At 68.2% G+C, this 55,711-nt stretch carries 52 protein-coding genes (2 of these 52 cut by a window edge); 27 read left to right on the top strand and 25 right to left on the bottom strand.

Annotated features, from left to right (window positions below; translation table 11 throughout):
• The 3 genes from L1081_RS18475 to L1081_RS18465 form a co-directional block, all read left to right on the top strand.
• Positions 1-749: the 3' portion of an aminopeptidase gene (locus L1081_RS18475; protein WP_489413476.1), read on the top strand. It extends 382 nt beyond the left edge of the window; the window shows 749 of its 1,131 coding nt (coding positions 383-1,131); its start codon lies beyond the left edge, outside the window; it ends in the stop codon at positions 747-749.
• The gene (locus tag L1081_RS18470; RefSeq protein WP_489413475.1) at positions 742-1,056 is read left to right on the top strand and encodes a polyhydroxyalkanoic acid system family protein; all 315 of its coding nucleotides are present in this window, start codon (positions 742-744) and stop codon (positions 1,054-1,056) included. Before L1081_RS18475 ends, L1081_RS18470 begins: the two co-directional genes overlap by 8 nt.
• Before the next feature lie 89 nt (positions 1,057-1,145).
• Positions 1,146-2,393: a CoA transferase gene (locus tag L1081_RS18465; protein ID WP_489413474.1), complete on the top strand. Its 1,248-nt coding sequence runs from the start codon at positions 1,146-1,148 to the stop codon at positions 2,391-2,393.
• Between the two features lie 94 nt (positions 2,394-2,487).
• Here the strand turns inward: L1081_RS18465 and L1081_RS18460 are convergent, their stop codons facing one another.
• The 6 genes from L1081_RS18460 to L1081_RS18435 form a co-directional block, all read right to left on the bottom strand.
• Positions 2,488-2,745, bottom strand: coding sequence for an acyl-CoA-binding protein (locus L1081_RS18460; protein ID WP_489413473.1), 258 nt, complete (start codon positions 2,743-2,745; stop codon positions 2,488-2,490).
• A gap of 70 nt (positions 2,746-2,815) precedes the next feature.
• Positions 2,816-3,655 carry a hypothetical protein gene (locus tag L1081_RS18455; protein ID WP_489413472.1) on the bottom strand — a complete coding sequence of 280 codons (840 nt, stop codon included), beginning with the start codon at positions 3,653-3,655 and terminating at the stop codon, positions 2,816-2,818.
• Positions 3,656-3,659: 4 nt separating this feature from the next.
• Complete coding sequence (locus tag L1081_RS18450; protein WP_489413471.1) at positions 3,660-4,373, bottom strand: TetR/AcrR family transcriptional regulator; 714 nt, start codon at positions 4,371-4,373, stop codon at positions 3,660-3,662.
• 128 nt (positions 4,374-4,501) lie between these two features.
• A complete protein-coding gene (locus tag L1081_RS18445) occupies positions 4,502-5,005 on the bottom strand; it encodes a phasin family protein (protein ID WP_489413470.1) in 504 nt (167 codons plus the stop codon).
• 83 nt (positions 5,006-5,088) lie between these two features.
• Positions 5,089-5,538, bottom strand: a complete 450-nt coding sequence (locus tag L1081_RS18440) for an acyl-CoA thioesterase (RefSeq protein WP_018903932.1) — start codon at positions 5,536-5,538, stop codon at positions 5,089-5,091.
• Between the two features lie 94 nt (positions 5,539-5,632).
• Positions 5,633-6,529 carry a LysR substrate-binding domain-containing protein gene (locus L1081_RS18435; protein WP_489413469.1) on the bottom strand — a complete coding sequence of 299 codons (897 nt, stop codon included), beginning with the start codon at positions 6,527-6,529 and terminating at the stop codon, positions 5,633-5,635.
• Positions 6,530-6,687: 158 nt separating this feature from the next.
• Here L1081_RS18435 and gtdA point away from each other — a divergent pair, with 158 nt between their 5' ends.
• The 10 genes from gtdA to L1081_RS18385 all read left to right on the top strand — a co-directional run bounded on the left by gtdA (position 6,688) and on the right by L1081_RS18385 (position 17,633).
• Positions 6,688-7,776, top strand: a complete 1,089-nt coding sequence (gene gtdA / locus L1081_RS18430) for a gentisate 1,2-dioxygenase (protein ID WP_489413468.1) — start codon at positions 6,688-6,690, stop codon at positions 7,774-7,776.
• Positions 7,777-7,845: 69 nt separating this feature from the next.
• Complete coding sequence (locus L1081_RS18425) at positions 7,846-8,550, top strand: fumarylacetoacetate hydrolase family protein (RefSeq protein ID WP_489413467.1); 705 nt, start codon at positions 7,846-7,848, stop codon at positions 8,548-8,550.
• 28 nt (positions 8,551-8,578) lie between these two features.
• The gene (locus tag L1081_RS18420) at positions 8,579-9,862 is read left to right on the top strand and encodes a 3-hydroxybenzoate 6-monooxygenase (protein WP_489413466.1); all 1,284 of its coding nucleotides are present in this window, start codon (positions 8,579-8,581) and stop codon (positions 9,860-9,862) included.
• 59 nt (positions 9,863-9,921) lie between these two features.
• On the top strand, positions 9,922-10,911 hold the full coding sequence (locus L1081_RS18415; RefSeq protein ID WP_489413465.1) for a tripartite tricarboxylate transporter substrate-binding protein: 990 nt from the start codon (positions 9,922-9,924) through the stop codon (positions 10,909-10,911).
• A 47-nt stretch (positions 10,912-10,958) separates the two neighbouring features.
• The gene (locus L1081_RS18410; RefSeq protein ID WP_489413464.1) at positions 10,959-11,933 is read left to right on the top strand and encodes a tripartite tricarboxylate transporter substrate-binding protein; all 975 of its coding nucleotides are present in this window, start codon (positions 10,959-10,961) and stop codon (positions 11,931-11,933) included.
• Positions 11,933-13,300 carry an FAD-dependent oxidoreductase gene (locus tag L1081_RS18405; protein ID WP_489413463.1) on the top strand — a complete coding sequence of 456 codons (1,368 nt, stop codon included), beginning with the start codon at positions 11,933-11,935 and terminating at the stop codon, positions 13,298-13,300. The genes L1081_RS18410 and L1081_RS18405 overlap by 1 nt, the downstream gene beginning before the upstream one ends.
• Before the next feature lie 91 nt (positions 13,301-13,391).
• Positions 13,392-14,270 carry an acyl-CoA thioesterase domain-containing protein gene (locus L1081_RS18400; protein ID WP_489413462.1) on the top strand — a complete coding sequence of 293 codons (879 nt, stop codon included), beginning with the start codon at positions 13,392-13,394 and terminating at the stop codon, positions 14,268-14,270.
• A 388-nt stretch (positions 14,271-14,658) separates the two neighbouring features.
• Entirely contained in the window at positions 14,659-15,372 is a 714-nt protein-coding gene (locus tag L1081_RS18395; protein ID WP_489413461.1) for an SDR family oxidoreductase, read from the top strand.
• A gap of 112 nt (positions 15,373-15,484) precedes the next feature.
• Complete coding sequence (locus L1081_RS18390) at positions 15,485-16,939, top strand: SulP family inorganic anion transporter (protein ID WP_489413460.1); 1,455 nt, start codon at positions 15,485-15,487, stop codon at positions 16,937-16,939.
• An 85-nt stretch (positions 16,940-17,024) separates the two neighbouring features.
• Entirely contained in the window at positions 17,025-17,633 is a 609-nt protein-coding gene (locus L1081_RS18385) for a methyltransferase (RefSeq protein WP_489413459.1), read from the top strand.
• A gap of 11 nt (positions 17,634-17,644) precedes the next feature.
• On the opposite strand, the gene L1081_RS18380 is transcribed toward L1081_RS18385, so the two are convergent.
• From L1081_RS18380 to L1081_RS18325, 12 genes are all read right to left on the bottom strand, one after another.
• Positions 17,645-18,376 carry an ATP-binding cassette domain-containing protein gene (locus tag L1081_RS18380; protein ID WP_489413458.1) on the bottom strand — a complete coding sequence of 244 codons (732 nt, stop codon included), beginning with the start codon at positions 18,374-18,376 and terminating at the stop codon, positions 17,645-17,647.
• The gene (locus tag L1081_RS18375) at positions 18,373-19,128 is read right to left on the bottom strand and encodes an ATP-binding cassette domain-containing protein (protein ID WP_489413457.1); all 756 of its coding nucleotides are present in this window, start codon (positions 19,126-19,128) and stop codon (positions 18,373-18,375) included. The genes L1081_RS18380 and L1081_RS18375 overlap by 4 nt, the downstream gene beginning before the upstream one ends.
• The gene (locus L1081_RS18370; protein ID WP_489413456.1) at positions 19,125-20,111 is read right to left on the bottom strand and encodes an ABC transporter permease subunit; all 987 of its coding nucleotides are present in this window, start codon (positions 20,109-20,111) and stop codon (positions 19,125-19,127) included. The genes L1081_RS18375 and L1081_RS18370 overlap by 4 nt, the downstream gene beginning before the upstream one ends.
• Positions 20,108-21,028: a branched-chain amino acid ABC transporter permease gene (locus L1081_RS18365; RefSeq protein ID WP_278880557.1), complete on the bottom strand. Its 921-nt coding sequence runs from the start codon at positions 21,026-21,028 to the stop codon at positions 20,108-20,110. Before L1081_RS18365 ends, L1081_RS18370 begins: the two co-directional genes overlap by 4 nt.
• A gap of 128 nt (positions 21,029-21,156) precedes the next feature.
• Positions 21,157-22,365, bottom strand: coding sequence for an ABC transporter substrate-binding protein (locus L1081_RS18360; protein WP_489413455.1), 1,209 nt, complete (start codon positions 22,363-22,365; stop codon positions 21,157-21,159).
• Between the two features lie 194 nt (positions 22,366-22,559).
• On the bottom strand, positions 22,560-22,799 hold the full coding sequence (atpE, locus tag L1081_RS18355) for a F0F1 ATP synthase subunit C (RefSeq protein ID WP_012745530.1): 240 nt from the start codon (positions 22,797-22,799) through the stop codon (positions 22,560-22,562).
• A 442-nt stretch (positions 22,800-23,241) separates the two neighbouring features.
• A complete protein-coding gene (locus L1081_RS18350; protein WP_489413454.1) occupies positions 23,242-27,951 on the bottom strand; it encodes a ricin-type beta-trefoil lectin domain protein in 4,710 nt (1,569 codons plus the stop codon).
• A 150-nt stretch (positions 27,952-28,101) separates the two neighbouring features.
• Positions 28,102-28,953: a class I fructose-bisphosphate aldolase gene (locus L1081_RS18345; RefSeq protein WP_489413453.1), complete on the bottom strand. Its 852-nt coding sequence runs from the start codon at positions 28,951-28,953 to the stop codon at positions 28,102-28,104.
• A gap of 42 nt (positions 28,954-28,995) precedes the next feature.
• Complete coding sequence (locus tag L1081_RS18340; RefSeq protein ID WP_489416814.1) at positions 28,996-29,976, bottom strand: aldo/keto reductase; 981 nt, start codon at positions 29,974-29,976, stop codon at positions 28,996-28,998.
• Positions 29,976-30,992, bottom strand: a complete 1,017-nt coding sequence (locus L1081_RS18335; RefSeq protein WP_489413452.1) for an ABC transporter permease subunit — start codon at positions 30,990-30,992, stop codon at positions 29,976-29,978. Before L1081_RS18335 ends, L1081_RS18340 begins: the two co-directional genes overlap by 1 nt.
• Complete coding sequence (locus L1081_RS18330; protein WP_489413451.1) at positions 30,989-32,515, bottom strand: ATP-binding cassette domain-containing protein; 1,527 nt, start codon at positions 32,513-32,515, stop codon at positions 30,989-30,991. The genes L1081_RS18335 and L1081_RS18330 overlap by 4 nt, the downstream gene beginning before the upstream one ends.
• Entirely contained in the window at positions 32,512-33,549 is a 1,038-nt protein-coding gene (locus L1081_RS18325; protein WP_489413450.1) for a substrate-binding domain-containing protein, read from the bottom strand. Before L1081_RS18325 ends, L1081_RS18330 begins: the two co-directional genes overlap by 4 nt.
• A gap of 180 nt (positions 33,550-33,729) precedes the next feature.
• Here L1081_RS18325 and L1081_RS18320 point away from each other — a divergent pair, with 180 nt between their 5' ends.
• The 3 genes from L1081_RS18320 to L1081_RS18310 are packed head-to-tail and all read left to right on the top strand — an operon-like array spanning position 33,730 to position 37,735.
• Positions 33,730-35,217, top strand: a complete 1,488-nt coding sequence (locus L1081_RS18320; protein ID WP_489413449.1) for an FGGY family carbohydrate kinase — start codon at positions 33,730-33,732, stop codon at positions 35,215-35,217.
• Complete coding sequence (locus tag L1081_RS18315) at positions 35,214-36,977, top strand: FAD-dependent oxidoreductase (protein ID WP_489413448.1); 1,764 nt, start codon at positions 35,214-35,216, stop codon at positions 36,975-36,977. The genes L1081_RS18320 and L1081_RS18315 overlap by 4 nt, the downstream gene beginning before the upstream one ends.
• Before the next feature lie 20 nt (positions 36,978-36,997).
• Entirely contained in the window at positions 36,998-37,735 is a 738-nt protein-coding gene (locus L1081_RS18310) for a UTRA domain-containing protein (protein ID WP_489416813.1), read from the top strand.
• 7 nt (positions 37,736-37,742) lie between these two features.
• On the opposite strand, the gene L1081_RS18305 is transcribed toward L1081_RS18310, so the two are convergent.
• Together L1081_RS18305 and uvrA are read right to left on the bottom strand one after the other, a co-directional pair.
• Entirely contained in the window at positions 37,743-38,633 is an 891-nt protein-coding gene (locus L1081_RS18305; protein WP_489413447.1) for an EamA family transporter, read from the bottom strand.
• 55 nt (positions 38,634-38,688) lie between these two features.
• Entirely contained in the window at positions 38,689-41,835 is a 3,147-nt protein-coding gene (uvrA, locus tag L1081_RS18300; protein ID WP_489413446.1) for an excinuclease ABC subunit UvrA, read from the bottom strand.
• 150 nt (positions 41,836-41,985) lie between these two features.
• Here uvrA and L1081_RS18295 point away from each other — a divergent pair, with 150 nt between their 5' ends.
• Positions 41,986-42,558, top strand: coding sequence for a single-stranded DNA-binding protein (locus L1081_RS18295; RefSeq protein WP_489413445.1), 573 nt, complete (start codon positions 41,986-41,988; stop codon positions 42,556-42,558).
• A 116-nt stretch (positions 42,559-42,674) separates the two neighbouring features.
• Entirely contained in the window at positions 42,675-44,651 is a 1,977-nt protein-coding gene (locus tag L1081_RS18290; protein WP_489413444.1) for an ATP-binding protein, read from the top strand.
• A 12-nt stretch (positions 44,652-44,663) separates the two neighbouring features.
• Here the strand turns inward: L1081_RS18290 and L1081_RS18285 are convergent, their stop codons facing one another.
• Both L1081_RS18285 and L1081_RS18280 read right to left on the bottom strand, forming a co-directional pair.
• Positions 44,664-45,092: a GFA family protein gene (locus L1081_RS18285; protein ID WP_526025436.1), complete on the bottom strand. Its 429-nt coding sequence runs from the start codon at positions 45,090-45,092 to the stop codon at positions 44,664-44,666.
• Positions 45,093-45,122: 30 nt separating this feature from the next.
• Positions 45,123-45,836, bottom strand: a complete 714-nt coding sequence (locus L1081_RS18280) for a YebC/PmpR family DNA-binding transcriptional regulator (RefSeq protein ID WP_369649685.1) — start codon at positions 45,834-45,836, stop codon at positions 45,123-45,125.
• Positions 45,837-46,193: 357 nt separating this feature from the next.
• On the opposite strand from L1081_RS18280, the gene L1081_RS18275 reads away from it, so the two are divergent.
• The 5 genes from L1081_RS18275 (at position 46,194) to mnmA (ending at position 49,759) form a co-directional block, all read left to right on the top strand.
• Complete coding sequence (locus L1081_RS18275; protein WP_489413442.1) at positions 46,194-46,574, top strand: helicase SNF2; 381 nt, start codon at positions 46,194-46,196, stop codon at positions 46,572-46,574.
• Between the two features lie 55 nt (positions 46,575-46,629).
• Entirely contained in the window at positions 46,630-46,929 is a 300-nt protein-coding gene (locus tag L1081_RS18270) for a hypothetical protein (RefSeq protein ID WP_489413441.1), read from the top strand.
• Between the two features lie 11 nt (positions 46,930-46,940).
• Entirely contained in the window at positions 46,941-47,540 is a 600-nt protein-coding gene (locus L1081_RS18265) for a DUF6891 domain-containing protein (protein WP_489413440.1), read from the top strand.
• 79 nt (positions 47,541-47,619) lie between these two features.
• Positions 47,620-48,606: an LLM class flavin-dependent oxidoreductase gene (locus tag L1081_RS18260; RefSeq protein ID WP_124958470.1), complete on the top strand. Its 987-nt coding sequence runs from the start codon at positions 47,620-47,622 to the stop codon at positions 48,604-48,606.
• A 49-nt stretch (positions 48,607-48,655) separates the two neighbouring features.
• The gene (mnmA, locus tag L1081_RS18255) at positions 48,656-49,759 is read left to right on the top strand and encodes a tRNA 2-thiouridine(34) synthase MnmA (protein ID WP_489413439.1); all 1,104 of its coding nucleotides are present in this window, start codon (positions 48,656-48,658) and stop codon (positions 49,757-49,759) included.
• A gap of 153 nt (positions 49,760-49,912) precedes the next feature.
• Here mnmA and L1081_RS18250 read toward each other — a convergent pair whose 3' ends face one another.
• From L1081_RS18250 to L1081_RS18240, 3 genes are all read right to left on the bottom strand, one after another.
• Positions 49,913-50,392 (bottom strand): NUDIX domain-containing protein, encoded by a 480-nt coding sequence (locus L1081_RS18250; RefSeq protein WP_489413438.1) that lies wholly within the window; start codon positions 50,390-50,392, stop codon positions 49,913-49,915.
• A gap of 17 nt (positions 50,393-50,409) precedes the next feature.
• Complete coding sequence (locus tag L1081_RS18245) at positions 50,410-50,844, bottom strand: DUF4019 domain-containing protein (RefSeq protein ID WP_489413437.1); 435 nt, start codon at positions 50,842-50,844, stop codon at positions 50,410-50,412.
• 79 nt (positions 50,845-50,923) lie between these two features.
• Entirely contained in the window at positions 50,924-51,637 is a 714-nt protein-coding gene (locus L1081_RS18240) for a winged helix-turn-helix domain-containing protein (RefSeq protein WP_489413436.1), read from the bottom strand.
• Between the two features lie 417 nt (positions 51,638-52,054).
• Between L1081_RS18240 and L1081_RS18235 the strand changes: the two genes are divergently transcribed.
• From L1081_RS18235 to L1081_RS18220, 4 genes are all read left to right on the top strand, one after another.
• Positions 52,055-53,185: a Re/Si-specific NAD(P)(+) transhydrogenase subunit alpha gene (locus L1081_RS18235; protein ID WP_489413435.1), complete on the top strand. Its 1,131-nt coding sequence runs from the start codon at positions 52,055-52,057 to the stop codon at positions 53,183-53,185.
• Between the two features lie 24 nt (positions 53,186-53,209).
• The gene (locus L1081_RS18230; RefSeq protein WP_489413434.1) at positions 53,210-53,539 is read left to right on the top strand and encodes a proton-translocating transhydrogenase family protein; all 330 of its coding nucleotides are present in this window, start codon (positions 53,210-53,212) and stop codon (positions 53,537-53,539) included.
• Positions 53,536-54,963 (top strand): NAD(P)(+) transhydrogenase (Re/Si-specific) subunit beta, encoded by a 1,428-nt coding sequence (locus L1081_RS18225; protein WP_489413433.1) that lies wholly within the window; start codon positions 53,536-53,538, stop codon positions 54,961-54,963. The genes L1081_RS18230 and L1081_RS18225 overlap by 4 nt, the downstream gene beginning before the upstream one ends.
• Before the next feature lie 102 nt (positions 54,964-55,065).
• Positions 55,066-55,711, top strand: the beginning of a protein-coding gene (locus L1081_RS18220) for a long-chain-fatty-acid--CoA ligase (protein ID WP_489413432.1). It continues 1,034 nt past the right edge of the window; the window shows 646 of its 1,680 coding nt (coding positions 1-646); its start codon is at positions 55,066-55,068; the stop codon falls past the right edge of the window.

Raw genomic sequence — 55,711 nt, 5'->3', positions numbered from 1 at the left:
AGGCCGAGGCCGAGGCGCAGCGTGCCAAGGGCCTGGAGACGGCCGTGTACCCGGTGCCGGCGTATTCCACGCTGGGCTGGATGAACTGGGCCGGCGGCGATCCGCTGCTTTCCACCTTCATCGGCTATCCCGAAGGCGAACTGGCCCGCATCGTGTTCCACGAGCTCGCGCACCAGGTGCTCTATGTGCCGGGCGACATCGTCTTCAATGAGTCGTACGCCACCGCGGTGGAACGCATTGGCGGTGCGATGTGGCTGCAGCGCGAGGCCAGCGAAGCGGCGCGCAGCGAGTACGCGCGCTTCGACGCGCAGCGCCAGCAGTTTCGCGCGCTGGCCCTCGAAACGCGGCGCGCGCTCAACCGGGCCTACGAATCCGCCGAGGCCAAGGCCGGCGACTGGCCCGCGGTCGACGCCATGAAGAAGGCGGCGATGGATGCCTTTCGCGAACGCTACGCGATGCTGCGCGCGCAATGGCAGGGCCCGCGGCAGGGCGCCTACGACCTGTGGGTGGCGCGCGCCAACAATGCGACTTTCGGGGCCCAGGGTGCCTACGACGACCTGGTGCCGGGCTTCGAGGCCCTGTTCGTGCGCGAAAGCCGCAACTGGCCGCGCTTCTACAAGGAAGTCCGCCGCATCGCCGCGCTGCCGACCATGGAAGAGCGGCGCAACGCATTGCAGACCGCGACCGGCATCCTGCAGACGAATTCCAGCCACGACCACAAAGACAACAACGGAGGCCACGGTGCCTGACATCCATATCGAACGAAACCACGCACTCGGCATTGCCGGCGCCCGCGAAGTCGCACGCCAGTGGATCGAGCAGGTCGGGCAGGACTACGGCCTGGAGTGCACCTACACCGAGGGCGAGGCCCGTGACGTCGCGCAGTTCAGCCGTGCGGGCATCGACGGCACGGTGGAGGTCACGGCCGACACGCTGACGCTGGAGGCCACGCTGGGCTTCCTGTTCAGCAGCTTCAGCGATCAGATCGAGCAGAAGATCTCGCGCAAGCTCGATGCCTTGCTGGCGTCGCCCGGCGGCGGTGCCCGCTTCGCCTGAGCGGCCGTCGATCAGGCGCTGATCGGCGCCGCCACCTCATCGGCCGGTGCGAACCGTCCCGGCGGAATGCTTCGGCACACTCGGACTCCATGACGAACACCTCTTCTTCTCCCCCGGCCGCGGGCCCGCTGGCCGGCCTCAAGGTCGTCGAGCTCGGGCAGCTGATTGCCGGGCCTTTCGCGGCGCGCACGCTGGCCGACTTCGGCGCCGAGGTCGTCAAGATCGAGCCGCCGGGCGCGGGCGATCCGCTGCGCACCTGGCGGCTCCTGAAGGACGGCACTTCGGTGTGGTGGCAGGTGCAGTCGCGCAACAAGCGTTCGCTCGCGCTCGACCTGCGCCAGGCCGAGGCACAGGCCGTGGTGCGGCAACTGGCCGCCGAGGCCGACGTGCTGGTCGAGAACTTCCGCCCCGGCGCGATGGAAGGCTGGGGCCTCGGCCCCGACGAGCTGCTGGCCGCCAACCCAGCGCTCGTGATGCTGCGCATCAGCGGCTACGGCCAGACCGGTCCCTACCGCGACCGGCCGGGCTTCGGCGTGGTGGCCGAGGCCATGGGCGGACTGCGCCACCTCACGGGCGAGCCGGGCCGCGTGCCGGTGCGCGTGGGCGTGTCCATCGGCGACACGCTGGCCTCGCTGCACGGGGTGATCGGCGTGCTGATGGCGATGCAGCACCGCCATGCCACCGTCAGCGCCGAGTATCCGAAGGGCAGGGGCCAGGTGGTCGACGTGGCGCTCTACGAGGCGGTTTTCAACTGCATGGAAAGCCTGCTGCCCGAGTACAGCGCGTTTGGCGCGGTGCGCGAGGCGGCTGGCAGTGCGCTGCCCGGCATTGCGCCGACCAACGCCTACCGCTGCGCTGACGGCGGCTATGCCATCGTGGCGGGCAACGGCGACAGCATCTTTCGCCGGCTGATGGAATGCATCGGCCGATCCGATCTTGCGGCCGATCCGTCATTGGCCGGCAACACGGGCCGGGTGGCGCAGGTGGAAATGCTCGATGCCGCCATCGGCGACTGGGCCGCGGGGCGTACGGTGGACGAGGTGTTGGCCGCGCTCGATGCGGCGCAGGTGCCGGCCGGCCGCATCTACACCATCGCCGACATCGCGGCCGACCCGCACTACGCCGCGCGCGGCATGCTGCAGCAGGTGCACATGCCGGACGGCAGCGCGCTCGCGGTGCCCGGCTTCGTGCCCAAGCTCTCGCTCACGCCAGCCAGCCACCGGCGCAACGCGCCCGCGCTGGGCGCGGACACCGACGCGGTCCTGAAGGAGATCGGCCTCGACGCCGGGCAGATCGCCGCGCTGCATGCGCGCGGGATCGTGGGAAGCCCTTCGTGAGACACCGCGGAACCGGCTTCGCCGGGCCGCTGGTGTCGCCCCCGGCGAGGGGGAGGGAGAAGCGACACGAAGTTCGCGAAGCCTGGGGGAGAGCCTAGTTCTGCAGCGACTCGATCAGGTCGATGTACTTCTGCTTCGCCTCGTCGGCGCCTAGGCCCTTTTGCGCGGTCCAGGCGTCCCACTTGGCACGCGCGACGATATCGCTGAAGCTCGGTTTCTTGGCCGTGTTGTCGCCTTCGGTGGCCTGCTTGAAGAGGCCGTAGATCTTGAGCAGCGTCGGGTTGTCGGGGCGCTCCGGCAGCAGCTTGGAGTTGGCCTGGGCAGCTTCGAAGAGGGCGTTGAGGTCGGACATGGCGGTCGGTTTGAAAAGCGGGAAATCCGCATCTTAAAGTGCGCGGTACCCGCGGGTACCAGGCCGTGGCTCAGTCCGACAGGCCGGCGCGCGCCAGTTCCACGTCGAGCCGTTCCTTGGCGTCCGCCGGCTTCAGCGCGGCGGCCTTCTCGTAGAGCTGCGTGGCTTCGCCCAGGCGCGCGTCGCCGTGCAGCATGAGCAGCGCACGGCCGTATTCCATGAGCGCGCTGGGCGAATGGGGATGCAGCTCGAGGCCGCGCTCGAACAGCTCGACAGACATTTCGGCGCGCACGCCGTAGGTCATGCGGCCGACCAGCGCGCCCACCTTGTCGATCACCTCGGCATGGAAGGCGGCCAGCGCGATGTGCGCATCGGCATGCTGCGGCTGCAGTTCGATGACGCGCTCGAGCGCTCCCTTGAGCTTGCTGCCAAGGCCCTGCGCCAGGGCGCGCGCCACGCTGATGCCCTGGCTGTAGCGCCCGAGCGCATAGGCCTGCCAGTAGAGCGCATGGCAGTTGTCGGGCTCGGCGCCGGCCTGGGCGGCGGCGCGTTCGATGACCTGGCGGAACATCGAGAGCCGGACCGATTCGCGCGGCTCGAGGTAGTTGGCATAGACGGCGGTGGCCTGGTTGGCCAGCACCAGGCCGTCCGGCCCGTGCGCCAGGCCGAGCGCGGCGGCGCGCTCGAATTCGCCGTTGTGATAGAGCGCCCAGCCGTCGGCCAGCGGATGCCCGCTCGGCGGGGGCGGCAGGGCGTGGCCGGCGTGCAGCCGGGGCCAGTGCGGCAGCAGGCTGTGCGCGTCGTAGCGCGGCAGGTCGGCATAGGGCAGCGGTGTCCAGGATTGCGCAGCAACCGCGGCAACCGGGCTGGCGGACATCAGCGAGAGCGGCTTGAAATCTGGATGGGGCATGGCGTTATCGGGCCTCGGCTGCCAAATCGGCGGTGGCCTCCGCAGGCCGCGCGCTTGCGGAATCATCGCCGCTGTAGGCATTGCTGAGTGTCAGCAAATGCCGCCGCTGCTCGCCTGCCAGATACGGCGCGAGCAGGTGCAGCGTGTGCTGGCCGCCGCGCATCAGCGCGCCCTGGGCGTGCGCGGGTTCGAGCGCCTCGCGCGGATTGCGCACGTACTCGTAGCTGAGCCAGTAGGTCAGCACCACCACCATGCTTTGGGCGAGGGTGTCGACCTCGTGCACGTCGATGTCCAGGTGCCCGGCCCGGCTCAGCCCCGCGATCAGCACTCGGATCGCGCGGGTCTTGTTCTTGAGCACCAGCTGGAACTGCGTTTCGAGATGCCGGTTCTTGCTCAGCAGGTCGTTCAGGTCGCGGTAGAGAAAGCGGTAGCGCCAGATCAGTTCGAACAGGCTGTGCATGAAGAACCATGCGTCTTCCACATCGTGCACGCCTTCGCTGGCATGCAGCAACTGGTTGAGCTCGGCCTCGTAGCCTTCGTAGAGCTTGTTGATCAGCTCTTCCTTGGCGGGGTAGTGGTAGTAGAGATTGCCGGGGCTGATGTTGAGCTCGCCCGCCACCAGCGTGGTGGAGACGTTCGGCTCGCCGAAGCGGTTGAACAGCTCGAGTGCGGCTTCGAGGATGCGTTGCGCTGTGCGGCGTGGCGCCTTCTTGGCCATGTCAGTCCCCGTTTTTTGTCTCTTGGGGACACTCTAGCGTATGTGCACTGCACCATGAATGCGCCAGCGCAATGTTTTGCGGTGGCACGTGTTGTGCACCGCCGCAAAAACGGGGCTCGAAGAGGCGTTCAGTCCGGCTTGGTGCTGTTGCTGCGCCGCACGGTCTTCTTGGCGGCGGTGGCGGGTGCTGCGCTGCGGCCCGCGGTCTTGCGGCTTGCGGTGCGCGCCGGGGCGGCGCTCTTGCCCGGGCGGCGCTGCAGCTCGGCCTCGAGCGCGGCCACGCGGGCCTGCAGCGCGGCGTGCTCGGCGGCCGAGGGCACGCCCAGCTTTTCGAGCGCGCGCGCCACGCGCTCTTCGAAGATGTTCTCGAGCTTGCCCCACTGGCCCGCGGCCTTGGTGCCGAATTCGCTCGCGAAGCCGGCCATGCGCGTCTGCGCCTGCGCGAGGGTTTCCTCGGCGGCCTGCTGGGTCTTCTTCTGCATGCCGGCACCGTCCTTCACCAGCGCCTCGAAGGCCTTGCTGCCTTCCTGCTGCATCTTGGCGAAGGCGCCAAGCCCGGCAAGCCAGATCTGCTGGGCCGAGTCCTTGATGCGGTCGGAGCCCTTGTTGCCGTCGTCGTCCTGGGTAGCCATGCGATATGTTCCTGTGAAACCAACGAGCGACTCTAGCCGCTCGGCCCGCTCGTTTTTAGAGCTTTGTATCTATGGCCACGGGGCTAAACCGTGGCTCCAGCGGCGCGGCTGGCGTCCAGATGGGTCTTGGCACGCTCGGCCAGCGCCATTTCGCCCGGCGTGCCCGGCACGAAGGGCTGCACCGGCAGCGGCCGGCCGTGCGAATCGACCGAGACGAAGACGATCAGGCACTCGGTGGTCTTGTCCATGGTGCCGCCCTTCATGTCGCCGCTTCGCACCTCGACCGAGATGTTCATGCTGGTGGTGCCGGTGTAGGCCAGCCGGGCCTCGACCTCGACCAGGTCGCCGATCATGATCGGGTGGTGAAAGCGGATGCTGCCGATGAAGGCCGTCACGCAGTAGCGCTTGGCCCAGCTGGTCGCGCAGGCGTAGCCGGCCTCGTCGATCCATTTCATGACGGTGCCGCCGTGGACCTTTCCGCCGAAGTTGACGGTGCTGGGCTCGGCCAGGAATCGAAGGGTGATGGAGGACATGCGCCGCCTTTTCTTGTGGGCCGTGGATGGGGTTCCGATTATGCGAGCGAGCGCCCACCGCGGCGCGCGCCGCCGGTCGGCGCGGCGCACACGCTCAGCCGCCGCCGAACAGCTCCGCCAGCGTGCGCCGCAGCCAGGCGTTGCCGGCGTCCGCATGGAAGCGCTCGTGCCAGTGCTGCTTGACGGCATAGGCCGGCAGCTCGAAGGGCGGCTCCAGCAGCTTCACCGGCTCCTGCGTGGCCAGCACCTTGCCGAGGATGCGGGGCACGATCACGATCAGCTCCGTGTGCGCCACGATGCGCGCCACGCTCAGGAAGCTCGACAGGCTGGTCACCACGTTGCGCCGAAGCCCCAGCCGCGCGATGGTCTTGTCGACGATGGCATGGCCCGTGCCCGACGAGGCCACCACCGCATGCGCCTCGCTCTCGAAGCGCTTGCGCGTGAGCCGCTCGCCGATGCGCGGATGGTTGCGCGCGGCCAGGCAGACGAAGTTCTGCATGAACAGCGTCTGCTGGTAGAAGCCCGCGTCCAGCTGCGGCATGAAGCCCACCGCCAGGTCCACCGCGCCGTCCTCGAGCCGGCGCCCGCTCTCGGTGGAGATGATCTCGGTCTCGATGCGCACGCCCGGTGCCGTGCGCCGCAGGTGGTCGAGCAGGCCGGGCAGCAGCACCACTTCGCTGATGTCGGTCATGCAGATGCGGAAGCTGCGCGCCGCGCTCGCGGGCTCGAAGCTCGCGCGTCCGCCCTTGGCCCGGTTCAGCCGGTCGAGGATGTCGAGCACCAGCGGCTGGATCTGCCGCGCATAGGGTGTGGGCTCCATGCCGCGCGAGGTGCGCACGAACAGCTTGTCGCCGAAATGCGTGCGCAGCCGCGCCAGCGCGGTGCTGGCCGCCGACTGCGAAAGGCCGAGCCGCTCGGCCGCGCTCGACACGTTGGACGTCTTGTAGACCTCGTCGAACACCAGCAGCCATTCGAGATCGAGCTGGGCCATGAAACTTCTCCTTTTGCAGCCACCACTATCAAGAAACCAGATCAGGCCTATCGCCGTGGCCCCATTGCGCCAATAGTAGTGCCGGCGGAAGATTGCCGTTCCCTGGAGACAACCGCCCGAAGACAACCGCCGCACGACGGCCGAAGCTGCTGCTGCCCATGAACCCCACCGCCCAGAAACAACCCGCCGCCCCGGCGCCCGCCAATGCCGCGGAGCGCCGCGGCTACTACGAGCGCATCCGCCCGCTCCACCTCACGCCGCTGTGGGAGTCGCTGCACGCCCTGGTGCCGCGCGAGCCCACCACGCCCTGCGTGCCGGCGCTCTGGCGCTACGACGAGATCCGCCCGCTGCTGATGGAATCGGCGGACCTCATCACCGCCGAGGAAGCGGTGCGCCGCGTGCTCGTGCTCGAGAACCCGGCGCTGCCCGGCAACTCGTCGATCACGCAATCGATCTACGCGGGCCTGCAGCTCATCATGCCGGGCGAGGTGGCGCCCTCGCACCGCCACGTGCAGTCGGCACTGCGCTTCATCGTCGACGGCAAGGGCGCCTACACCACGGTGGGCGGCGAGCGCACCACCATGTACCCGGGCGACTTCATCATCACGCCTTCGTGGGCCTGGCACGACCACGGTAACGAGGGCGTCGGCGGCACGGTGGAGCCGGTGGTCTGGCTCGACGGGCTCGACATTCCGATGCTGCGCTTTTTCGACGCCGGCTTTGCCGAGAGCGACGACGCCAAGGTGCAGCACGTGGCGCGCCCCGAGGGCAACAGCCTCGCGCGCTTCGGCCACAACATGGTGCCGGTGCGCCACGACCACGTGTCGCCCACCTCGCCGATCTTCAACTACCCCTACGACCGCAGCCGCGAGGCGCTGGCCATGCTGCAGAAGCAGGAAGTGCCCGATGCCTGGCTGGGCCACAAGCTGCGCTATATCAACCCGCTGACGGGCGGCGCGCCGATGCCCACCATCGGCACCCAGCTGCAGCTGCTGCCCAAGGGCTTCGCGGGCAAGACCCACCGCGCCACCGACGGCACGGTCTACAGCGTGGTCGAAGGCCGCGGCATCGCGGAGATCGCGGGCCGGCGCTTCGAGTTCGGCCCGCGCGACACCTTCGTGGTGCCTTCGTGGGCGCCGCTGCGCCTGTCGGCGCCCGCCGACGACGTGGTGCTCTTCAGCTTTTCGGACCGCCCCGTGCAGCAGGCCATGGGCGTCCTGCGCGAAGCCTTTCTCGACGACGCCTGAAAACCGTCCGCATTTTTCTTTTTCTCTTGTTGTCTTGACCCTGTGCCGCCGCGCGCGGCAGGAGCCCACATGTCCTTCGTCTTCACGCCCCCTTCCATCGTCGGCCTGCCCATCGTGGGTTCGAGCGAGCTGTTCCCGGTGCGCCGGGTCTATTGCGTGGGCCGCAACTACGCGGCGCATGCGCGCGAGATGGGCTTCGACCCCGACCGCGAACCGCCGTTCTTCTTCTGCAAGCCCAACGACGAGGCCTCGGTGGTGCCCGTGGCCGAAGGCGCAACCGGCGCCATTCCCTACCCGCCGCTCACGAGCAACTACCACTACGAAGCCGAACTCGTCGTGGCCATCGGCAAGGGCGGCAAGGACATCGCGGTGGCGCAGGCAGCCGGCCACATCCACAGCTATGCCGTGGGACTGGACATGACACGCCGCGACCTGCAGATGAAGATGCGCGAGGCGGGCAGGCCTTGGGAAATCGGCAAGGCCTTCGATTTCTCGGCGCCCATCGCGCCGCTGCGCACACTGGCCGATGTGGGCGAGATCAACGCCGGCGCCATCACGCTCGAGGTGGACGGCCAGGTGCGCCAGAACAGCGACATCACGCACCTGATCTGGTCCGTCAACGAGGTGATCGCCAATCTCTCGACGCTCTTCACGCTGCAGCCCGGCGACCTGATCTTCACGGGCACGCCCGAAGGCGTGGGCGCGGTGAAGCCCGGCCAGACGATCAGGGTGAGCATCGACAAGCTGCCTTCGCTCACCGTGCGCATCGACTGAGCAAGCGCAGCGCAGCAGAGGCCCCGCGATGAGCACATCTCTCCCGAAGACTCCCCCCACCGTGCTGCTCGTCGGCGGCGGCATCGGCGGCATGGCGGCCGCGCTGGCGCTCGCGCGGCTCGGCGTTTCCATCGACCTGCTCGAGCAGAGCGCGACCATCGGCGAGATCGGCGCCGGCCTGCAGCTCGGTCCGAATGCTTTTGCAGCGCTCGATGCGCTCGGCGTGGGCGAGGCGGTGCGCCGCAACTCGGTCTTCACGGACCGGCTCGTGATGATGGATGCGGTCGACTGCGGCGAAGTGGCTTCCGTGCCGGTGGGCGAAGCCTTCCGCGCGCGCTTCAGGAACCCCTATGCGGTGAGCCACCGCGCCGACCTGCACGGCGCCATCCACGAGGCCGTGAAGCAGCATCCGCTGATCCGCTTCCACACCTCGGCGCAGGTCGAGGCCATCGACATCGGCGCAGGCGGCGCGAAGGGCGTGGTTGCCACCACGCGCGACGGCCGGCGCTTCAAGGCCGATGCGATCGTGGGCTGCGACGGCGTGAAGTCCGTGGTGCGCGCCAGGCTCGTGGGCGACGAGGCGCGCGTTTCGGGCCACGTGGTGTACCGCGCGGTGGTGCCGGTGGCCGACATGCCGGCCGACTTGCGCTGGAATGCGCCCGTGGTCTGGGCCGGCCCCAACTGCCACCTGGTGCACTATCCGCTGCGCCATGGCGAGCAATACAACCTGGTCGTCACCTTCCACAGCCGCGAGCAGGAAGAGTGGGGCGTTTCCGAAGGCAGCAAGGAAGAAGTGCTTTCCTACTTCGAGGGCGTGCATGCGCGCCCGCGCCAGCTGCTCGACAGGCCAAGCTCATGGCGGCGCTGGAGCACGGCCGACCGCGATCCGGTGGCGCGCTGGAGCGACGGCCCGGCCACGCTGCTCGGCGACGCCGCCCATCCGATGATGCAATACCTCGCGCAGGGCGCCTGCATGGCGCTGGAGGACGCGGTCACGCTGGGCGCCGCGGTGCGGGCCTGCGATTTCGACATGCCGGCCGCCTTCAAGCTCTACGAGGCTGCGCGCATTCCGCGCACTGCCCGCGTGGTGCTGTCGGTGCGCGAGATGGGGCGGCTCTATCACGCCAGGGGCGTGGAGCGGCTGGTGCGCAACAGCCTCTGGGTGGGCCGCACGCCCGAACGCTTCTACGATGCGGTCGAGTGGCTCTATGCCTGGCGGCCCGAGCATTGCCTGGACGACGCGCCGCAGCCGCTGCCACGCTCCGTCGCGTTGCCCGGTGCCGATGTGGCCGCCATGCTTTCGCCACACTGAACGAGCGAGTTTCTTTCATCATCACTATTCGAGGCCACAGGCCCAGGAGACAAGACACCATGAGCTTTTCACCACGCGCATTGCTGACAGGCATCCTGGCCCTGGCGTCGCTGGCTGCCGCCAGCGGCGCGCTGGCGCAGGCCGGCGACTATCCGAACAAGCCGGTCACGCTGGTCACGCCCTTCGCGGCCGGCAGCGGACCCGACGCGGTACTGCGGCTGGTCTCCGACAAGCTCTCGCGCCTGTGGAACCAGCGCGTGCTGATCGACAACCGGCCAGGCGGCGGCGGCTTCATCGCCATCGACCAGGCGCGGCGCGCGGCGCCCGACGGCTACACGCTGCTGCAGCTCGACAGCGAGCACATCGCCGCGCTGCCGCACCTGTACAAGTCGCGCAACTTCGTGACGCTGCAGCACTTCGACCCCGTGGCCTCGCTGTTTCGCACGCCCTTCTTCGTGGCGGTGTCGAGCGAGTCGAAATGGAAGAACATGAGCGACCTGATCGCGGCCGCCAAGGCCAATCCCGATGCCATCGTCTACGGCTCCTGGGGCGTGGGCAGCCCGGGCCACCTGGGCGCGCAGCAACTCGAGGCGCTCACCGGCATCCGCATGCGGCACGCGCCGTTCCGCGAGGTGTCGCAGCTGTTCTCGAACGTGGGCACCGGCGAAGTGCCATGGAGCTTTGCCAGCATTCCGTCGAGCCAGGGCATCTACAAGGCCGGCAAGCTGCGCTACCTGGCCATTGCCGCGCCCCGGCGCATTCCGCAGATGCCCGACGTGCCGACCATGGCCGAGGCAGGCGGGCCGGCCTCGCTCGAGGTCAACTCCTTCGTCTCGCTGCTCGCGCCCAAGGGCGTGGCGGCGGCCGTCAAGGCAAAGATCAACGCCGACGTGGCCAAGGTCATTGCCGACCCCGAGATCCGCGCCCGCTTCGACACCTTCGCCTTCGAGCCGCTGGCCTGGTCGCCCGAGGAGATCGAGCGCAACGCCGAGGCCAAGTCCAAGGTGTATGGCGAACTGGTCCGCCGGGGCAACATCAGCCTCGACTAGTGGCCCTCATTACCATTACGTTTTTTCACATTTCCTTTTCACCTTCCATGCACGCCACCAAGAGAGCCCTCCTGATCGCCTGCGGCCTGGCCGCCGCCGCGCTGCCGCTGGCGGCCAGCGCACAGAACAATGCCTGGCCGACCAAGCCGATCCGCCTGCTCGTGGGTTTTCCGGGCGGCTCCACGCCCGACATCGCCGCGCGCACCATCGCTGAGCCGCTGGCCAAGGCGCTGGGCCAGCCCGTGGTGGTGGACAACAAGCCCGGCGCCTCCGGCAACATCGCCGCCGACATGGTGGCCAAGGCCACCGACGACCACACGCTGGGCATCGTCATCAACGGCAATCTCACCTCGTCGAAGATGCTGTATCCGCGGCTGCCCTACGACCCGGCCAAGGATTTCGCCTACCTCTCGCTGATTGCCACGGCCCCGCTGGTGCTGGTGGCGCAGAACAGCCTGCCTTCGGGCACCGCCTTCTTCGATGCGGCGCGCAAGGGCGGCGACAAGTGGAACTACGGTTCGGTGGGCGTGGGCTCGGTCGGGCACCTGGGCATGGAACTGCTCAAGAGCCGCGTGGCCGGCTTCAACGCCGAACACGTGCCCTACCAGGGCAACCCGCAGGTCGTGACCGCGATGCTCGGCGACCAGGTGCAGATGGCCCTCATCCCGCCGGGCGTGGCCATGCCACAGGTGCGCGCCGGCAAGCTCAAGGCCATCGGCCTCACGGGCGGCCGCAGCGCGCTGGTGCCCGAACTGCCGCCGCTCGCCGAAGCCGGCGTGCGCGACTTCAACCTCGAGGTGTGGGTGGCGCTGCTCGGCCCGGCCGACCTCTCGAAGACCGCGCAGGCGCGCATCAGCCGCGAGATCGAGGTCATCATGAAGCAGCCCGAAGTGCGCCGGAAGCTCTTCGAGCAAGGCTGGCAGGCGGTGGGCACCTCGCCCGACGGCATGCGCCTGCGCGTGAAGGAAGAAGCCGCGATCATGACGCGCATCATCTCGGCCCGCGGCATCAAGATCCAGTGATGGCCGCCGTCCAGCACAAGAAGAAGACCCTGGCCGAACCGGCGCGCGAGCTGCCGGTGTTCGGCGAATACGACGTGGTGGTGGTCGGCGGCGGCCCCGCCGGCATTGCCGCCGCCGTGAGCGCGGCGCGCCATGGCGCGAACACGCTGCTGGTGGAGCGCTACGGCTTCCTCGGCGGCATGGGCACCGCGGGCGGCGTGACCAACTTCGCGGGCCTCTACGGCAAGCGCAACGGCGAGATGACGCTGCTGGTGCGCGGCGTGGCCGACGACCTGCTCGCGCGCATCGATGCGCTGGGCGGCCTCAACACGCCGCAGGACGGCATGCAGGGCCGCATCCGCGTGCGCTCCTACGACACCTCGGCCTACAAGATCGCGGCCGACCAGCTGCTGCTCGATGCAGGCGTGAACCTGCTGTTCCACGCCTGGGCCGCCGCGGTGGTGCGCGAGGGCGACCGCATCGCGGCGCTGGTGGTCGAGACCAAGTCGGGCCGGCAGGCTATCCGCGCCAATGCCTTCGTCGATGCCAGCGGCGACGCCGACGTGGCGGCTTTTGCGGGCGTGCCCTTCGAAGTGGGCGACGGCCATGGCAGCGGCCTGTTCCCGACCACGATGTTCCGCGTCGGGCAGGTGGATGCGCAGCCCGCGCTCGCGGCCGTCGGCGAATTCAAGGCCATCAACGACCTGATGGCACGGGTGCAGGCGCAGAAGCCGGGTGCCTACAAGTTTCCGCGCGAAGGCGCGATCCTGCGGCCCAACATCGATCCACGCGAATGGCGCGCCAACGTCACGCAGATCCGCAACGCGGCCGGCCGCGCGATGAACGGCGTCGATGCGCGCGAACTCACCGAAGGCGAACTCGAAGGCCGGCGCCAGATTGCCGAGTACTTCAGGTTCATGAAGGCCGAGGTGCCGGGCTTCGCGCGCTCGGCCATCGTCGAGATCGCGCCGCAGGTCGGCATCCGCGAAACGCGGCGCATCGAGGGCCTCTATGCGCTCACGGGCGAGGACATCCTGTCTTCGGCCAGCTTCGAGGACAGCATCGGCATCAACGCCTGGCCCATGGAGATGCATGCCGACGGCCGCATCGAGTGGGCCTTTCCGCGCGACGAGAGCCGCACCTACAACCAGCTGCCCTGGCGCATGCTGGTGCCGCGCACGGTCGACAACCTGCTGGTGGCCGGCCGCTGCGCCGCCATGACGCACGAAGGCCAGTCGGCCGCGCGCGCGAGCGGCGGCTGCTTCGTGATGGGGCAGGCGGCGGGTACGGCGGCGGCTTCGCTGGGCGGCCGTGCGAAATTCGCGGATGTCGATGTGCCTGCGCTTCAGAAGAAACTGGCCGCCGACGGCGCCGATCTCGATCGCTGAGCCGCTGGCGAGGCACTGACCGCCCCGCGACAGCCCGCGGGCGCAGCCTTTGCTATGGTCGAGGGTTGCTTCCTTCGCATTGAACGCCCCGATGACCACCGATCCCGCCACCGCCGCCCGCCTTGTCGCCGAACTCGTCGCGCTCATGCAGCTCGAGCCGCTCGGGGGCGACCGGTTCCTGGCCCAGAGCGAAGACATCGGCACGCCCGCCGTGTTCGGCGGCCAGGTGCTCGGCCAGTCGCTCGCGGCCGCGAGCCTCACGGTCGGTGCCGACCGGCCGGTGCATTCGATGCACGCCTACTTCCTGCTGCCGGGCGAGCATGCGCCCATCGAATACAGCGTGGACCGCGTGCGCGACGGCCGCAGCTTCACCACGCGGCACGTGGTGGCGCGCCAGCAGGAGCGCATCATCTTCGAGATGTCGGCCTCGTTCCAGACGGTGGACGACGGCGTCGAGCACCAGTTCGCCATGCCCGCCGCCGCTGGCCCCGAGGGCCTCGCGAGCGAACTCGACCAGCGCCTCGCGCTCGGCGAGCGCCTGCCCGAACGCTGGCGCATCAAGGGCCTGGAGCCGCACGGCATCGAATACCGCGGCGTCGAGGCCGACGACCTGCTGGCGCCGGCGGTGCGATCCTCCGAAAGCGCCATCTGGATGCGCGCCATCGCGCCGCTGCCGGACGACCCGGTGGTGCACCGCGCGCTGCTGGCCTATGCCTCCGACCACGGCCTGCTGCGCGCCGCGATGCTGCCGCACGGCCTGAGCTTCATGAGTGGCCAGGTGCGCCCCGCGAGCCTCGACCACGCGATGTGGTTCCACCGCGATTTCCGCATGGACGACTGGCTGCTCTACGTGCTCGATTCGCCGAGCGCCAGCGGCGCGCGCGGCCTGTGTCGCGGCAGCCTGTTCACGCGCGATGGGCGGCTGGTGGCGTCCACGGCGCAAGAGGGAATGCTGCGGGTCAAGCGCTGATAGGTTGCTTGGGTGCTCCTGTTTCCGGGTGCTGCTGTTCGGGGCGGCGCACCCGCCGGCGGGGTACGCGGCGAAGCGAATGTCCCCCGGGGCTGCGCCCCTCCTCCTTTATTTCGCTGCGCAAGGCACCCCGTCGGCGGGTGCGTTGCAAAGAGCGGTCGTTGATCAGCGAGACACCACGAGCGTGCCCAGTGCACAGGGCATCGGGTGCTCCCCGCAGCGAAATAAAGGAGGAGGGCGAAGCCCGGGGGACATTCGCGGAGGGGAGTACCCGGTGGCCTGTGCACGCGCCCCCGAAACAAAAGCCCTGAACAAGAACCAGCCTGTACATACGCCCAGAATCCTTGGCTAAATACGTCCCTCACAAAAAATGAACCAAGGACCCGGCATGTCTTCCGAAGCACCAAAAAAAGTAGCCATAGTCACCGCAGGCGGTAGCGGCATGGGTGCCGCCGCGGCGCGCAAGCTCGCCGACGACGGCTTTCGTGTCGCCATCCTCTCCTCATCGGGGAAGGGCGAGGCGCTCGCCGCCGAACTCGGCGGCATCGGCGTGACCGGTTCCAACCAGTCGAACGACGACCTGAAGCGGCTGGTCGACAAGGTCACTGAAGAATGGGGCCGCGTCGACGTGCTCGTCAACAGCGCGGGCCATGGTCCGCGCGCGCCGATCCTCGACATTACGGACGAAGACTGGCACCGCGGCATGGACGTCTACCTGCTGAGCGCGGTGCGCCCCGCGCGGCTCGTGGCGCCGCTCATGGTCAAGCAGGGCGGCGGCGCGATCATCAACATCTCGACCTTCGCCGCGTTCGAGCCCGACCCCGTGTTCCCGACCTCCGGCGTGTTCCGCGCCGGCCTCGCCGCCTTCACCAAGCTCTTCGCCGACAAGTACGCGGCGCACAACGTGCGCATGAACAACGTGCTGCCCGGCTTCATCGACAGCCTGCCCGAGAAGGCCGAGTTTCGCTCGCGCATTCCGATGGGCCGCTACGGCAAGAGCAGCGAGATCGCGGCCGTGATCGGTTTTCTCGCGTCTGAGGGCGCAGGCTACATCACGGGGCAGAACCTGCGCGTGGACGGCGGCATCACGCGCTCGGTGTGAAGCCCTGAGCGCGGGGGAGGGCCGGCAGCCGCTCCTTCCTACAATCGAGGACATCTGCCCGTGAGGCGCGGCGCGGCCTTTCTTGTCGCCGCGTGCGGGCCACTCCTCATCCATGTCTTCCCCACACAGCCGCCTGCGCACCGAGTGGTGCCCGAGCATCCCGCGCGAGCTCATGGCCGGCGCCGTCGCCACCTTCGCGCTCATCCCCGAGGTCATCGCCTTTTCGTTCGTGGCCGGTGTCGATCCGGCAGTCGGGCTGTTCGCTTCCTTCGTGATCGGCATCGTCATTGCCTTCGCCGGCGGCCGGCCCGCCATGGTGTCGGCCGCAGCCGGCTCGGTGGCTCTCGTGGCCGCGCCGCTGGTGCATGCGCACGGGCTGCAGTACCTGCTGGCGGCCGGCGTGCTCGCGGGGGCGATGCAGATCGTGTTCGGGCTGCTGCGGCTCGGCGTGCTGATGCGCTTCGTCTCGACCTCGGTGCGCACGGGTTTCGTCAATGCGCTCGCGATCCTGATCTTCGCGGCGCAGATGCCGCATTTCATTGGCGCCAACACCGCGACCTGGGCCATGGTGGGCCTGGGTCTGGCCATCATCTACCTGCTGCCGCGCATCACCACGGCCGTGCCGTCGCCGCTGGTGTGCATCGTGGTGGTGACGCTGGTCGGGCAGTGGCTGGGCCTGCCGCTCAAGACCGTGGCCGACCTCGGGCACCTGCCCGATGCGCTGCCCGCATTCGCCTTCCCCTCGGTGCCGCCCACGCTCGACACCCTGCGCATCATTGCGCTCCCCGCCTTCGCCATCGCGATGGTCGGCCTGCTCGAATCGATGATGACCGCCAGCGTGGTGGATGACCTCACCGACACGCCGAGCTCCAAGAACCGCGAATGCAGCGGCCTGGGCGTGGCCAACGTGGTGGCCAGTTTCTTCGGCGGCATCGCGGGCTGCGGAATGATCGGCCAGACCGTCAGCAACGTGCGCTACGGCGGCCGCGGGCGCCTGTCGACGCTGTTCGCGGGCGCCTTCCTGCTGATCCTCATGGTGCTGCTCAAGCCCTGGGTGTCGCAGGTGCCGGTGGCGGCGCTGGTGGCGATCATGGTGATGGTCTCGGCCTCGACCTTCGACTGGGGTTCGCTGCGCGCGCTCGTGCGCCATCCGCGCATGTCCAGCGCGGTGATGCTCGCGACGGTGGCCGTCACCGTCGCCACCGACAACCTGGCCGCGGGCGTGGCCACCGGCGTGATGCTCAGCGGCGTGTTCTTCACCTTCAAGGTCGCGCGGCTGCTGCACGTGCATGCCGAAGCCGGCGATGGCGGCACGCGCGTCTACCGCGTCACGGGCCAGGTGTTCTTCGCCTCGGCCGACATGCTGGTGGACGCCTTCGACGTGCGCGAGATCGACGGCGCGCCGGTGCACATCGACGTGTCGCAGGCCCATTTCTGGGACGTGACCGCGGTGGCCGCGCTCAACAAGGTGGTCGAGCGGCTGCGCAAGCACGGCAGCGTGGTGGAGGTTGCCGGGCTCAACCAGGCCAGCCGCGACCTGATCGTGCAGCTGGACGCAGCGCCCTAGGTGGTTTTCCTCATGAGCCGGCGCTGCCTCGGCTCTAGCCTTTGCAGTTCCGTCGGGTGGCCGATGGACGACTGGAAAGGCTTCCATGAAGATTCCCGACCCGGCGCAGGAGAACATGCGCCGCACCATCGCGTCCTACGAAGCGTCCGCCCGCGACTACAACGCGATCGTGGCGGGCCATCGGCCGCCTGAAATCGAGGATGCGCTGCGCCGGATGATGCAGCTCGTGCCGGCAGGCGGCAGCGTGCTCGAGATCGGTTCCGGATCGGGGCAGGACGCTGACTTCGTCGAGGCCCTGGGCGGGGCCGTCAGGCGCACCGATGCGGTCCAGGCCTTTCTCGACCTGCAGGCGGAGCGCGGCAAGAAGGGCGAACTGCTCAACGTCGTCACGGATGCGCTGGGCGGGCCCTACAGCGCGATCGTCGCGATGTGCGTGCTGATCCATGTCGACCGCGCGCAGATCGCGCCGGTCCTGCGCAAGGTGTTCGATGCGCTCGAGCCCGGCGGGGTCTTCCTCGCGGCGATGCGCATCGGCGAAGGCGAGACCAACGGCGACTACCAGACCGTGTACTGGGCGAAGGACCGCTTCGCCGAGCAGATCGAGGCGGCGGGCCTGCGCATGCACTGGGAGAGCCAGTGGATCGGCCGCGACAACGTGACGTGGGCCAACTTCCTGGCACGCCGTCCGCTGTAGCGAACCGGGATCTACACGCCCAGGTAGCGCGTCCAGAGCGAGCGGTCGGCGTCGAGCGCAGCCGAATCGCCCTGCCACACCACGCGCCCGCGTTCGAGGATCACGTGGCGGTCGGCCAGCGGCAGCAGGCGCTGCACGTACTTGTCGACCACCAGGATCGCCTCGCCCTCGGCCTTGAGTGTGGCGATGCAGTGCCAGATCTCCTCGCGGATCACCGGGGCCAGGCCCTCGGTGGCTTCGTCGAGGATCAGGAGGCGAGGATGCGTGGAAAGCGCCCGCGCAATAGCCAGCATCTGCTGCTCGCCGCCCGAGAGCTGGTTGCCCGCGTTGGCCTTGCGCTCCGCGAGGCGCGGGAACAGGCCGTACAGCGCCTCGACGGTCCAGCGCGGCGCGCTGCCCGGGCGCGGCCGCGCAAAGGCCCGCAGGTGTTCGTCCACGCTGAGGTTCGGAAACACATGGCGCCCCTCCGGCACGATGGCCACGCCGCCCCGTGCAATGGCGTCAGGCTTGTGGCCGCCGATGGCGGCGCCGCCGAAATGCACGCTGCCGCGCATCGGCGCCAGCGTGCCCGTCAGCACCTTCAGCAGCGTGCTCTTGCCCATGCCGTTGCGGCCCAGCAGCGCGAGCACTTCGCCCGCGCCGATGCGCAGGTCGATGCCGAACAGCACCTGGCTCGCGCCGTAGCCGGCCTCGATGGATTTCGCTTCGAGCAAGGCCTTGGTCGTTGTCGTCGTCGCGCTCATGCGTGTCCCTCTGCTTCCGTCCCGAGATACACCGCTTGCACATCGGGATGTCCGCGCACTTCATCGGCCGTGCCGCTCATCAGCACGCGGCCCTGCACCAGCACCGTGAGCCGGTCGGCCAGGCGGAACACCGCGTCCATGTCGTGCTCGATCAAGAGGATGGCCATCGATTCGCGCAGCGATTCGATCAGTTCCACCATGCGCGCCGATTCGTCGGGGCCCATGCCGGCCATCGGCTCGTCCAGCAGCAGCAGCTTGGGCTCGGCCGCAAGCGCCAGCGCCACGTCGAGCGCGCGCTGCGCGCCGTGCGGCAGCGTGCCCGCGATGCGCTGGCGTTCGCGGCCGAGGCCCACGCGGTCGGCCAGCGCCGCGGCGCGTTCCACCAGGCCGCGTTCCGTCGCGCGCGGCGCCATGAAGCGCAGGCTGCTGCCCGCATGGGCCTGCGCCGCGAGCATGAGGTTGTCGTGCACGCTTTCCTTGGCAAACACGCGCGTTACCTGGAAGCAGCGCGACATGCCGGCCGCCACGCGCTGGTGGTCCTTGAAGCCGGTGATGTCCTTCTCGTCGAGCAGGATGCGCCCGGCGTCGGCCTGGAGCAACCCGGTGATCAGGTTCACAAGCGTGGTCTTGCCCGCGCCGTTCGGCCCGATCAGTGCATGCACTTCACCGCGCTCCACGGTGAGGTTCACATGGTCGGTTGCGAGCAAGCCGCCGAAGCGCTTGACCAACCCTTCGATTCTGAAAAGGCTCATGGTGTCGTCTTACTCCCTCGCCCCTCCGGGGAGAGGGTTGGGGTGAGGGGCAAGCGGCGCTTGTACAGGGCAGCAAGCCCCTTCGGTGCCCACAGCGCAACAGCAATCAGCAACAACCCAAGCGGCATATGCCAATGCTCCGTGTGCTGCTTCAAGGCCTCTTCGAGCACCAGCCAGACCACGGCGCCGACAGGCCCGCCCCAGCTGCGCCCGAGCCCGCCGATCACCACCATCACCAGCAGCGTGGCCGACTGCGTCCAGTGCATCGTCGCCGGGCTCACGAAGCCATTGCCGCCGGCGAGCAGCGCGCCCGCCAGTCCCGCGATGGCACCGGCAATTGCAAAGGCCACGAGCTGCAGCTTGAACACCGGGTAGCCCAGCGCCCGCATGCGCGTCTCGTTGTCGCGGATGCCCATCAGCGCATGGCCGAAGCGCGATCGCGTCGCGCGGTGCAGCCACCAGAGCGCGAGCGCCACGATGGCCAGCACCACCCAGTAGAAATTCGATTCGTTGCCCAGGTCGAGGCCCGGCAGCAGCGTGGGCCGGCTCATCAGCGTGTAGCCGTCGTCGCCGCCATAGCGCCGCAGTGACACCACCACGAAGTACAGCATCTGCGCAAAGGCCAGCGTGGTCATGATGAAGTAGACACCTCGCGTGCGCAGCGCCACCGTGCCGATCAGCGCGGCGACGATGCCGGCGACGAACGCGGCCAGCGGCCACATCACCCATGCGGACATCACGCCTGCATCGCTGAGCGCCACCACCGTGTAGGCGCCCATGCCGATGAAGCCCGCATGCCCGAGCGCCACCATGCCGCCGAAGCCCAGGATGAAGTTGAGGCTGGCGGCAGCCAGCGCCACCACGAGCACGCGCCGCACGAAGCCGATGTAGAACTCGAGCCCGAACAGCGGCGCGACCAGCGGGAAGGCCGCGAGCAGCAGGAGGAGCAGCCCGAGGCCGAGAGAGCGAGAGGAAGGCTTCATGACCGGGCGGAGAAAAGGCCGGAGGGCCGGAAGATCAGGACGACCACCATCAGTGCGTACATCGCGACTTCGGCGAACAGCGGCCCCAGGTCGGCGGCGGTGGCGGGCGGCAGCGTGGCGCGCAGCAGCATCGGCACGAAAGCGCGTCCGACCGTGTCGACCACGCCCACCATCAGTGCGGCCACGAAAGCGCCGCGCACCGAACCGATGCCGCCGATCACCAGCACCACCAGCGCCGGGATCAGGATGGCTTCGCCCATGCCCACCTGCACCGCGACGATTGGCCCCATCAGCGCGCCGGCCAGCGCCGCCAGCGCCGCGCCGAGCAGGAACACGCCGTTGAAGATGCGGCCCACGCGCACGCCCATCAGCTCGGCCATCGGCCGGTCGGACGCGCCCGCGCGCACCCGCATGCCGATGCGCGTGTGGTTGACCAGCAGGTAGAGCGCGAGCGCCACCAGCAGGCCGCCGGCGAGGATCACGAGCCGGTAGGACGGGTAGGGCAGGCCGTCCACCAGCTCGATCGGCCCCGACAGGGCGGCCGGCGTCGGCGCCATCACCGGCGACGGACCCCAGGCCATCTTGACGATGTCGTCGGCCACGAGGATCACGCCGAAGGTAGCGAGCACCTGCGCGAGGTGGTCGCGCGTGTAGAGGCGGCGCATCAGCAGCACTTCGAGCAGCAGCGCCACCACCACCGTGACCGCCACCGCGATGACGATGGCCGCTGTGAACGAACCGGTGCGCGTGTGCGCCTCGGCCGCCACGTACGCGCCCGACATGAAGAGCGAGCCGTGCGCGAGGTTCAGCACGTCCATGATGCCGAACACCAGCGTGAGCCCCGCCGCCAGCAGGAACAGCATCAGCCCGTAGCCGAGGCCGTTGAGCAGCTGCTCGAGAACAAGAATTCCACTCATAGGATCCAATGAATTGCCCGCATTTCATTCGGGAAACACCGAGGAACCGGCTCCGCCGGGCCTCTGGTGTTGCCCCCGGTAGGGGGAGGGAGGAGCGACACGAAGTGCGCGCAGCCTTGGGGGCGAGCCTATTTCAGCGGGCACTTGTCTGCGTAGCTGTCGCCGTAGTTGGTCAGTACGGTATTGATCAGCTTGTTCGTGACCTTGCCCTGCGCATCCTTGCCGACCACGCGCAGGTAGAAGTTCTCGACCGGATAGTGGTTGTTCGCGTACTTGAAGCTGCCGCGCGTCGATGCGTAGTTGGCCTTCTTGAGCGCGGCCACCACGGCCTCGCGGTTCTGCGCGTTGCCGCCGGCCTGCTTCACGGCCGCGTCCATCGCGAGGATCGCGTCATAGGCCTGCGCCGCATACACCGACGGATAGCGGCCGTTGTATTCCTTGCGGAACGCGGCCACGAAGGCCTTGTTGGCGGCGTTGTCGAGGTCGTGCGCCCAGTGCGAGGTGTTGAAGAGACCCAGCATCGGCTCGCCCACCGCGCCGATCACGTCCTCGTCGGCCGAGAAGCCGCTGGTCACGAGCGTGATGTCCTTCGACAGGCCTGCGCCCACGAACTGCTTGATGAAGTTGATGCCCATCGCGCCGGGCAGGAAGAAGTAGATGGAGTCGGGCTTGGCCGCGCGCAGCTGCGCGAGTTCGGCGGCGTAGTCGATCTGGCCGAGCTTGGTGTAGAGCTCGTCGGCCACCTGGCCCTTGAACTGGCGCTTGAAGCCGCCGAGCGCGTCCTTGCCGGCCGGATAGTTGGGCGCGATCAGCACGGTCTTCTTGAAGCCGCGGTCCTGCGCGAACTTGCCGGCGGCCTCGTGGAACTGGTCGTTCTGGTAGGCAGTGCCGAAGAAATACGCATTGCACTGCGCACCCGCGAACTGGCTCGGGCCGGCATTGGCCGAGAGGTAGGGCACCTTGGCATTGAACAGCGTCGGGCCCACGGCCAGCGCCACGTTCGAGCCGATCGGGCCGCTGAAGAGGTCGATCTTGTCGCGCTGGATCATGCGGTCGACCAGCTGCTTGGCCTGGTCGGGGCTGCCGGCCATGTCGGCCTGCACGAACTCCACGTCCTGCCCGCCGAGCTTGCCGCCCAGCTGCTTGATGCCGAGCGCGAAGCCGTCGCGCGCCTCGGCGCCCAAGGCCGCGAACGGCCCCGAGATGTCGAGCGCCAGGCCCACCTTCACGGGCGCGGCCATGGCCGATGCCGCGCCACCAAGGGCCGCGCCGCAGAGCAGCAGCGAAAGCAGGGTGCGCGGCAGCAGCGCGGGCGACTTCGGGGATGGGTGGCTCATGGATTCTCCGGCAGAGGAAGGGTGAAACGGCGCCTCGGCGCCGCGCCATGCAGCACCGAAGATGTCGAACCGTTGATAGCTAAATACTTTAACCATAAACAATTCGGTGTCAACGGTACTAGCACGAATGGTGCCAATGGTTCGTGTCACTTCCTGGTGCGCGGGGCCCGTTTCGGTGGGCCTTTTCTCCGGCTTCAGCCGAAGGGATTGGCCGTTGCAAACCACAGGCCGATGCCCGTGGCGATGATGAATGCGCCGTCGGTCACGCCCGCCACCAGGAAGAACTTGGTCTGCAGCGTGTCGACCAGTTCGGGCTGGCGCGCGGTGCTTTCGAGAAACTTCTGGCCGACCAGCCCGATGCCCAGGCAGGAGCCGAGCGCTGCCACGCCGATGAGCAGGGCGACTGCGAGGGGAAGGATGTTGAAGCCGGTCATGGTGTTTTCTCCTGTGGTTGATCGATGGAGGTACTTTCCCAGAGCGGGTGCGTGCGGTCGATGACGTGGGAGGTCATGCCTGGTGCGAGAAGACCGGCTTCGCCGGGCTGCTTGTGTGAGGGCCGGGGCGCGATCACGCCGACGGGGTGCCCTGCTCCGCGAATGTCCCCCGCCTTCGGCTCCTCCTTGATTTCGCTGCGCAGGGCACCCCATCAGCGTGATTGTTATGCAGAGCGGTGATTGATCGGTCAGCACAAGAGCCGCGTCCACTGTGCACAGGGCATCGGGTGCTCCCCGCAGCGAAATCAAGGAGGAGGCCGCAGGCCGGGGGACATTCGCGGAGGGGAGTACCCGGTGGCCTGTGCATGCGCCCCGAATGCACCAAGCCATGCAGCGCCCCCCACAGGCATCTGCATGGACTTGGATAGACCGTGAATGGGCGCTAAGGCAGCTGAGTCCAGTTCTGGTTCGTTCCGCCGTTGCAGGTCCACGTGATCAGCGCCGTGTCCTGCGCCGTCGAGCCGTTGGGCACGTCGAGGCACGACCCCGAGGCGCGGTTGCGGAGGGTTCCTCCGACCAGGCTCCACTGCGCCGTGTTGCCCACCGTGCATGCCAGCTGCACCACCGGCGCGTTGGTCGCCGCGGTGCCGTTCTGCGCCAGGCACAGGCCGCTGTGCTCGGCCACCAGCTGCACATAGCCGCCCGTGATCGAAGTCACCGTGAACTTCTCGTTGCTCGCCGTGCCGCAGGGCCACTGCACCGCCACCGTGCCGCTTGCGGTCGCCCCGCCCTTGATGTTCACGCACATCGTCGGGTTGAGGTCCGAGCGCAGCCGCGTGACCACCGCCGGAGCCGTGTCCAGCGAGCGCACGTACTCGCGCAGCGCCACCACGTCCGTTGACGGCAGGCTCGATGCATTGCCGTGGCCGCTGTTCAGCACGTCCTGCAATGTCGCGGCCTGCCCGTTGTGGAAGAAGGCCGTGGTGTTCCAGGTGCCCGAGAGCGTCGGCGTGTCGAAGCCCAGGCCCGCGAGCGGCTGGTTGTGGCCCTTGCCCGACGAGAGCTGGATCGTGCCCACGTCGTGCCGCAGCCCATCGCGGAAGGTGCCGCCGGTGTGGCAGGTGGCGCACTGCGCGGTGTTGAACACCGTCTGGCCGCGCACCGCCTCCACGCTCAGGCTGCCATCGCTGGCACGCGCCGGGCTGCGCATGTACTTGTTCAGCGAACTCAGGTAGGCCGCGAGATCGTCGAGCTGCGCACTCTTGCCGGCCTTGGGCGTGCCCAAGGGGTCGGCTGTGGCGGCGAAATCCGCATTCGTCAGGAAGCCGGTGCCGCCGAACTCGTTGCGGATGTCATTCTCGAAGTCCTGCACCTCGTCGAAGTTGGCGGTCCAGTGCATCTTGCCGTGGCCCGCGCCGCGCCGGCCCATGAGGCTGATGGTGCGGCGCAAGCCTTCGCCGCGCTGCGTGAAGTCCCACACCATGCCGTCGTCGCCGCCGTCCGCATGGCAGCTCGCGCAGGAGATGTAGTTGTCCTTGCTCATGCGCCGGTCGGAGGCGTTGTAGAACACCTGCTTGCCGCGCAGTGCCGCGGCCGCCATCGGCTCCTGCGCCACCGTCGCCACGTTCTGCAGGAAGGTCGCCGCCGCCGATTCCGACGACAGCACCAGCGACACGTCGTGCACCGACACAGACCGCGCCAGGAAGTTGTTGACGAACAGCCGCTTGCGCGCCGCGTCCAGGTACAGGCCGTGCGGCGCGCTGCTCGCGTTGATCTCGCCGCGCACCGTCCGGCTGTACGGGTCGACGATGGCGACGCGGTTGCCTTCCATCTGCGCCACGAAGAGGTAGTCACCGGGCGGGGAGAACAGCGCCGCGCGTGCCGGGGCACGGTCGTCGAAGTCGATCTGCTCGTCGAACACTTCCGCGGCCGCCTGCAGGTCGACCTGCGAGAGGATGGAGCGCACGCTCTGGTCGTGCGTCAGGTCCACGCCGTCGCGGAAGCGGCCGCGCACGATGTTGTCCTTCTTCGAAGGCAGCACCGCGCGCCTGCCGTCGGGCGAGATCACCACCTGGCTCAGGTAGTTGGCCACGCCGCGCGCGCGGCTCTCGGTGTCCACCGTGGTGGTGTCCACCGGCAGCGCGATCGTGGGCATCGCGCTCATGCTCTGCAGGTTCACCTTGTGCAGCTGGCCGCCCGTCAGCTTCGACTTGAAGCGCGTGACGTAGGCCACCTGCGAATCGGAGTTCACCGCAATGCCGCGCAGGTTGCCTTCGAGGGCGACCGCGCCGGTGGTAGCGCCGCTGCCCGGGTCGAAACTCATCAGCACCGACTTGCTCTCCAGCGTCAGCAGGCCCTTCGCGCCGTCAGGCGTGAAGGCCACGCCGTACGGGCCGCTGCCGTAGGCCAGCGGCACGGTGGTCGAGAGGCTGCCGTCGGCCGCCCCGAGCGCCACCAGCTTGTCCTCGCCCTGCACAGCGACCCAGACGCGCCCATCGGGGCCCACGGCCAGCGTCTTCGGCTCGTCGCCCACGCGTACTTCCCAGCGCTTGGCCAGGGTCTGCGCGTCGATGGCGGCGACCGTGCCGCTGTCGGGGTTGACCGAGTAGACCGAATTCGCATCGCCCGCGATGTTGGTCGTGTGCGTGGGCGCCCGCGCCGTGACCGGGACGATCACCGTGAGGTTGTAGGTGTAGAAAGTCTCGCGGCCACTCGCGTCGCGCACCGTCAGCGTCACGGTGTAGTGCCCCGGCCGCGTGTAGGTGTAGGTGTAGCGCGGCTGGTTGGAGTAGGCCGTCTGCGTGCCGTCGCCGAAGTTCCAGCGGAACTGCGCGCCGCTGCTGCCGAGCGTGGCCGGGTCGAACACCAGCTGCCCGTTGACGATCTTCGGGCCGCCGCCGATGCCCGGGTCGCCGATGATCGCCTGCCCGCGCAGCGTGGCCACCTCGCCGTCGGTGAGCACGCGGCTGTACACGCGCACCTCCGCCAGCGTGCCCTTGAACAGATCGGTGTTGCCCTGGATCTGGCCCATGACCTGGAACTTGTTCGCGAGCCCCTTGGTGCCGGTGAGGCCCGTGGAGCTGGTCTTCACGCCGTCCACGTAGATGGCCTGCGCGCCCGATGCCGCGTCGCGCGTCATCACCACGTGGTGCCAGTTGCCGTCGTTCACGGCCGCCTGCGAGCGGGTGCCGGCATCGTTGCCGACCGACAGCTTGATGAAGCCGCTGCCATCGATCCAGCCCCAGAACACGTCGTCGGCGCCGCTGGCCTGGTCGCGCCCGAAAATGCCCGGCGCGGTCCATGGGTTCGCACTGCCGGCCTGCGTGGTCTTCATGTAGAAGCTCAGCGACGCGGTGCCGCCGAGCACGGTGGCGACGGTGTCGTTCTTCAGCGGCACACCGGCAGTGCGGTTGGCGAAGCTCATGCCGATGCTCTCGAACGCGTCGCCCGAGACCGGCGTGCCGTTGTTGCTGCCGATCTGGTCCGAGAGGTTGCCGGCCAGCGTCCAGTGGTGCATCAGGTTGATGTCGGTCGCATTGCCGGTGTTGAAGACCGACTTGAAATCGGCGCCGATGGCATTGCCCGCATAGTCCTTCACGCCGTTGGCCGGCAGGAACACTTCATAGCTGGTGCCGGGCGAAAGCGGCTGCTCGGGGTGGAAGTTGATGATGCCCAGCTGCACGCTGTAGGTGCCCGCCAGCGTGTTGCCGCCCACCGCGCGCACGATGAAGGTGTTGGCGTTCACGCTCTCGGGCCGGATGTTGTCCGTCATGCCCAGGCCGATGCGCGAGGTCAGCGCCTGCTGCTTGGCGCCGTTGGCGGGCGAGACCTGTGTAACTTCGGGCTTGGTGATGTCGGGGTCCACCGCATGCACGACGAAGCCGCTGCCCGAACCGTGGTCGTTGCCCACGAAGACAAGGTTGCCGAACATCGCGACCTGGCCGTTGTCCGAATGCGAGAAGTTCGGATCGTCCTCGCGCAGGATGCTGCCGCGGCCCACCTCCACGTGATTGAGCGGATTGCTCACGTCGACCTTGTGGATGCGCGTTTGCGCGCCCTGGATCACGTAGTTGTCCTGCGTGGCGCAGTACAGCTGTTCATCGATGACCAGCCGGTTGTCCTGGGGCACGAATCGCGAGCGGTCGCCCAGGTCGTAGCTGTACATCCTGGCGCCGCTGTTGCGCGCCGAGGTATGCAGGTTCCTGCCGTCGAAGCAGGTGGCGTAGTAGAACGGCGTGGTGCCCACGATGGAATCGAGCACCTTGGGGTTGAGCGGATCGGAAATATCCAGGCTCGCGAACCCGCCGTTGCTTTCCATCGCGGTCAGCACCATGTGGTTGCCCATGGTGAAGATCGGGCCGATCCGGAAGTTGCCGAGTTCGCCCGTGGGCACCGGATTGGGCTTGCCGGCGCCGCGGTTCGCAACCACGGCGTTCACCGGGTCCGTTGCGTCGACGATGAACATGCCGCGGCCCGCCGATGCCACGTACAGGTAGGGCGCCTGCCACCAGAGCTGCCAGGCGACGTTCTCGTAGTCGCCGGCGTTGACGCCGGGCAGCGCCAGTTTCTTCACCTGCTTGATGTCGTTGATGTCGGTGAAGTCCCAGAATTCGACGCCGGTGATGCTGGGCAGCACCACGTACGTCTTGCCGCCGATCTTCGCGGTGCCGAAGGAGTGCGTCTCGCGGAACTCCTTGGTGCGGCCCTCGGGTTCGTAGATCTTCTTGACCAGCTGGATCTGGCGCGGGTTCGACACGTCGTACAGCAGGAAACCGCCCGGGCCCAGGCCGCTGTCCGGCGCGAAGGAGGTCAGGAAGTAGCCGTTGATCATGATGCCCGCGTTCATGCCGTAGTCCTTGCGGCCTGGGTAGGTGGCGGGCACCTCGCGCGATTCGTAGGCACTGCTGTGCGCCGGGTCGAGCGGATGCGCGAGGCTCGTGATCATCGACACCGGCTTGAACAATTCCGCCGATGTGTAGGTGAGATTGCCCAGGCCCGGCCCCTGCAGCGGGAGCGGGTCGGCGACGGCTTCGGAAACCGCTGCCGCCATGTTGCCAAGGGTGGTCATCGGGCTGACCCCGGTGATGGCCGCATGCGTCAGCAATGTGACGAGCGGGGCCAGGAACGCCATCAGGAAATACCGGATCTTCATCGTCGCCTCCAGGTTGTTAGAAGTTCGCAGGGCAACCCATTTGCTCGATCCCTCTCCAGTGCGCGCGCAGGACGCACCCCGGCAGGCGACGGGTGCATCGCCTGCCGTGCTGACTTTTTTTGCTACTTGCGCCGGCGCTTCTTCTTTGCCTTAGTTCGCGCCGCCCGATTCGTAGAGGGCCCAAGCCGCCTCGGCGCTGGCGCCGCGGTGGATCATGGCCATCAGCGCACTCACCACCGCGGAAGGGTTGGCGTGCTGGTAGACATTGCGTCCGTACACCATGCCGACGGCACCCTGGTCCAGCAGCGCGCGAGAGCGCGCGAACACCTGCTGCAGGTCTTCGCGCCCGCCGCCGCGCACGAGCACGGGGCAGCGCGCCGCCTGCACCACGCGGTGAAAGTCCTTCGGGTCGCTGGTCGGGTCGGCCTTGACGATGTCGGCGCCCATCTCGCGCGCCAGGCGCACCAGCGTGACGATTTTTTCGGCGTCGCCGTCGACCTGGTAGCGGCTACCGGGCGTGGGCGACTGCATCACCAGCGGCTCGATCATCAGCGGCATGCCGTAGCGGTCGCAGTCGGCGCGCACGCGGGCGATGTTCTGCACGCACTGGCGGAACAGGTCGGGCTCATTGGGCAGCATGAAGAGGTTGACCACCACGCAGGCCGCGTCGCGCTGCACCGCCGGCAGCACCGGATCGTGCTCGTTCTGCAGCTGGGCCCACATCACGCGGTGCAGCGTGGCGTTGTAGGGATTGCCCATGTCGATGCGCATCACCAGCGCGGGCTTGTTGCGGCCGGGGCGGTCCTGCAGCAGGTCGGACTGGCCGTAGTTGAGCTGGATCGCGTCGGGGCCGGCGGCCAGGAGCTTGTCCATGACCTGGGGCATGTCTTCCAGGCCGTCGAGGAAGGAAGGCTCGTTGCAGACGCCGTGGTCCAGCGCGATGTCCAGGCAGCGGCCGTTGGTGAGCAAGCGGTTGAGCCGCGCTGTCTTGTCTTTCGACATGGAAAGAACTCCTTGTTGGGGATCGGAAAAATGAAGGGAAGCTCAGGCGAGGGCGCCCAGGTGGCGCCTTGCCGCCGCGTCGATCAGCCGCAGCGCGTCGTCGCCCAGTTCGACCGCACCGGCGCCGGCGTTCTCGATGGCCTGCTGGCGCACGCGGGCGCCGCACAGCGCGACAGCCACGGTGCCGCGCGCGACGGTCCACGCGATCATCATCTGGCCGAAGGAACAGCCCAGCTGTTCGCGCAGCGGATCGAGCTCCTCGAAGAAGGCCTTGAGCCCGGCGCGGTTGGCTTCGCTGAAGCGCGGGTTGCTCGCGCGCTGGTCGTCGCCCTTGAACTCGCGTGCCGGATCAATAGGCCCCGCGAGCAGCCCGAGCGCCAGCGACGAATAGCCCAGCACCGCCACGCCGTGCTCGCTGCACAGGGGCGCGAGCGTCTGCTCGATCTCGCGGTCGATCAGGCTGTAGCGCTCCTGCGCCGCATCGACCGGGCCGTGGCGAAGGTATTCGGCCAGCGTCTCGGGGCTCACGTTGCTCACGCCGATGGCGCGGATCTTTCCCTGCTTCTTGAGTGCGAGCAGCGCGTCCATGGTCTCGGCCACGGGAGTCGTGCTGTCCTGCCAGTGCGTGATGTAGAGGTCGATGTAGTCGGTCTGCAGGCGCTTGAGGCTCTCTTCGCATTCATGGAAGATCGATTCGCGGCCGAGGTAGCGGTACACGGGGTGTCCGTCTTCCTCGAAGAAGTGCGTGCCCTTTTGCGTGTGCCACACCAGGCCGCACTTGGTGGCGATCACGGCCTCGTGGCGGCGCCCCTTGAGCGCGGTGCCCACGATGCTCTCGGAGCGCCCCAGGCCGTAGGCCGGCGCGGTGTCGATCAGGTTCACGCCCGCGTCCAGCGAGGCCTGGATCGCCACCACCGCGGCCGCGTTGTCGCCGCCGCCCCACATCCATCCGCCCATCGCCCAGGTGCCCAGGCCAATGGCCGAGCATTCGATGCCCGAGGGGCCCAGGGTTGTCTTCTTCATCATCGCGTTGTCTTTCTCGTGTTCAGGAGGTGGTCGATGGTCACGGCCGCGAGCAGGATCAGGCCCTTGATCACGTCCTGCCAGTAGGGCGAGACGTCGAGCAGGATCAGCGAGCTGGTCACCACCGACAGCAGCGCGAGGCCCAGCACCGCGCCCAGCACCGTGCCGGAGCCGCCCTTGAGGCTCGCGCCGCCGATCACCGCGGCGGCAATCACGTTGAGCTCCATGCCCACGCCGAAGGTGGGCGTGGCGGCGCCGAAGCGGGCCGTGTAGATCACGCCGGCCAGGCCCGCCGATGCGGAGCACAGCACCGTGACCCAGAACTTCACGCGCCCCACGCGGATGCCCGAGTACAGCGCGGCCTTCTCGTTGCTGCCGGTGTAGAACACGCGCCGCAGCAGGGTCGAGCGGCGCAGCACGAAGTCGCTCACGACGACGATCGCCACGAAGATCAGGATGACGGCGGGAATGCCGAACAGCGTGCCCTGCCCGATGAACTTGAACTCGGCCGGCAGCGAGAACAGCGACTGCGGCGTGCCCTGCGTGAGCGCCAGGCACAGGCCGCGCACGATCACCATGAAGGCCAGCGAGGCGATGAAATGGTTCAAGCCGATGCGCGTGACGCAGCCGCCGATCATGGCGCCGATGAGCCCGCTCGCGCCGATGGCCACCAGGCTCGCGATCCATGGGTCCACGCCCATCAGGAACAGCTTGCCCGTGACCACCATCGCGAAGCACACCACCGAGCCCACCGACAGGTCGATGCCGCCGACGATCAGCAGGATCGTCATGCCCACCACCACGATGCCTTCGATCGAGAAGGACAACAGCATGGCGCGCACGTTGTCCCAGGTGAGGAAGTAGGGCGACGCGAAGCTCATCGCCACGCACATCACCGCAATGATCAGCAGCAGGCCCATCTCGCGCATGCTCGTGAGCTTGTTGGCGGGCTTCACGGGGCCGCCTCCCGATGGGCGCGGTGCAAGGCCCGCATCGAGTTGTGCCGGGTAGTTCATGCCATCTCCTGTTCGCAGAGTCCGGAGGCGAGCCGCAGCAGGGCTTCCTCCGTCATTTCGTTGGAATTCAATTCGCCGGCCAGCCGGCCGTCGCGGATCACCAGTGCCCGGTCGCACAGGCCGATGATCTCGGGCAGCTCCGAAGAGATCACGATCACGCCCACGCCCTGGTTCGCGAGCTCGCGCAGGATGTGGTGGATCTCCGACTTGGCGCCCACGTCCACGCCGCGCGTGGGCTCGTCCATCAGCAGCACCGACGGGTTGGTGGCCAGCAGCTTGGCGATCGCCACCTTCTGCTGGTTGCCGCCCGACAGGCTGGACACCTCGATGGCCACGCCGTCCGACTTGAGCTTGAGCCTGGCGCCCAGCTCGCGGGCCAGGCGGTGTTCGGCCGAACGCTGCAGCAGGCCCCAGCCGGAGCTCACGCGCCGCAGCGCCATCGACGAGATGTTCTGCGCGATCGGCAGGTCCAGGTACACCCCCGCCGCCTTGCGGTCTTCGCTGAGATAGGCGATGCCTTCGCGCAGCGCATCGCTGTACTTGCGGATCGCGAGCGCCTTGCCGTGCAGGCACAGCGTGCCGCGCGTGGCCGGGCGCAGGCCGCAGAGGGTCTCGGCCAGCTCGCTGCGGCCGGCACCCATGAGCCCGGCAATGCCGAGGATCTCGCCGCGCTGGAGCGCAAACGAGATGCCGTGCACGCGCTCGCCGTCGGCGATGTCCACCGCCTCGAGCACAGGCTCGGACGATTCGGTGGTCTCTTGCTTGGGCGGGTAATAGTTGCCGAGGTCGCGCCCCACCATGCGGCGCACCAGCTCGTCCGCGCTCAGGCCGGCCAGCGGGCCGCTGTGCACGTTGCGCCCGTCGCGCAGCACGGTGACGCGGTCGCAGTGCGTGAATATTTCAGCCATGCGGTGGCTGATGTAGATGATGCCGATGCCCTGCGCCTTCAGGTCGTGCAGCACGCGAAAAAGCGCGGCCGACTCGTTGTCGGTCAGCGCGGCCGTGGGCTCGTCGAGGATCAGCACCTTGCAGTCCAGCGTGAGCGCCTTGGCAATCTCCACCAGCTGCTGGCTCGAAATGCTCAGCTCGCGCACGGGCGCGGCGGGATCGATGTCCTGCCCGAGCCGCGCCAGCACCTTGGCGGCGCGCGCGTTCAGGCTGGCGTAGTTCATCCAGGCCTGCCGGCCGGCGTTGATCTCCGGCATGAAGATGTTCTCGGCCACCGTGGCGTCGGCGCACAGCGCGATCTCCTGGTGCACCAGGCCGATGCCCAGGCGCATCGCATGCGCCGGGCCGTCGATCACTGCCTTCTCGCCGTTGAGCAGGATGTCGCCTTCGTCGGGGCGGTGGATGCCGTCGATGATGTTCATCAGCGTCGACTTGCCCGCGCCGTTCTCGCCGCACAGGGCGTGGATCTCGCCCGCCTGCAGCGAGAAGTCCACGCCCGAGAGCGCGCGCGAAGCGCCGAAGCGCTTGCTGATGCCGCGCAACTCGAGCAATGAAGAAGAGCCCACAGCGCTCACTCGCCGATTCCCTTGGTGCCGCGGCGCGCGAGGTACTTGTCCCAGTAGAAGTCGTCGGCGTTGGCCTTGCTGACCACCGACAGGCCGTTGTCCAGGAACGGCACCGACATCGGATTGGTGCCGTTGCGCTTGGCGTCGTTCATCGGATCGATGAGGGAGGGGTTCTTGGCCAGGAACAGCATCATCATGCCCATGTAGCCCTGCATGCCCTGGTTGGGGTTGATGGCGCCGAACACGTCGCCGGCCTTGATCATGTCGAGGATCTTGGCGTTCACGTCGCAGCACATCACGCGGATGTTCTTCTTCGATTCGATCTTGGCCTGCGCGGCACCCAGGGCCGAGTTGGCTTCGGGCATGAACAGCGCACCCAGGTTCGGGTTGGCCTGCGCCAGGCTCAGCACCGCCTGGTAGGCCTTGCTCGGGTCCTGGTTGCTGGCGGCGCGGCCGACCAGCTTCATGCCCGTGTGCTTGGTCTTCATGCGGTTGATGAAGGCCGCGATGCGGCGGTCGTGGTTGTCCTGGCCGGGGTTCTCGAGCACCGCATATTCGCCCTTGCCGCCCAGCGCCGCGGCAATCGCGTCGGCCGCCTGCGTGCCTTCGCGGTCGTTGTCCGACGTGACGAAGGAGGCGCGCTTGGAGTTGGGCGAGTCGGCCGCGAAGGTCACCACCGGGATGCCCATGGCCACCGCCCGGTTGATCGGCTCGATGAACGGATCGGGGTTCATCGGATGCAGCAGGATGCCTGCGGGCTTGCGCGCCAGCTCCTGCTCGAACGAGGCCAGCTGCTTGTTGACGTCGTACTCCGGCGTGCCGGTGTAGCGCGTGCGCACGCCCAGCGTGCGGCCGAGCTGCTTCATCATTTCGTAGACCGGAAACCAGTACTCGACGCCCGACACCATCACGTTCATCACGTAGACGTCGCTGGCGTTGCCGCGCAAACCGGTGGCGGCGGTGGGTGCGGACTGCGCAAATGCGCTGGTGCCGGCCAAGCCGATACCGGCGGCCGCAGCGGACTTCAGGAAATTTCGCCTCATCTTGTGTCTCCTCGCGTTGACTGGCAGAGCTTGCGACCTGCCTTGGGAGAGCAGATCTTTGGGACCTCATTGTCACGACAGTTGTTATGACAGGTAGAATGTAATCGCGGGTTGTTTGCCGCGATAACTAGGGGAAACGCTACTGGCAAGCTGCTTTCAACTCGCCGAAGCTGTTATGACATGAAGTCCAACATATTGATCGGCGTCGACATGGGCTCGAGCAGCCTGAAAGCGCTGGCCCTCGAAGCCGCGAGCGGCCGCACCGTCGCCTTGTCCCGCATGCCCCTGCCGCACGACCGGCTGCCTGGCGGAGGCTGCGAGGTGGGCGCGCCCGCGATCCGCGCCGCGCTGACGCATGTGCTGCGTGATGTCGCCCACCAGCTCGGCCTGCGTGCGGCCGAGGTCCGCGCCATGGCCTGCACCGGCCACGGCGCCGGCCTCTACGCGCTCGATGCCGGCAACCAGCTCGTCGGCGGACGCGCCGTCGCCTCCACCGACCAGCGCGCCGATGGCCGGGCGCACGCGCTGGCCGCGAGCCACGGTGCGCAGTTGTTCGAGGACGTGGGCTGCAGCCCCTGGCCCGGACAGCCCACGGTGATCGCAGCCGAGCTGCTGGGCGCGGATGCGGTGCAGCGCGGTGGACTGCACCGCCTGCTGTTCGCCAAGGACTACCTCGGCTTCCTGCTGACCGGCCAGATCGCCACCGACGCCAGCGATGCGAGCACCGCCGGCCTGGTGTCGCTTGCCACTGGCAGCTGGTCGCGCGCGGCCTTCGAGGCCTCGGGCATTGCGGATCTCGGCGCGCGCGCCTTCGGCCCGATCGTGCCGAGCGGCACCGTGATCGGAAAGCTCCTGCCCGCCGAGGCCGCGCTGTGCGACCTGCCCGCAGGCATTCCGGTGGCGATGGGCGCGATCGACCTGCTCGCCTCGATGACCGCGGTCCGTGCGGAAGGGCGCGGCCGCGCGGTCTCGGTGTTCGGCACCTGGTGCGTGAACGCGGTCATCGGCCCGGTGATGGCGCCCAAGCCCGCCGTTGCCGCCATCGTGAATTTCGGCCGCAGCAACGCGCGGCTCTACATGGAGAACAGCCCGTCCTCGATGGCCAACATCGCCTGGCTGGCCGGCGCGCTCGCGCTGCCCGATGCGCGCGCGGTGGTCGACCTGGCCATGACGGTGCCGCTGGGCGCCAGCGGCCTGCGCTTTCTTCCTTTCGTCAACGGCGGAGGCGACGTGGCCGCCGGCTTCGTGGGCCTCAAGAGCCATCACACGCGCGCCGACATGGCCCGCGCCGTGGTCGATGCCGTGGCGGCGCTGCATGCGCGGCACACGGCGCGCCTGGCCGCGGCCGGCCTCGCGGTGGGCCAGACGACGGTGCTCGGCGGCGGCGCGGGCGATGCGCGCCTCGTGCGGCTGCTGGCGTCCCTTCTGGGGCGCCCGGTCGAACGCTGCGCCGATGACGAGACCGGCGCACGCGGCGCCGCGATCTACGCCGCCATGTCGCAGGGGCTGGACGACGCGTCGCAGGGCAGCGCACTGCTCGCGCCCTGCGACGTGATCGAGCCCGATGCGCGCGAGGCCCGCGCCCATGCGGATTTCAATGCCGGCTTCAACGAACTGATCGACAGCATGTCACCTGTATTCACCCACCTCGCGGGCGGTGCCGAATGAGCGCCTGGCAACTTCCCTTCGTGCGCCCGGCCTCGCTGGCAGGCCGCCATTTCTCCACCGTGATCGTGGGCGCCGGCATCAACGGCGTGGGCGTGTTTCGCGACCTTTCGCTGCAGCGCGTCGACTGCCTGATCGTCGACAAGGGCGACTTCGGCGCCGGCGCCAGCAGCGCGCCCTCGCGCATGATCCACGGCGGCCTGCGCTACCTGGAGAACGGCAGCTTCTCGCTGGTGGCCGAAGCCACGCGCGAGCGCAACCTGCTGCTGCGCAATGCGCCGCACCTGGTGCGGCCGCTCAAGACGGTGGTGCCGCTCGCGAGCTTCTTCGGCGGCCTGATGAGCAGCGCGCTCAAGTTCTTCGGCCGCACGCCGCCGCAGCGCACGCGCGGCCTGCTGGCGGTGGCGCTGGGCCTGCGGCTCTACGACATCCTGGGGCGCCGCCAGCGCGTGATGCCGGGGCATCGCATCAGCCGCGTGCCGTCGGCCGACCGCGGCCTGTTCCGTGCGGCCATCCGCTGGACCGCCACCTTCTTCGATGCGTGGATCAGCCATCCCGAATGGCTCATCCTCGAGCTGATCGGCGATGCCTGCCGCGACCAGCCGCGCTCCGCGGCCGCCAACTACTGCCGCGTGATGGGCTGCGCGGGCAACATCCTCACCTTGCGCGACGAGATCACCGGCGAACTCGTGCGCGTGACCGCCGACACGGTGGTGAACGCCACCGGCGCCTGGCTCGACCGCAGCGCGGCCGTGCTCGGCGGCGCCGGCCCGCGCGTGATGGGCACCAAGGGCTCGCACCTCGTGCTCGACCATCCCGCGCTGCGCGATGCGCTCGACGGCCGCATGGCCTACTTCGAGGCGGTCGACGGGCGCGTGTGCATCGTCTATCCCTTCCTCGACCGCGTGCTGGTGGGCTCCACCGACATCCCGGTCGAAGACCCGGACCAGATCGTCACCGAGCCGGCCGAGGTCGACTACCTGATCGACGTGCTGCGCGAGGTCTTTCCGAACATGGCGTTCGGGCGCGGCGACGTGGTCTACACCTATGTCGGCGTGCGGCCGCTCGCGCGTTCGGAGGCCGACAAGCCGGGCCAGATCTCGCGTGACCATTCGGTGGTGGTCGATCCGCCGAACGCGACGCGCGACATCGCCATCGTCGGCCTCGTCGGCGGCAAGTGGACCACCTTCCGCTCGCTGGCCGAGGAGGCCACCGACGAAGTGCTGCAGCTGCTCGGCCGCTCGCGCACCGCATCGACCGAGCTGCTGCCCATCGGCGGCGGCGCGGAGCTGCCGGCCGATGCGCTGGCGGCCGACCGCCTCGTAGAGAAGATGATGGCCGCCTGCGGCATCGACCGCGCACGCGCGCAGACGCTGCTCGGCCGCTATGGCTCCAAGGCGCTGCCGCTCGCGCAGCGCCTGGCGGCCTCGGACGACGTGCCGCTGCAGCATGCGCCGGACTACTCGGCCGCCGAGCTTTCCTACCTGTGCCTCGAAACCGGCGTGGTGCATCTCGACGACCTCGTCATCCGACGCACGCTGCTGGCCATTCGCGGCCTCGTCACCGATGCCGCGCTTGCCGAGATCGCGGGCGTTGCGGCCGAGGCGCTGGGCTGGGACGCCACCCACGCCCACAACGAGCTGTGCGCCTGCGCCACCGCGCTGCGCGAGCGGCACAACGTGCGCCTGCACCCGGTGGTGGCCGGCGAGGCACCTTCTTTCGATGCATCATTGATGGCCAGCTCAGTCCTCGGCCAAGCCTAAAAGTGAACAGTCCCAACGACATGTCGACCGTGCTCGACCGCAATTCCGAATCGCCGCTGTGGGCGCAGTTCCGTGACGCCATCCGGCTGCAGATACTGCAGGGCGTGCTGCCCATCGGCGCCAAGCTGCCTTCGGAGGCGGAGCTCGGCGAGCAGTTCGGCATCTCGCGCATCGTAGTGCGCGAAGCCTTGGCCGACTTGGTGCGCAACAACCTCATCTACAAGATCAAGGGCCGCGGCGCTTTTGTATCGGCGCGCGAACGCGATGAAGATTTTGTTTCCACCGTGCTCGGCTTCTCCGACGAGATGGAGCGCAAGGGCCGCTCGGTGCGCACGCAGATCCTCGCACAGGAATTGCGCGCGCCCACCGAGCATGAAGCCGCATCGCTGGGCCTGGCCGACGACACGCAGGTAGTGGCCCTCAGGCGCCTGCGCAGCGTGGATGGCGAGCTGCGCCTCCTGGTCGAGACGGCAGTGCCGGCGGACCTGGCGCCGGGCCTGCACCGCGCGCGCCTGGAAGACCGCTCGCTCTACGACGTGCTGCGCCGGCAGTACGGGCTGCGCCTGGTGCGCGCCGAGCGCTGGATCGACGCGGTGCTGCCCGATGCCGAAACCTGCAGGCTGCTCGACCTGCCGCAGCCCGAGCCGCTGCTGCGCATCGAGTCGATTGCCTACGGCGCCAACGGCCGGCCGCTGGAGCACTACCGCGCGCTGCACCGCTGCAAGACGAGCCGCCTGCACGTGCAGACGACCACCTGATCTTTCTTCAGGCCGTGGCGGCGCCGCGCGAGGGCCAGAGCACCGAGGCAATGGCCACCATCATCAGCGCGACGGCCACCCAGTCCTGCCAGTGCACCACCTCGCCGAGCCACACCGCGCCGCTGAACACGCCCAGCACCGGAATGAACATCACGCTCAAGGTCGAAGCCACCGGCGGCAGGCCGCGCGCCAGGTAGAACCATGCGGCGTGCGCAAAGCCGAAGATCAGCACCGCGTTGTAGGCGATCGATCCCCAGGTCACGGTGCCGGGCCAGCGCCATGGGTCGCGCTCGAACAGGAGCGAGAGCACCGTCATCACGACGGCTGTCATCGCCGTCATCCAGAACGACAGCGTGAGCGTCGGCAGACCGATGCGCGAGTGGCGCAGCAGCTGCGTGCCGAGCGCCCAGGTCGCGGCCGCCACCAGTGCGAGCGCCACGTAGCCGGGCCGCCCCGCAAGGTCGGTGAGCTCGTGCCACAGCAGGAGCCCCACGCCGATCGCGCAGGCGCCCACGCCGATCCATGAGCGGCGCGTGAGCACGGCCGAGAACAGCAGCGCGCCGATCACCGCCGAGAACACCGGCATCGTGTAGCCCAGGATCGCGGCGCGCCCGCCCGAGAGCGCCTTCACCGCCAGGATGATGCAGGCGTGCCAGATGAACATGTTGGTGGCGCCCAGCCAGACCAGCTCCGGCCATGCGCGGCGCGGCACGCGGAACGGCACCTTCATCCATGCCAGCGCGAGCCCCAGCACCGGCACGCCGAGCCAGATCGAGATCGCGCGGAAGGCCAGCGGCGGATAGTCCGCCACGCCGAGCTTCATCACAGGCCAGTTGAGGCCCCATGCAAGCGTGAGGAGAACGAGCAGGGCGAACTGGCGCGGCGTGAAGGAAGGCATGGGCCGCGATTGTGGCGCGGCCCGCGCATTCGTGCTGAAGAGGTGCGGGCGCGCGCTACAGCAGCCGCTTGAGGTAGCGCCCCGTGTGGCTCGCCTCGTTGGCCGCGATGTCTTCGGGCGTGCCTTCGCCCACCACCGTGCCGCCGCCGGCGCCACCTTCGGGGCCCATGTCGATCAGCCAGTCGGCCGTCTTGATGACGTCCAGGTTGTGCTCGATCACCACGATGGTGTTGCCCGCGTCGCGCAGCTGGTGCAGCACCTTGAGCAGCAGCTCGATGTCGGCAAAGTGCAGGCCGGTGGTCGGCTCGTCGAGGATGTAGAGCGTGCGTCCCGTGTCGCGCTTGCTGAGTTCCAGCGCGAGCTTCACGCGCTGCGCCTCGCCGCCCGAGAGCGTGGTGGCCGACTGGCCGAGCTTGATGTAGGACAGGCCCACGTCCAGCAGGGTGCGCAGCTTGCGCTCGATGGTGGGCACGGCCTTCAGGAACTCGTGCGCGGTCTCTACCGTCATCTCGAGGATCTGCGCGATGTTCTTGCCCTTGTAGAGCACCTCGAGCGTCTCGCGGTTGTAGCGCTGGCCGTGGCAGACCTCGCAGGGCACGTACACGTCGGGCAGGAAGTGCATCTCGACCTTCACCACGCCGTCGCCCTGGCAGGCCTCGCAGCGCCCGCCCGCCACGTTGAAGCTGAAGCGGCCCGGACCGTAGCCGCGCTCGCGTGCGGTGTTGGTCTCGGCCATCAGCTCGCGGATCGGCGTGAACAGGCCCGTGTAGGTGGCCGGGTTGCTGCGCGGCGTGCGGCCGATGGGGCTCTGGTCGACGTTGATGACCTTGTCGAAATACTCGATGCCCTCGACCGACTCGTGCGCGGCCGGCTCCTCGTGCGCGCGGTAGAGCGTGCGCGCCACGGCCGTGTAGAGCGTGTCGTTCACGAGCGTGGACTTGCCGGAGCCCGAGACGCCCGTCACGCAGGTGAGCAGGCCGACCGGGAAGGCGACGCTCACGTTCTTGAGGTTGTTGCCCGTGGCGCCGACCACGCGGATTTCCTGCAGGTCGGTCTGCGAGGCGAGGTGCGCCGCTTCGCGCGCGGCACGCCGCTCGGCCGCGGGGCTCTGCGGAAAGCGCGAGGCCTTCTTGCCTTCGTTGAAGGCCGGCTTCTTCACGACCGGCAGCCACGCAGTGCGGCGCCTGGGCACTTCGATCTTCTTCGTGCCCGACAGGTACTGGCCGGTCAGCGAATCGGGGTTGGCGGCCACCTGGGCATAGGTGCCCTGCGCCATCACGCGTCCGCCATGCACGCCCGCGCCCGGGCCCATGTCGATCACATGGTCGGCCGCGTGGATCATGTCCTCGTCGTGCTCGACCACGATCACGCTGTTGCCGATGTCGCGCAGATGCTTGAGCGTGCCGATCAGCCGGTCGTTGTCGCGCTGGTGCAGGCCGATGCTGGGCTCGTCGAGCACGTACATCACGCCCGTCAGGCCCGAGCCGATCTGCGAGGCCAGCCGGATGCGCTGCGCCTCGCCGCCGGAGAGCGTCTCGGCGCTGCGGTCCAGGCTCAGGTAGTTCAGGCCCACGTCGTTCAGGAACTTCAGGCGCAGGCCGATCTCGCGCACCACCTTGTCGGCGATGTCGGCCTTGGCGCCGCGCAGCTTGAGCGTCTGGAACCAGGCGAGCGAATCGCGCAGCGTGAGGTGGCTGAGCTCGAAGATGGCCATGCGCGGTGGCTCGCCGCCGTCCGCGGAGCGGGCCGATTCATCGACCAGGAACACGTTGCGAGCTTCAGGCCGCAAGCGCGAGCCGCCGCAGTCGGGACACGGCTGCAGGTTGCGAAAGCGCGCGAGGTCTTCGCGCACCATCACCGAATCGGTCTCGCGGTAGCGCCGCGTCATGTTCGGGATGATCCCTTCGAAGGGATGCTTCTTCGTGAGCTTCTTGCCCGCGAAGTTGCCCGATTCCATGGTGTAGTTGAACTTGATCTCCTCGGCCGCCGAGCCGTGCAGCAGCACCTGCTGCACCGAGGCGGGCAAGGATTCGAAGGGCGCGTCGACGTCGAACTTGTAGTGCTTGGCGACGCTCTCGATCATGCTGAAGTAGTAGCCGTTGCGGCGATCCCAGCCCTTGATGGCGCCGCTCGCGAGCGAGAGCGACGGAAAGGCGACCACGCGCGCCGGGTCGAACACCTCGCGGTGGCCGAGGCCGTCGCAGCTGGGACAGGCGCCCACGGGCGAGTTGAACGAAAAGAGGCGCGGCTCCAGCTCCGACAGCGAGTAGTGGCAGATCGGGCAGGCGAACTTGGCGTTGAACAGGTGCTCCTTGTCGGGCGCGCCCGCAGCGCCATCGGCGCTGCCTTCCGGCCTTGTGCCCAACTCCAGTGCGATCGCGCGGCCCTCGGCCAGCCGCAGCGCGGCCTCGAAGCTCTCGGCCAGGCGCTGCTGCATGTCGGGGCGCGCGCGCAGCCGGTCGATCACCACGTCGATGTCGTGCTTCTCGGTCTTCTTGAGCTTGGGCAGGTCGTTGTATTCGTAGGTCTGCCCGTCGACACGGAAGCGCACATAACCCGCGGCCTGCATTTCGGCGAAGAGTTCGAGGAACTCGCCTTTTTTCTCGCGCGCAACGGGCGCGAGGATCATCAGGCGCGGCTCGTCGGGAATGGCCAGCGTGGCATCGACCATCTGCGAGACTGTCTGCGCCTGCAGCGGCAGGTGGTGCTCGGGGCAGTAGGGCGTGCCGGCGCGCGCATAGAGCAGGCGCAGGTAGTCGTGGATCTCGGTCACCGTGCCCACGGTGGAGCGCGGGTTGTGGCTGGTGGCCTTCTGCTCGATGCTGATGGCGGGCGACAGGCCCTCGATCACGTCGACGTCGGGCTTGTCCATGAGCTGCAGGAACTGCCGCGCATAGGCCGAGAGGCTTTCCACGTAGCGCCGCTGGCCTTCGGCATAGAGCGTGTCGAAGGCCAGGCTCGACTTGCCCGAGCCCGACAGGCCGGTGATCACCACCAGCTTGTTGCGCGGAATGTCGAGGTCGACGTTCTTCAGGTTGTGGGTGCGCGCACCGCGGATGCTGATGCGCTGCTGCGCGAGCACCGCGCCGAGGTAGGTGTCGCGTTCGAGTTCCGCGTCGCGCGCGCGCTGCGCGTCGTCGTCGGCGGCGTATTCAATGGCTTTGGAATTCAAGGGGGCGATCGTCCGAGGGCAACCGGACATGATAGTCCGGGCGGCATTTCATGGCGAGCGGGCGGGTTGCGGCGGTTTTACGGAAGCGGCGCTTCGAAAGGGGTCCGGCCGGCCGGCATCGGGCACAATCTAGGGTTCTCTTCCTCCTTCTCCTTCATCTACTTATCAGGGGCAGTGCATATGGCATCGGTCAACAAAGTCATCGTCGTCGGCAATCTGGGGCGCGACCCCGAAATGCGTACCTTCCCGAGCGGCGACCAGGTCGCGAACGTCACCGTGGCCACCACCGATCGCTGGAAAGACAAGCAAAGCGGCGAAATGCGCGAAGCCACCGAATGGCACCGCATCGTCTTCAATGGCCGCCTGGCCGAAATTGCCGGCCAGTACCTGCGCAAGGGCTCGCAGGTGTACGTCGAAGGCAGCCTGCGCACGCGCAAGTGGACCGACAAGGACGGCATCGAAAAATACACCACCGAAATCCGCGCCGACCAGATGCAGATGCTGGGCAGCCGCCAGGGCCAGGGCGGCCCCTCGGGCGGTCCCGAGGACGACGGCGGCTACTCGCAGGGCGGCGGTGGTGGCGGCGGCTACTCGCAAGGCGCCGGCGGTGGTGGCGGCGGCGGCGGCGGCGGTGGCGGCTATGCCCCCCGTGCACCGGCCGCGGCACCGCGCGCTCCGGCGCCGGCACCGCGCCAGGCTCCGGCCAAGTCGTCGTCGGGCTTCGACGACATGGACGACGACATTCCGTTCTGAGTTGAATCGCACCGTGGCTGAAGCCGTTCCATCGCTGCTTCAGCCGCGCGGCTTGCCGGGGGCGCAGCTGCTCGCGGCAAATGTTTCCTGAGCCGGACCGGGCAGGCCGCACGCGGATGAGCCTCGCATCTGCGCGCCGGCTGCTCGAACATTTCTCCAGATACCGCTTTGCATCGTTCTGGGCGAACGTGGTGCTCGCCGCGTCCGTGGCGCTGCTGGTGGCCATGGCCGCCTTTTTCGGCACGACCGACGCCGCGCAGCACAACGCGGCGCTGCACCTGACGCAGGCCGATTGGCAGGTGCAGGACGCACCCGGCTTCCGTGCGCTGCCGCTTGCCGTGGACAGCAAGGCCCTGCCTTCCGCCTGGCAGCCGGTCGAGTTGCCGCTGGCCCTGCCCATTGCGCTGCTGCGCCAGGCCGACGGCAGCGTGTCGACCGGCGCGACCCGCATCACCTGGCTGCGGCTTTCCACACGCGGCCTGCCCGACACGCCGGCGCCGCTCGCGCTCTATGGGGCGCGCATCAAGACCGACGGCACCATCGCGGTGTATGCCAACGGGCGGCTGGTCCACCGCGCGCAGGTGCAGGGCCCGCTGTGGAACAGCACCCGCACGCCGCTGTGGGTGCTGCTGGGCAAGACGACCGACGGCGAGCCGTTGAACGAGATCCTGGTGCGGATGGAGCACACGCGTGGCGCGCAGGTGGCGGTTTCATCGCTGTGGCTGGGCCCCGTCGAAGCGCTGGAAGTGCGCCATCGCACGCGGCAGTGGCTGCAGCAGGAGCTGCCGGCCATGCTCAGCGCGGCCTTCATGGCGGTGGGCGTGTTCGCGCTGTTCGTGTGGTTCAGGCGCAGCCACGAAACCGGCTACCTGCTCTTCTTCAACCTGGCGACCACGTCCTTCCTGCGCAGCCTGCATTTCTCCGTCGGCGTTCCGATCGCCAACGACTGGTTCGCCTGGCTCACGGTCAACTCGCTGTTCTGGCTGGTGGCGGTGGTGCACTTCGCGCTGCGCCAGTTGCACGGCCGTCCGCTCAGGTGGCTGACCTTTGCGGTGGTGGCATGGACGGCGCTGATCGGCGTGCTGACGCTGCCGGGCCTGGCGATATTGAGGAACACGCCGCAGGTCACGCCGCTGATCTACCTCGGCGCGGCACTGATGGGCGCCGCCGTGGCGCTGGTGGGCGGCGTCAGCGCCTGGCGCCGTTCCAGCGAGGGGCGGCTGGTGGCGGTGGGCATCGGCATGTGCGTGCTGCTGGGGGTGTCCGACTGGCTGCTGCAGAACAATTTCGTGAGCCCCGAGGGCTGGTACCTGGGCGCCTACACCAATGCGGTCACGTTCAGCGTGTTCGGGGTGATGCTGTACCGGCGCTACGTCAATGCCATTGCCGAGGTCGAGCGGGTCAATGCCAGCCTGGCCCAGCGCCTTGCGGCGCGCGAAGCCGAGCTCGAGCTCAGCCACCAGCGGCTGCGCGAGGTCGAGAGGAAGCAGACCATCAGCGACGAGCGCCAGCGCCTGATGCAGGACATGCACGACGGGCTGGGCTCCTCGCTGATCAGTGCCATCCGCTCCGTGGAGGGCGGCAGCATGAGCGACGACAAGGTTTCGCAGGTGCTCAAGAGCTGCCTGGACGACCTCAAGCTCACCATCGATTCGATGGAGCCGCTCGAGGACGACCTGTTGCTGCTGCTGGCCACGCTGCGCTACCGCCTCGGCCCGCGGCTCGAGAGCTCGGGCGTGGCGCTGCAATGGCAGGTGCAGGAGCTGCCGGCGCTGGGCTGGCTCGACCCGACCAGCGCGCTGCACATCCTGCGCATCGTGCAGGAGAGCATCGCCAACGTGCTGCGCCATACCCGCGCCACCGAGATCCGGGTGGGCACCGAGCGCCAGGCATCGGGCGTGCGGGTGAGCATCGAGGACAACGGCCAGGGCTTCGACGTCGAGAAGGCCTTGGCCGGCGCCGGCGGGCGCGGCATGCAGAACCAGCAGCGCCGGGCGCTGGCGGTCGGGGGCGAGGTCTCGTGGCGCTCGGGGCCGGGAGGCACGCTGTTCACGCTCTGGCTGCCGCTCAAGCGCGGCGGGCGGGCGGCGTAGCCAGGCCGGGGTTCAACCGGCGTCGGCGTGGCCCGCGTATTGGGGCAGGTTGTCGGTGATCGTGAACCAGGGCGCCTTCGAGCCCACGAAGATGTGCGCGCGCGGTCGGATCGAAGGGTCGTCGGCCAGCGTGCCCAGGGTCACGTGCACGAACAGGCCGTCGCGCACCACCGAGTAGAGCAGCGAGCCGCAATGGCAGCAGTGCACATTGCCGGCGTCTTGCTCGCCGAAGACCAGGAGTTCATCCTGGCCTTGCGCAAGGGCCAGCTTGTGCCGCTCGATGCCGGCGAAGGGCTTGAAGGCCGATCCGGTCGCGCGCCGGCAGTCGGCGCAGTGGCAGTTCAGCGCATAGGCGAACTCGTCGGCCACGGTGTAACGAACGGCGCCGCAGAGGCATTGGCCGGCAAGCGTGCGGGGGGCCGCGTTCTCGGGGCTGCTCACCGGACTGTCCATCGAACGAGAGGCAGCGGCTCAGCCCGCCAGACCCACGAACACGTTCTGCACGTCGTCGTTCGCATCGATGGCCGCGAGGAACACTTCGACCTCTTCGAGGTGCTCCGCGCTGAGGCTGGCCGGATCGACCGGGTTCTTGGGCTTGTAGCCCAGCTTGGCCGACAGCACGGTGAAGCCCTGGGCCGGCAACGCGCGGCTCACCAGGTCGAGGTCGGTCGGGTCGGTCAGGAACACCGTGGCGCCGCCTTCGCCGGCCGCCTCGAAGTCCTGCGCACCCGCTTCGATGGCGGCAACTTCGGCATCGGCATCCGCACGCGAGGGCTCGGCCTCGATCATGCCCACATGGTCGAAGTCCCACGACACCGAGCCCGAGGTGCCGAGCTGGCCCTTGCGGAACAGCACGCGCATTTCAGGCGCGGTGCGGTTCACGTTGTCGGTCAGGCACTCGACCATCACGGGCACCTGGTGCGGCGCAAAGCCTTCGTAGATCACATGCTCGAAGTGCACCGCCTCGCCCGTGAGCCCCGCGCCCTTCTTGATGGCGCGGTCCAGCGTGTCCTTGGGCATCGAGACCTTGCGGGCCTGCTCCACCACCAGCCGCAGGCGCGCATTGGAGGCCGGATCGGCGCCGCTGCGCGCGGCCACCATGATTTCCTTGGCCAGCTTTCCGAACAGGCGGCCCTTGGCATTGGCCGCCAGGTCCTTGTGCTTTGCTTTCCACTGTGCGCCCATGGCTGATGTTCCTTGTGTTGTGTGTGGCTGGATGGGCCGTTTGGGGCAGCTACTTTAGCCGCAGCGCTTGAGGGCGGCAGTTTTTTCCAATCCGCGAAGGCCGGTGCCTCCGTGGCCCCGGCTCCTGGCCTTTGGCGGTGGGATTGTTTCCTTTCCGTGAACGCCGTGGTTCCTTTTGCTAAGGGTTTTTACGTAGAAGACGGCGCACAATTCATCTCACAGACCGGCCCCCAAGCCGATCTGGGTGAACAGGGCCCCGAGCGAGGTGGCCGCCCCCCAGAAGAGGGGCGGTGACCCACCCAAGACCGGTTCGAAATCATCCAAAGTCAAAACTGAACTGAATTGAAGGAAATCAAAATGACCGCCTCGAAGATCCTCTCCGCCGTTGCTGTTGCCCTCATGGCCGTCGCCGGTGCCGCCCACGCCGAAACCTACGAAGGCGTGCATCAGCTGACCTCCGCCGCCAGCCGCGCCGACGTCGCCGGCCAGGCCGTGGTTGCCGCGCACAGCGCCAACCCGTACGCCACCGGTGCCAATGCAGGTCCGGCCCAGGTGCTCGTTTCGTCGAACAGCCGCGACGCGGTCCGTGCGGAAGCCGTGGCCGCCGCACGCAGCGCCGATCCGTACGCCGAAGGCGCCTCGTCGGGCGTGGCCCCGATCGTCGCGAGCACGGTGGACCGCGCCACGGTGCGCGCCGCAGCCCGCGCCGCGGCCCGCGGCGACGCACTGCCGCTGTAAAACGGCCCCGGCGCTCGGCGAGCGCCAGTCCTCAAAAAGCCGGTCATGCGAAAGCATGGGCCGGCTTTTTGCCGTGCTGGCCGGCCCGGACGCGGTGGCCGCGGCCCGGGCGTGGTTGTGGTTGATTCGCCACGCAGGCCAATGCTTTCACCTTACAAATCGGCCGCCGCCTCCACGGGCGGACACCGAGCTTGGGCCGCAGCCCGGTACGATGGTGCCCGCCGCGGCGGGGCTGGCCGACGCGGCTTTGATGGCCTCCCATCCGCAAGATACCCACAACGTGAGCTGCACCCTGGTTCTGAAAGACGCTGCCGGCCGCCTTGAAGCCGATGCCTTCGTGTGCCTGGCAGGTTGAACCGAGCCCGCATGGCCCTCACGCTCGACCCCGAAGACACGCGCGCACGCATTCACGGGCTCGCGTGGTGCGGCTTCTACCAGGACGGCGACATCGAATGGATGATCACCGACGAGTACCTCGACCCCGACGAGCTCACGGCCGAAGACCGTGCCTGGGTCAAGGCCGAGGCGGCGCGCGCCTGCGCCGCCAAGCGCGCCGCAGAGGCTTCCTGGCCCGCCCAGACCGAATACGACCGGCTCGAAGCGGTGTTCGCCCAGTTGCGCAGCGAGAAGATCATTGCGCTGCACCGCGCCGGCAACTCGCTGGCCGACGGCCATGACGACGTGCGCGAGCAGTGGCGCGCCGCGGGCCGGCTCGCCTCGGGCATCCGCGGCTGCTGCTTCTATCACGCGCAGGATCTCGACGCCGCCGTGCGCACCGGCCGCCTCTACCTGGCGTTCAGCGGCGGCATGATTCCCGAGATCGACCAGCGCGAGGCCAACACCGTCGCAGTCGGCCGGCGCATCGTCGAGCTGCTGCGCGCGGCCGGCTTCGGAGCCCAGTGGAGCGGCAACATCAACGAGCGCATCGAGGCCGACCTGGGCCAGTGGCGCAAGCGAAGCCCGTAGCCGGGCCACGGCCAGCCCTAGCAGAGCGCGCAATGGCTTGCATGAGCAGGGATCGCCGGATCGCGCCATCATCCGGCCCATGATCCCGTTCTCGATCCTCGACCTTTCCCCCATCACCGAAGGCAGCGACGCCGCGCAGTCGTTCCGCAACTCGCTTTCGCTCGCGCAGCACGGCGAAAAGCTGGGCTACCGGCGCTACTGGCTCGCGGAGCACCACGGCATGCCGGGCATCGCGAGCGCGGCCACCGCGGTGCTGCTCGCCTACGTGGGCGCCGGCACCTCGACGATCCGCATCGGCGCCGGCGGCGTGATGCTGCCCAACCATTCGCCGCTGGTGATCGCCGAGCAGTTCGGCACGCTGGAGTCGCTGTATCCGGGGCGCATCGACCTGGGTCTGGGCCGCGCGCCCGGCTCCGACCAGCGCACGGCGCGCGCGCTGCGCCGCAACCTCGAATCCGATGCCGACCAATTTCCGCAGGACGTGGTCGAGCTCATGGACTTCATGTCGAAGGCGCCGCAGCAGCCCGTGCGCGCGGTGCCGGGCGCGGGACTCGAGGTGCCGGTGTGGATCCTCGGGTCGAGCACCTTCGGCGCCCAGCTGGCTGCGCACCTCGGCTTGCCCTATGCCTTTGCCTCGCACTTCGCGCCGCAGCAGCTGATGCAGGCGATCCAGATCTACCGCGAGACCTTCAAGCCGTCGGCGCAGCTGCAGAAGCCCCATGTGATGCTGGGCTTCAACGTGTTCGTGGCCGACACCGACGAAGAGGCTGAATTTCGCGCCACCTCGTGGCAGCAGGCCTTCGTGAACCTGCGCAGCGGCCGGCCGGGGCGCCTGCCGCCGCCGGTCGAGGGCTATCGGCAGAAGGTTGGCCCGGCCGAGAACGCGCTGCTCGATTCGGTGCTGTCGTGCTCGGCCGTGGGCTCGCCCGCCCGCGTGCGCGAAGGCGTGCAGGCTTTCATCGAGCGCACCGGCGCCGACGAACTGATGATCACTTCGCAGGTGTTCGACCACGCGGCGCGGCTGCGCTCCTACGAGCTCTTGGCCGGCCTGCGCAGCCAGGCCTGATTCCCCCACGCCGGCCGCCCGGGCGCCGGGCTGGGACAATGGCGGGCTTATGGCAAAGCAACGGATCGTGGTGGGACTGAGCGGCGGGGTCGATTCCGCGGTCACGGCGCACCTGCTCAAGCAGCAGGGGCACGAGGTGGTCGGCATCTTCATGAAGAACTGGGAAGACGACGACGACAGCGAATATTGCTCGTCGAACATCGACTTCGTGGATGCCGCCAGCGTGGCCGATGTGCTGGGCATCGAGATCGAGCACGTCAACTTCGCGGCCGACTACAAGGACCGCGTGTTCGCCGAGTTCCTGCGCGAATACAAGGCCGGCCGCACGCCAAACCCCGACGTGCTGTGCAACGCCGAGATCAAGTTCAAGGCCTTCCTCGACCACGCGATGCGCCTCGGGGCCGAGAAGATCGCCACCGGCCACTACGCGCGCGTGCGGCTGAACGAGGCCACGGGCCGGCACGAACTGCTCAAGGGGCTCGACCCCTCCAAGGACCAGAGCTATTTCCTGCATCGGCTGAACCAGGCGCAGCTGTCGAAGACGCTGTTTCCCGTGGGCGAGCTGCACAAGACCGAAGTGCGCCGCATCGCGGAAGAGATCGGCCTGCCCAATGCGAAGAAGAAGGATTCGACCGGCATCTGCTTCATCGGCGAGCGGCCGTTCCGCGAATTCCTCAACCGCTACATCTCGAAGGAGCCGGGCCCCATCAAGGACGACCGCGGCCGCAAGCTCGGCGAGCACCAGGGCCTGAGCTTCTACACGCTGGGCCAGCGCCAGGGACTGGGCATCGGCGGCGTCAAGGAAAAGGGCGCGCAGCGCGGCTCGGGCGACCATTCGCCATGGTTCGTGGCACGCAAGGACGTCGAGAAGAACACGCTCTGGGTGGTGCAGGGCCACGACCATCCCTGGCTGCTGTCCTCGGCGCTCGCGGCCGGCGACGCGAGCTGGGTCTCGGGCGAGGCGCCCGCGCCGGGCCGCTACGGCTCGAAGGCGCGCTACCGCCAGGCCGATGCGGCCTGCGAGCTGGAAGAAGGCGGCGCCGAGGCCGGCTTCAGCCTGCGCTTCGGCGAGCCGCAATGGGCCGTCACGCCGGGGCAGTCGGCCGTGCTCTACGACGGCGAGCGCTGCCTTGGCGGCGGGGTCATCGTCTAGGGCCTGCTAACGCTATGGAAGGGAAGCTCGCCACAGCCCGCCCCTCGGTGTTGCGTTCCTTGCGCGTGCGGACGCACGCACGGCGTCACGCGCCTTGATGGGCGGGCTGTGGCGAGCTTCGCGACCCCTTCCATAGCGTTAACAGGCCCTAGGTCAGCGCACCGATTCGTGGACGTGGATCAGGTCGAGCGGATACCGCTTGCCGGCCAGGTGGTCCTCGACGCACTGCAGCAGCAGCGGGCTGCGGTGCCGCGGCACGCAGGCGCGGATCTCGTCGGCGCTCATCCAGACCGTGCGCACGATGCCTTCGTCGAGCGCGCGCCCCGCTTCCTGCGCACCGAGCGTGCCGGCAAAGGCAAAGCGCAAATAGGTCACGTCTTCCTTGCTGCCGGTTCGGTGGCTCGAGCGCGCCATGTAGATGCCGACCAGCGCGGTGGGCGTGAAGGCGTGGGCGGTTTCCTCGAGGGCTTCGCGGGCGCAGCCTTCGATGGGCGATTCGCCCGGGTCGAGGTGGCCCGCCGGGGTGTTGAGCCTGAGCCCCTGGGCGGTGTGTTCCTCGACCAGCAGGAAGCGGCCGTCCTGCTCGATCACGGCGGCCACGGTGACATTGGGTTTCCAGCGCGGAGTCGTCATGGTCTTGGGCTCTTGATTCAACGCAGCATGTAGCCGCTGAAGCGCCAGATGCGGTCGCGATCGAGATGGAAGCTCACGAGTTCGCGCAGGGTGCCATCCGGCTTGTTGCTGAAACGGGTCTCGTACTCGATGCTGACATACTGGCCGGCCGTTTCGGCATCAGGGTCGGCCACGGCCCGGCGGTTGACCGCCACCCAGGTGCGCTGCAGCGGCGCGCCCAACGGCGAACGGCTGCTGGAAACCTTGGCGGCGAAGTCGGCGCGCGCGATGCGCTTGCGGGTGGCGGCCGTGGCGCCGTCCCAGAGTTCGCCGGTCTTGCCCTGGTCGATCATCCGGATGGCCTGCATGCCGCCCTGCACCATGTCGCTGGCTTCCACGTCCTGCGCGGCGGCCGTGCCGAAGGCGCCCCAGCACAGTACGGCGGCCAGCAGCAGCCTCGTGAGAACTTTCATCGGCTTCATTCCTTGTGAGGCCCACAGGAGCCCGAAGCCGTTTGGAGCCCGTATCGGGGCGGAGATTCCCCGGCGAGCCTCAGCGCACGAGGCTGTCGGGGTGCGTGCTGGCGTCGACCACTTCGAGCCGGTAACCCAGCCCATAAATGGCCAGCAGCAGGAAGCCGCTCGAGGGCCCGAGGCCCAGCTTGGTCCGCAGGCGGGAGACGTGGGTGTCCAGCGACCGCGACAGCGCCGCCGTGCCAACGCCCCACACCGCCTCGTGCAGGTGCTCGCGCGACAGCAGCCGGCCGAGGTTCTGGAACAGGAACAGCGCAAGCGCGTATTCGCGGTTCTTCAGCTCGACCGTCGCGCCATTCACCTTGAGGACGCGCGCGGGCGGGTAGAAGTGATAAGGGCCGAACACCAGCTCGGTCTCGTGCTGCGCAGGATAGGACCGGCGCAGCAGCGCATTGACGCGGGCTTCGAGCTCGGTGGCGCGAACCGGCGCGACCATGAAGTCGTCGGCACCCGCATTGAGTCCTTCGACCACGGCGGTCTCGTCGCGCGTGGTGGTCACGAAAAGAATGGGCGCGCGGCTTCGCAGCTCGTTGCGGGCGGTCGTCACGAGCTCGATGCCGCGCATGTCCGGCGGGTTCCATTCGAGGATCAGAAGATCGAAGGTTTGCCGGCGCAGCGCCTGGAGCAAAGGACGCCCTTCGGTGTACGAGTGACATTCGTGGCCGAGCCCCGACATCACCTGGGCGATCAGCTGAAGCTGATCGGGCTCGTGATCAAGTACTGCAATACGCATTCCATCCCCTTCTTCCTGCCGAATGTGCCTCTGCGGGCTTTCGAGTGAAAGAAGTGTATCTATCTGCGTCTTGTGAAAAAAGCCTTCGCGTAACTAATGCACGAAATGAAGGTATCTTTCTTGAAGTTGATGTCAATTGCAAACAAATGCGTGCTAGTTGACGACAAGGGTTGCCGGACGCCGATGGTGGACAGCCGGGCCCCTCGAAGCGCGGGTCTCGGGTGCCGGGGAAACAACCGATGTACGGGTGTGCCCGTTGCGATGCCGCTGGCTTCGCTACCATTTATATAGCTACACATGCAATGACTACGGTCATCAAGCCGCGAACAGGCGGTGGATTTTGGCGACAGCGCAGCCGTAATCTTGCTGTAAGCTCTGGCCGCGTTCCCGTATTGCCCTTGCCCTGAGGAGATCTCTATGCTGATAGGCGTGCCTGCCGAGACAATGGCCGGCGAAACCCGCGTGGCCGTAACGCCCGAGACGGTGAAGAAACTGGCCGCTTCCGGGCACACCGTGCGCGTGCAGTCCGGGGCCGGCATTGCAGCCAGCGTCACCGATGCCGCCTACCAGGCCGCCGGGGCCGAAATTACCGACGCGGCGGGCGCCTTCGGGGCCGACATGGTGCTCAAGGTGCGCACGCCCAGCGATGCCGAAACCGCGCTCATGAAGCCTGGCACCGTGGTCATCGGCATGCTCAACCCCTTCGATGCGGCCGGCCTGCAGCGCCTGGCCACGGCCGGCCTCACGGCCTTCGCGCTCGAAGCGGCGCCGCGCACCACCCGCGCCCAGAGCATGGATGTGCTCTCGTCGCAGGCCAACATCGCCGGCTACAAGGCCGTGATGATCGCGGCCGACAAGTACCAGCGCTTCTTCCCGATGCTCATGACCGCCGCCGGCACCGTGAAGGCGGCGCGGGTGGTCATCCTGGGCGTGGGCGTGGCCGGCCTGCAGGCCATTGCCACCGCCAAGCGCCTGGGGGCGGTGATCGAGGCCTCCGACGTGCGCCCGAGCGTGAAGGAGCAGATCGAATCGCTCGGCGGCAAGTTCATCGAAGTGTCCTACGACACCGACGAAGAGAAGGAAGCCGCGGTCGGCGTCGGCGGCTACGCCAGGCCCATGCCCCCGAGCTGGCTCGCGCGTCAGCAGGTCGAGGTGGCCAAGCGCGTGGCGCTGGCCGACATCGTCATCAGCACCGCGCTCATTCCCGGACGCGCGGCGCCCACGCTCATCACCGAGGACATGGTCAAGGCCATGAAGCCCGGCTCGGTGATCGTCGACATCGCGGCCGGCAAGGGCGCCGATGGCGTCGGCGGCAACTGCCCGCTGTCGGAGGCCGACAAGACGGTGGTCAAGCACGGCGTGACCATCGTGGGCGAGACCAACCTGCCGGCGCTGGTGGCGGCCGATGCGTCGGCGCTCTATGCGCGCAACGTGCTCGACTTCCTCAAGCTGATCGTCACCAAGGAGGGCGGCCTGAAGATCGACCTCGAGGACGACATCGTCGCCGCCTGCCGCGTCGCGCAGGACGGCCAGGTCACGAAGCAATAAGCGGTCACGCGAGGAGAAGAAATCATGGATCCCGTTTCCCATACCGTCATCAACCTCATCATCTTCGTGCTGGCCATCTACGTGGGCTACCACGTGGTGTGGACCGTCACGCCCGCGCTGCACACGCCGCTGATGGCCGTGACCAACGCGATCTCGGCCATCGTGGTCGTGGGCGCCATGCTGGCGGCCGCGCTCACCGAAACCCCCCTGGGCAAGACCATGGGCGTGCTCGCGGTGGCGCTCGCGGCGGTGAACATCTTCGGCGGCTTCCTGGTCACGCGGCGCATGCTCGAGATGTTCAAGAAGAAAGAGAAGAAGGCCGCACCCAAGGCCGAAACGGGAGGCTCCCAATGAGCATGAACGTCGTCACGCTGCTGTACCTGGTTGCCAGCGTCTGCTTCATCCAGGCCCTGAAGGGCCTGAGCCATCCCACCACGTCCATCCGCGGCAACCTCTTCGGCATGGCCGGCATGGCCATCGCGGTGGTCACCACCGGCGCGCTGATCTACAAGCTGGCCGGCGGCCAGCTCACGGGCCTGGCCTGGGTGCTGCTGGGGCTGGTGGCCGGCGGCGGCTACGGCGCCTACCGCGCCAAGACGGTCGAGATGACCAAGATGCCCGAGCTGGTGGCCTTCTTCCACAGCATGATCGGCCTGGCGGCGGTGTTCATCGCGGTCGCGGCCGTGGTCGAGCCATCGGCCATGCTCGAAGGCATCGCCAAGGGCGCGCCCATTCCCGCCGGCAACCGGCTCGAGCTGTTCCTGGGCGCGGCCATCGGCGCCATCACCTTCAGCGGCTCGGTGATCGCCTTCGGCAAGCTGTCGGGCACCTACAAGTTCCGGCTGTTCCAGGGCGCGCCGGTGCAGTTCGCGGGCCAGCACATGCTCAACCTGGTGCTCGGCCTGGCCATGATCGGCCTGGGGCTGGTGTTCATGTTCACCGAAAGCTGGCCGGCCTTCTTCGCGATGCTGGCGCTGGCCTTCGTGATGGGGGTGCTCATCATCATCCCCATCGGCGGGGCCGACATGCCGGTGGTGGTGTCGATGCTCAACAGCTACTCGGGCTGGGCGGCCGCGGGCATCGGCTTCAGCCTGAACAACGCGATGCTGATCGTGGCCGGCTCGCTGGTGGGCTCTTCGGGTGCGATCCTGAGCTACATCATGTGCAAGGCCATGAACCGCTCGTTCTTCAACGTGATCCTGGGCGGCTTCGGCGGCGAAGCAGTCAGCGCGGCCGGCGGCGCGAAGGAGCAGCGCCCGGTCAAGAGCGGCAGCGCCGACGACGCGGCCTTCGTGCTGGGCAATGCCGAGACGGTGGTGATCGTGCCGGGCTACGGCCTGGCGGTGGCGCGCGCCCAGCATGCGGTGAAGGAACTCGCGGAGAAGCTCACCCACAAGGGCATCACCGTGAAGTACGCGATCCACCCGGTGGCGGGACGCATGCCGGGCCACATGAACGTGCTCCTGGCCGAGGCCGAGGTGCCCTACGACCAGGTGTTCGAGATGGAAGACATCAACGGCGAGTTCGGCCAGGCCGACGTGGCGATCATCCTGGGCGCCAACGACGTGGTGAACCCGGCCGCCCTCACCAAGGGCAGCCCGATCTATGGCATGCCCATCCTGGAGGCCTACAAGGCCAAGACGGTGATCGTGAACAAGCGCTCCATGGCCGCGGGCTACGCGGGCCTGGACAACGAGCTCTTCTACATGGACAAGACCATGATGGTCTTTGGGGATGCGAAGAAAGTAGTGGAAGATATGGGCAAGGCCATCGAATAGGCCCAAGGTCCGCACCGCGCGCAGTGCGGGTCAGATCATCACCGCGGCGCCACTTGTGCGCCGCTGTCGTTTCAAAACATGCGATTCCGAGGAGACACAACCATGACCGACCGCCCCTGGCTCAGCAGCTATCCGCAAGGCGTGCCCGCCGACATCGACGCTTCGCAGTATTCCTCGCTGGTCGGGCTCATGGAGGAGAGCTTTGCCAAGCACGCCAACCGCACGGCCTACAGCTTCATGGGCAAGGACGTCAGCTATGCGGAGACCGACAAGCTCAGCAAGGCCTTCGGCGCCTACCTGCAGGGACTGGGGCTGGCCAAGGGCGACCGCGTCGCGGTCATGATGCCCAACTGCCCGCAGTACCCGATCGCGGTCGCGGCCATCCTGCGCGCCGGCCTGATCCTGGTGAACGTGAATCCGCTGTACACGCCGCGCGAGCTCGAGCACCAGCTCAAGGACTCGGGCGCGAAGGCCATCGTCATCATGGAGAACTTCGGCACCACGCTGCAGCAGTGCATCGCGGCCACGCCGATCAAGCACATCGTGCTCGCCGCCATGGGCGACCGGCTCGGCTTCCTCAAGGGCGCGCTCGTCAACTACGTGGTGCGCAACGTGAAGAAGCTGGTGCCGCACTACAGCCTGCCGGGCGCGGTGCGCTTCAACGATGCGCTCGACCAGGGCGCGGGCCGCACCCTGCAGGTGCCGGCCATCGGCCCCGACGACGTGGCCGTGCTGCAGTACACCGGCG

The sequence above is a fragment of the Variovorax sp. MSC1_012 genome (assembly GCF_023667525.1).
GTDB lineage: Bacteria > Pseudomonadota > Gammaproteobacteria > Burkholderiales > Burkholderiaceae_C > Variovorax > Variovorax beijingensis_B.
Note: the sequence above shows the minus strand (reverse complement) of the source record. Positions and strands in the feature narration are given on the sequence as shown.

What these genes read in the sequence shown, in the direction of transcription:
- L1081_RS18395 (WP_489413461.1), top strand. Translation starts at nt 14,659, where the DNA reads ATGTCTTCCGAAGCACCAAAAAAAGTAGCCATAGTCACCGCAGGCGGT.
- L1081_RS18410 (WP_489413464.1), top strand. Translation starts at nt 10,959, where the DNA reads ATGCACGCCACCAAGAGAGCCCTCCTGATCGCCTGCGGCCTGGCCGCC.
- L1081_RS18455 (WP_489413472.1), bottom strand. Translation starts at nt 3,655, where the DNA reads ATGCCCCATCCAGATTTCAAGCCGCTCTCGCTGATGTCCGCCAGCCCG.
- mnmA (WP_489413439.1), top strand. Translation starts at nt 48,656, where the DNA reads ATGGCAAAGCAACGGATCGTGGTGGGACTGAGCGGCGGGGTCGATTCC.
- L1081_RS18240 (WP_489413436.1), bottom strand. Translation starts at nt 51,637, where the DNA reads ATGCGTATTGCAGTACTTGATCACGAGCCCGATCAGCTTCAGCTGATC.
- L1081_RS18425 (WP_489413467.1), top strand. Translation starts at nt 7,846, where the DNA reads ATGTCCTTCGTCTTCACGCCCCCTTCCATCGTCGGCCTGCCCATCGTG.
- L1081_RS18345 (WP_489413453.1), bottom strand. Translation starts at nt 28,953, where the DNA reads ATGTCGAAAGACAAGACAGCGCGGCTCAACCGCTTGCTCACCAACGGC.
- L1081_RS18310 (WP_489416813.1), top strand. Translation starts at nt 36,998, where the DNA reads ATGTCGACCGTGCTCGACCGCAATTCCGAATCGCCGCTGTGGGCGCAG.
- L1081_RS18390 (WP_489413460.1), top strand. Translation starts at nt 15,485, where the DNA reads ATGTCTTCCCCACACAGCCGCCTGCGCACCGAGTGGTGCCCGAGCATC.
- L1081_RS18460 (WP_489413473.1), bottom strand. Translation starts at nt 2,745, where the DNA reads ATGTCCGACCTCAACGCCCTCTTCGAAGCTGCCCAGGCCAACTCCAAG.
- L1081_RS18440 (WP_018903932.1), bottom strand. Translation starts at nt 5,538, where the DNA reads ATGTCCTCCATCACCCTTCGATTCCTGGCCGAGCCCAGCACCGTCAAC.
- L1081_RS18415 (WP_489413465.1), top strand. Translation starts at nt 9,922, where the DNA reads ATGAGCTTTTCACCACGCGCATTGCTGACAGGCATCCTGGCCCTGGCG.
- L1081_RS18405 (WP_489413463.1), top strand. Translation starts at nt 11,933, where the DNA reads ATGGCCGCCGTCCAGCACAAGAAGAAGACCCTGGCCGAACCGGCGCGC.
- L1081_RS18280 (WP_369649685.1), bottom strand. Translation starts at nt 45,836, where the DNA reads ATGGGCGCACAGTGGAAAGCAAAGCACAAGGACCTGGCGGCCAATGCC.
- L1081_RS18365 (WP_278880557.1), bottom strand. Translation starts at nt 21,028, where the DNA reads ATGAGTGGAATTCTTGTTCTCGAGCAGCTGCTCAACGGCCTCGGCTAC.
- L1081_RS18225 (WP_489413433.1), top strand. Translation starts at nt 53,536, where the DNA reads ATGAGCATGAACGTCGTCACGCTGCTGTACCTGGTTGCCAGCGTCTGC.
- L1081_RS18270 (WP_489413441.1), top strand. Translation starts at nt 46,630, where the DNA reads ATGGGCCGGCTTTTTGCCGTGCTGGCCGGCCCGGACGCGGTGGCCGCG.
- L1081_RS18360 (WP_489413455.1), bottom strand. Translation starts at nt 22,365, where the DNA reads ATGAGCCACCCATCCCCGAAGTCGCCCGCGCTGCTGCCGCGCACCCTG.
- atpE (WP_012745530.1), bottom strand. Translation starts at nt 22,799, where the DNA reads ATGACCGGCTTCAACATCCTTCCCCTCGCAGTCGCCCTGCTCATCGGC.
- L1081_RS18450 (WP_489413471.1), bottom strand. Translation starts at nt 4,373, where the DNA reads ATGGCCAAGAAGGCGCCACGCCGCACAGCGCAACGCATCCTCGAAGCC.
- L1081_RS18340 (WP_489416814.1), bottom strand. Translation starts at nt 29,976, where the DNA reads ATGAAGAAGACAACCCTGGGCCCCTCGGGCATCGAATGCTCGGCCATT.
- uvrA (WP_489413446.1), bottom strand. Translation starts at nt 41,835, where the DNA reads ATGTCCGGTTGCCCTCGGACGATCGCCCCCTTGAATTCCAAAGCCATT.
- L1081_RS18250 (WP_489413438.1), bottom strand. Translation starts at nt 50,392, where the DNA reads ATGACGACTCCGCGCTGGAAACCCAATGTCACCGTGGCCGCCGTGATC.
- L1081_RS18400 (WP_489413462.1), top strand. Translation starts at nt 13,392, where the DNA reads ATGACCACCGATCCCGCCACCGCCGCCCGCCTTGTCGCCGAACTCGTC.
- L1081_RS18295 (WP_489413445.1), top strand. Translation starts at nt 41,986, where the DNA reads ATGGCATCGGTCAACAAAGTCATCGTCGTCGGCAATCTGGGGCGCGAC.
- L1081_RS18305 (WP_489413447.1), bottom strand. Translation starts at nt 38,633, where the DNA reads ATGCCTTCCTTCACGCCGCGCCAGTTCGCCCTGCTCGTTCTCCTCACG.
- L1081_RS18245 (WP_489413437.1), bottom strand. Translation starts at nt 50,844, where the DNA reads ATGAAAGTTCTCACGAGGCTGCTGCTGGCCGCCGTACTGTGCTGGGGC.
- L1081_RS18265 (WP_489413440.1), top strand. Translation starts at nt 46,941, where the DNA reads ATGGCCCTCACGCTCGACCCCGAAGACACGCGCGCACGCATTCACGGG.
- L1081_RS18315 (WP_489413448.1), top strand. Translation starts at nt 35,214, where the DNA reads ATGAGCGCCTGGCAACTTCCCTTCGTGCGCCCGGCCTCGCTGGCAGGC.
- L1081_RS18350 (WP_489413454.1), bottom strand. Translation starts at nt 27,951, where the DNA reads ATGAAGATCCGGTATTTCCTGATGGCGTTCCTGGCCCCGCTCGTCACA.
- L1081_RS18420 (WP_489413466.1), top strand. Translation starts at nt 8,579, where the DNA reads ATGAGCACATCTCTCCCGAAGACTCCCCCCACCGTGCTGCTCGTCGGC.
- L1081_RS18435 (WP_489413469.1), bottom strand. Translation starts at nt 6,529, where the DNA reads ATGGCCCAGCTCGATCTCGAATGGCTGCTGGTGTTCGACGAGGTCTAC.
- gtdA (WP_489413468.1), top strand. Translation starts at nt 6,688, where the DNA reads ATGAACCCCACCGCCCAGAAACAACCCGCCGCCCCGGCGCCCGCCAAT.
- L1081_RS18230 (WP_489413434.1), top strand. Translation starts at nt 53,210, where the DNA reads ATGGATCCCGTTTCCCATACCGTCATCAACCTCATCATCTTCGTGCTG.
- L1081_RS18445 (WP_489413470.1), bottom strand. Translation starts at nt 5,005, where the DNA reads ATGGCTACCCAGGACGACGACGGCAACAAGGGCTCCGACCGCATCAAG.
- L1081_RS18335 (WP_489413452.1), bottom strand. Translation starts at nt 30,992, where the DNA reads ATGAACTACCCGGCACAACTCGATGCGGGCCTTGCACCGCGCCCATCG.
- L1081_RS18320 (WP_489413449.1), top strand. Translation starts at nt 33,730, where the DNA reads ATGAAGTCCAACATATTGATCGGCGTCGACATGGGCTCGAGCAGCCTG.
- L1081_RS18380 (WP_489413458.1), bottom strand. Translation starts at nt 18,376, where the DNA reads ATGAGCGCGACGACGACAACGACCAAGGCCTTGCTCGAAGCGAAATCC.
- L1081_RS18290 (WP_489413444.1), top strand. Translation starts at nt 42,675, where the DNA reads ATGAGCCTCGCATCTGCGCGCCGGCTGCTCGAACATTTCTCCAGATAC.
- L1081_RS18375 (WP_489413457.1), bottom strand. Translation starts at nt 19,128, where the DNA reads ATGAGCCTTTTCAGAATCGAAGGGTTGGTCAAGCGCTTCGGCGGCTTG.
- L1081_RS18235 (WP_489413435.1), top strand. Translation starts at nt 52,055, where the DNA reads ATGCTGATAGGCGTGCCTGCCGAGACAATGGCCGGCGAAACCCGCGTG.
- L1081_RS18385 (WP_489413459.1), top strand. Translation starts at nt 17,025, where the DNA reads ATGAAGATTCCCGACCCGGCGCAGGAGAACATGCGCCGCACCATCGCG.
- L1081_RS18465 (WP_489413474.1), top strand. Translation starts at nt 1,146, where the DNA reads ATGACGAACACCTCTTCTTCTCCCCCGGCCGCGGGCCCGCTGGCCGGC.
- L1081_RS18275 (WP_489413442.1), top strand. Translation starts at nt 46,194, where the DNA reads ATGACCGCCTCGAAGATCCTCTCCGCCGTTGCTGTTGCCCTCATGGCC.
- L1081_RS18325 (WP_489413450.1), bottom strand. Translation starts at nt 33,549, where the DNA reads ATGAGGCGAAATTTCCTGAAGTCCGCTGCGGCCGCCGGTATCGGCTTG.
- L1081_RS18370 (WP_489413456.1), bottom strand. Translation starts at nt 20,111, where the DNA reads ATGAAGCCTTCCTCTCGCTCTCTCGGCCTCGGGCTGCTCCTCCTGCTG.
- L1081_RS18260 (WP_124958470.1), top strand. Translation starts at nt 47,620, where the DNA reads ATGATCCCGTTCTCGATCCTCGACCTTTCCCCCATCACCGAAGGCAGC.